A 54885-nucleotide genomic window follows, 5' to 3' on the forward strand; every position below is an offset into this window, starting at 1 on the left:
CTTTCCAATAAAACATTTTTTGCATTATTTAAAATATTTAAGATTACTTGTGAGTACTCATTTTTATGCCCTAATATTTTTGAATCTTTTATAATCATAAAGTCTACTTTTATTTCATGATACTTAAGAGATGATTCTATGATAAAAAGAGCCTCTTTACATGCTGTTTCTGTTGAAAACAGTTCTTTTTCACCATGTGGTTTAAAGAAATTTTGAAAGTCATTAATTGTGTTGGACATATATTGAGTAAGTTTATTGGCTTCTTCTACTTTTTCATTTAAATATTTTTTAGAAAAATTATCAAAATCATATGTCACTTTCATGTTCATAAAAATAGCTGATACCTGAGCTAAAGGTTGTCTCCACTGATGAGCAATATTACCTATCATTTCACCCATAGATGCAAGCTTAGACTGCTGTATTAGCATCTGTTCTTGGTCTAGTCTTTTATTTATCTCTTCTTGAATTTTATCTTCAAGGTTATCTATCATATTATTGATCATAACCTTTAACTCATTTAAGGTAGGGCTATCCGTTTCTTTACTCAGCCTATTTCCCATATTTCCACTTTTAATGTTTTCAAGAACTCTTGTAGCATTTTTTATTAAAGCTTCATCTTTTTCAATATTATTTTGTATAGTTTGTACATTGTTATTGATTATCTTTGCCATTTCACTAAATTCATCATTTGATACAAGCTTAATCTTGCTTGCTTTTTCTCTTTTGTTATTAAGATATTCAAAAAATTCTTTTAGTCCATTTTGAACAGTATGAATAGAGCAAATAATATTATTAGTTACAAGGGAACCTGTTATTATTGAGAATAGCAAAATTAAAAAGAGTGAGGAGAATACCTCGATTTTAATATCTCTTGCCTCTTCAACAGCATTATCATATGCTTCTGTAGATTTATGTAGGGAATCACTTTGTATAGACAACAACTCTTTCATAAGTAAATTAAACTGTTCCCTACTTACTGTCGTTACATTGATATATGCACCCTCTTCAAATTCTGAGTTTAGATACTGCATCGTTATACCTATTAAAGATTTATAGCTAATCCACATATTTAAAATTTCTTCATCATTATCAACAAAATCATGCAGTTTTGCATTTAACTCATCTACAACTAATCCCAAATCTATTTCGATCGAGTTTCTAATCTTTTTATTTGGAGCCATTACAAGTGACTGACTCAATTCCCTTATATGATACAGAGGAGTTATTATCTTTTCTTGCATATTTAACGCAGTTTGAGATTTGCTATGTACTACTTCTAATGTATCTTTATTTTGTTGACTGATATCTATTGATTTGTAACTTACAACAATGATTGATGTCAGTAATATAAAAAAAAGAATTCTTAGTTTGAATTTTATATTTAATCTATTAATTATTTTCATTTTCTATTCTTTGTGCTTTAATAGGTGCATGTAAGTCCTTTGGATAAGGTTTTTCACCTCGTATTGACCAATGATCTTTTGTAATTTGAATATTCCAAAGAGGAATAATTGCACCCTTATATGGTTTAAATACGACTTCTTTATTTACTGCTATAACTTTGTTTGGTGAAGGAACTCTCAGTGTGTATGCCTTATCTCTTGCTCTGTAAAGGATTTTAGAAACTATCTTTTCATATTTTTTTGTACCTATCTTAGTTTCAAAAAAGGTATTGATATATTTAGACATTAAATCATCTTTACCTATAGTTGACCAAGCACTATCATTTTCATAAATAAAAAATACTGTCCATGGATTTGCATAGTACCAATCATCATCACCCCATATAAGAAGATCCCATTCCTTGGTATTTTTAGATTTATTAGTCGTTAAAAGTTGAGCATATATGTCTTTTTCACTATTGGTTATAGTGTAGTTTAGTGTAACTCCATACTCTCTTAGCTGGTATTCTATTCCCTTCCATAAAAACATAAAACGATCTTGAGTGAAAACATTTAATTGAAGTCCACTAAGCAGTTCAATCATTTTATCTTTTGAAAATTTACTATCATTTACTTCACAGTTCTCTAATACTTTTTTAACTATCTTATAGTTAACCGATGTAGCAAAAGGAGAAAAAAATCCTTCATTTTTATAAACAAAATTCAGTAGATTTTCTTGATTAATTGCTTGGTTTAGGGCAACTCTTAATTCTGTATTTCTTAATTTTTTATTTCCATTAATAAGATTGAAAAAAACTATAAAATTATTAGTAGATTCACTAATAATAAGCTTTGCATATTTTGATCTTAAAACTTCAATTTTTTTGTTAAATGGTATCGGTACAATATCTAGTTTACCTTCTTCTTGGGTAATCATTTTGATTGCTTCATTTGTATTTAGCTGTGTATATACTGTAACTCTTTTTATTTTTGGAAAATCTGCATTCCAGTAGTAAGGATTAGCCTCAAGTTCAAGTTTAGAGGTTTGTTTTTCACCCAAAGCAAAACCTTGAGCAAGGATATAAGGTCCCATGCCAAAAGGTCCTGGAGCTTGTATGGCAGAACCTGTTTCTGCTCCTTTGAAACCATATGTATCTAAATATTTTTTAGAGTAAAAGTATATCCTTGCTAAGTCTGAAAAAAACATCTCATACTTTTGCTTTAGGAGTATTTTAAATCTATGTTTGTCTAGCTTAATAACATCAAAATCAATATTATCTATATTTGTATAAAGTATAGGAGATTTTTTAAAATAGTCTAAATTTTCTACTACAGAATCTGTATCAAAGTCAGTTCCATCTTGAAACTTCAAACCTTCTCTAAGCTCAAACTCATAAGTATAATCATCAACTCTTGTATGAGTTTTGGCAAGATCATAAACCCAACCTTTATTATTATCGGATGAACGTATAAGTCCAGCATTTGTATTTTTTGCAATATATGAATAGGGAATACTTGGAAGAAATATATTTATATGAGATTTTGGATGAAGTTTTTCGACAACTCTTTGGGAAGAAGAATCATCGATAAACTTTAAGGGCTTTATTACTACGGCGTTCAAGTTATCAAGTAATAAAATAAAAAATAAAAAATATTTAAACAAGTCGATATCCTACTCCAGAAAGATTAAAAATTATATCAGTAGGTATTTTCTTTCTAAGGTTTCTCACTAAGGAACGCAATGCACTGTCTGTCATCACATCATCTCCCCAGACATACTCTTGTAACTCTTCATAGGTAACTATTCTATTTTGATTTGAAATCAATACTTCAAAAAAACACATCTCTTTTTTGTTTAGAATAATATGATTTTCTTTATAAAGTAATTCTTTTTTATCATAGTCGTAAATATAATCTTTATCAACTTTTAAAACTTCTATCATATTAACATCTATTAAAGCGACGCATTTTTCCAAGGTGTTTAAAAGATCTTCTAAAATAAGAGGTTTTACTATGTACTTTTCCATATGCAACTCGACTGCATCTAGAAGGTACTCTTTATCTGTATGAGCAGTTATCATAACAACAGGAACTTTTTTATTTTCTGCTCTTACTTTTTTAATAAACTCTATCCCATTTAGAATAGGCATATGTATATCACTTAAAATGATATCTGGTTTTTTATCTTTATATATCTCAAAAGCTTCTTGCCCATTTGAAGCTTGATAAACCTCTTTGGCATAGTAACCCAAAGAGTCTGCAATATTTTTTCTTATACCTATTTCATCTTCAGCATAAAGAATACTCAAATTTTGAAGTCTTATAATAAATTCATTTTGCATAAGATACTCCTATATATTAATTGTACTATTTTGTCTTTAATGTTTGGCTTTAACTAAACCATTTAAAGCATTTGACTTAATATATCTAAGTAAATATTCTGATTCTTCTGCATCTATTTTAGCAAAACCCTTCATAGGCTCAAATAATGCTTCCCACTCTAACATACTGTGATGTGGAACTTGTGGAGCGGCATGACATACAGAACACATATCGAAGTAAAATTCTTCTTGTTCTTCCCATACCTCACTACTTGTTGCAGTTAAAGAATCTGTTTGCATTGAACCACTTAATTCTATTTCATTGTCACTTTTTGTACTTACCTTAAAGCCTTCATCTAAAGTAGCAATCAAAAGTTCTTTATTTTTAGTAGAATATAGTTTTGAGCCAAAAAGAAAACCTTTTAGCACAACTTGTGTATTTTCACCTTTTTCTTTGAGAACCTTAACCGGTACACCTAAAAAAAGTTTAGCAACTTTGCCATCCTTTGATTTTAGAGATGTATCACTTAGCAGTACATACTTTTCACTAGCACTTACTTGGACAAAAAGTCCAAGTAAAAGCAGTGAGAAGACTGAAGTTTTTAGCCACTTACTCATCTTAAGCTCCTAATATTTTTGGTGCGCTGTATGCCAAGTTTGGTTTAACTACACCTGCTTTTCTTATAGAAACTAAAACTGTGTTTGCAGTTGTTGCTTGTGCCATTTGAGATGTAGGACGTGATGAAGTAAGTAAATTCGCTTGACCACTATTACATCTAGTTTTATTTTCTGTAGCGTCTTCAGGAGAATACCAAGCACCCTCTTCTATAGCAACAACACCATCTCTAATTGTTTTAGTTACAACAACACCTGCTAAAACAGCTCCTCTATCATTATAAACTTCTACTATCTCGCCATCTTTTACACCAAATTTCTTAGCATCATTTGGAGAGATTCTAATTGGTTCTCTACCTTGAACCTTATGTAGGTTTTGTACCCAAGTATTATCTAACTGAGAGTGAACTCTGTATGTTGGATGCGGAGAAACTAAGTGTAATGGATACTTTTTAGTTAACTCTTCATTTCCTAACCACTCTGCTGGTTCCATCCACATTGGGTGACCTTTAAAGTCGTCATATCCAAAACTAGCAAACTTATCAGAGAAGATTTGAATCTTTCCAGTTTCTGTTTTTAAAGGATTTTTAACTGGGTCATTTCTAAATGCTGAGTGTCTTACATACTTTCTAGCACTATCAGGCACATCATATTTAACAACACCTTTAGCCCAAAACTCTTTAAAAGAAATCTTCATTGTTTTCTTCGCATAACTTCTAGCATATAGTTTTTCTATCCACTGTAATGTAGTTCTGCCCTTAGTAAAGTTTTTCTCTTTACCAAATCTTTTTGATAGTTGTGCAAAAATCCAATAATCATCTTTTGATTCATATCTTGCATCTATAACTTTTTTCATTGCAAACACTCTATCATTTGAGTAAGACATACCAGATGTAATATCATCTCTTTCCATAGTTGTTGTAGCTGGTAAGATAATATCAGACATTTTTGCAGTTGGAGTCCACCAAGGATCAACTGTAATAACTGTATCAAGTGTTCTCATTGCGCCAACTAACTCATTAATATCTGGTTGATGACTAACAGGTGAAGCACCAGCACTTAGCATAACTTCAACCTTAGGATAAGTAACCTTACCACCTTTAAATGTAACTGTTTTACCAGGATTTAAAATTAAATCACTCATTCTAGATGCTGGGATATTGATATTTACTTTATTACCACCACCTTGACTCATACCACCAACAGTAGTTTTACCAGATGCTGCGTCTCCACCACCTGCATAATGCATAGAAAAACCGAAACCTCCACCAGGAAGACCAATTTGTCCTATCATAGATGCTAGTGTAATAATAGACCAGTCTACTTGCTCACCGTGATGTGCTCTTTGCATAGCCCAGTTACCAGCGATGAATGTTCTGTTTGAAACCATAGTATCAGCTAATTCTCTAATAGTACTAGCAGAGATTTCTGTTAATTTTGCAGCCCACTCAGGAGTTTTTGCTACGCCATCTTCTTTACCTAATAGGTATGGTAAAAATTTGTCAAAACCATGCGTATATTTTTTAATAAATGCAGAATCATATTTTTTAGATGTATATAGATAGTTCATCATACCCATCATTAAAGCAACATCTGTATTTGGTCTAATTTTAATCCAATCAGCTCCGAATTCTTGTGCAGATTTTGTATAAATAGGATCAATAGAAATAAATTTGATTCCTGCTTTTTTATACTCTTCATATGCATCTATATTTCTATGATTTGGAACAGCCCAACCAATTCTATTTGTTTTATAAAGGTCAGTTCCCCATAAAATCATCACCTTAGTATTTGCTATGATTTGTTCATGTGCAGTTTGAATAGAATAAACTTCCATATCTCCTACAATTACAGGATTAGTTGGACCAGCAGCACCATTTGAGTACTCACCAGAAGTACCAACAGCACCACCAATTTGATTTAAGAATCTACCAGCCATTGCATTTGGTTTAAATGCACCAGGATGAGCCCAACCAGAATAACAAGAGTTATAAATAGCCTTGTTTCCATTTTTCTTTTGTGCTTTTTTAATAGCTTTAGTTGCTAAATCTAAGGCAGTATCCCAAGAAACTCTAACAAATTCTTCTTTACCTCTTAAGTCGCCTCTATCTTTACCCTCTAAATAACTTTTTCTAACACAAGGATACTTAACTCTAGAGTCAGTCATAACTCTATCAGTGATACCTTTCATCATAGCAGTTGGGTTAGCATCTGAATCCAATTGAGGAGTAATATCTACAATTTTTCCTTCTCTAACATGTGCGAAAAATGGACCAAAATGTGAAGCATGTGGAATCTTCACTGTTCTAACTGCAAACTCTTTTGCCATAGCACCACTCATCGTTCCACTACCTATAACAGCCGCTGCACCTACAGCACTTGTTTTTAAAAAACCTCTTCTTGAAGTATCCATATTATCATTCCTTGCTATTAATTTTAAAAATACTAACAAGAATAAGTAGCAAATAAGTCGAATAACTAATCTTCTTGTACTTCTGCATAAATTAATCAATAGAAGCATTTTTACATACTATATATATGAGATTAATCATCTAAGCAAATGTAAACAAATTGTCTATATATTTTAATCTTTCGACTTATTTGCTACTTATTTTTTATAATCTTTGAGCATGAAACAAAGACTAATAAGCTTTTGTTAGTTTAAAGTTCAATTTTAAAAGAGGATGAGATTATGAAAAGTACAAAACTAAGTTTAGTAGCTACTATAGCTATTATGGGAATGTTTTCTGGGGTAAATGCAAATGAGTTTGATGAGGCATTTACAAAAGGTACCCTTACTGGAGATGCAACTGTCACATATGAGACAAGAGATCAAAAAGACGACGATAAAGGTGCATATTATACTGATGAAGCATATTCAGTTGCTTCTGCTGAGTTAATTTACAAGACTGCTAAATTTTATGACTTCTCACTTACTTATGGTATGAGAGGATATAAAGTACTTTGGGAAGATGATGCTAACAGTGCACCTGCTAACGGTACTGGTGATGCAAGTTCAAGATTTTATAATATTGATGGTGGAGATACTGCACAAATAAGCAATGCTTACCTTGCATATAATACAAAGATTATTGATGCGAAATTTGGTCGTCAAAAAATATCTGGTGATTGGATAAATAAAACTCACGATGCTGTTAATATCACAGTAAATCCAATGGAAAAACTTGCAGTTGGGCTTATTTGGACAAATACTAAAGATATGAGAGTATTAGCAAGAGATTTACGTGCTTTAAACAATGATATCAACGGAAATGATGGTATTTATAAGCTTGATGTAACTTATAAAATAATGGATTCTCTAAAAGCAACAGCTTATGCTCTACATGCTCCAACTAGCCACTCAGTATATGGTGGTAAAGTTATGTTAGATTCAAAAGCAAATGATGTTAGCTTCGGTGGTTTTGCTCACTATATGCAGACAGACGAAATTGCTAAGAATACAGATGGTTCAGCTAAAGACGATGGTTCTATGTACTACGCAAAAGCTTACGTAGGATACTCAGGAGTAACAGCAGCATTAGGATATATCAAAACAGGTAAAGATGCTGGTTGGGCTTCTGCTAATGCAGCTGGTGAGACTATCGATCCATTCGAAGAAGGTGATGCCCTATTTTATGTTGACGCTGCTACTACATATGCAACACTTTCAACAACTCTAGCTGGAGTAAGCTTAAGTGGTATTTACGGTATGTCAGAATATAGTGCTTCTAAAGGTTCAGATACATTAAAAGAAAATGAATTTTGTTTATGGGCTGGTTATGACTTAACTAAACAGTTAAACCTAAGTGCAATCGTAACTCTTTTATCAGTAGATGATGATGCTCCTAATAGTGACATGACTCAATTAAGTTCAACACTAACTTACAAGTTTTAATCACAAGACTTTAATACTAAACAGAGATGCCCTTGCATCTCTGCTCCATACAGACTATATATAGATACGGTTTAAGAGACAGAGCAAACAAAACAATTTTTTACACTCATTCTTTCTCCTGAAATTGATAATTTTTTTGCTTAAACCGTATCTCTATATAGTCTAGCTTAAGGTAATATTTTTATGCTAAAATATACTTAATGACAAATACAAAACTACTAGAACAATTTCGTTCATTTTATTTTAGAAATTATCCAGATGATATGGAAATTCAAATCGAGTACTTTGCCATCTTTGGTGGTCTTGGTTTAGAAATAGATACAACAAAACCAATAGCCTTTCTTATAGAAGAACATATCCTCCAAAACTTTAACTATCTCAATGAAAAAATAGAGCAACTAACATTAAACGAACCAAATAATAAAAGACTTTTAACTGCACTTGCTGTTGGAGATAGAAGAATCTTTTCTGCTTTTAATAGAGCTGGACTAAACAATGGAAATGGTGGAGGCGCACTTAATTATCTTCAAGAAAAAGGTCTATTACAGATAGAATATTCAAGAGAAGAGTCTGCAAAAAGCTTAAACCCAAAAGGCAAACTAAAAAAAGAGATAGCAAGACATAGAATATCTCATAAAGTTCTCTTTACTTACCCATTTATCAGATTCTGGTTTTACTTTATTAACCCACATATACAAGAAATTAAGAATGGAGATTATGAAAAATTATTTAAGAGTTTTGAGACTAAACAAAACAGTTATACAAGTTTAGTTTTTGAAGAGCTTTCCGAAGTACTACTTAACTATAATCTTCGAGATGCACAGATACTAAGTTCAGGCAGTTACTGGGATGCTAAAATAGAGATAGATATACTAACTATTACTGATGATGATAAAGTTTATGTTGGAGAGTGTAAGTGGACTAATCATCGTGTAAATAAAAAAGAGTTACATAAACTTCAAGAAAAGTGTGAAAGATTAGAGATTGAACCTTCTCAAACAATACTTTTTTCTAAGAGAGGTTTCTCAAAAGAGTTAAAACTATCTCAGGGAAAAGATTTAGCACTTTATAGTTGTAAACATTTTGAAGCACTTGTAAAAAATGCTTCAAATACAGAACTTATAGATAATTTGTTTAGTTAAACTCTCTAACTAACTATCCGAAGTGCTGTATATGCTTCTTGTAGAAGTTGAAACTTCTGCGTGTAGTGTTTTATCATATTTGGATTTTCATGAATTATCTTATCAGGATGATAAACTTTAGCTAGTTTTTTATAGCTCTTCTTAAGTGCATCTTGACTCGCCCCAACTGGACATTCAAGTACTGTATAGAGACGCATATTTTCATCATTTGTCTGATTTTTACACAGATCACCAAAACTAAAGCTTGCATAATCACTATAAAGTTTACTCATAAAACGATTGTCATAACTGTACTGAATCTGATAGTGTAGTATATGACGTTTATTAAGAGCTCTCTCTAGTCGAGCTTTTGCCTTAAAATCACTTACATCAACGACTAAAGAGACATCTGTACCACGTTCAACATAGACTTCTAACTGAGAACGTAAATAGTTTAGTACCCATAAGTTTGGTCTATCAACTGAGATAAGAACTGTATTTTTATCATAAGCATAAAGGTTTACTTTTACAGTTTGAGGATCTTCAAGTTTTTCTAGTTCTATCTTTATGGGTTGAGTACCATACTTTAGCATCGAACGAAGAAAAAATTTATGGTCGAAGTCATGCGTTTTTGCATGGTGTTGTGAAAGTTCATTTAAAAATTCTTCTCTAACTTCAGTAAGGGTTTCATTTCTAAATACCAGTACTGCTTTTGGTAAAAAAAGCATACCGCGTGCATGATGATTTAGAAAGTCTTTCATCCACGGAGTATTTAAAGTATCAAACCCTGTAGTGATAAGAATAAGATTATTGCGAAGTACAATTTCCATAGACCTACCTTTTTTGAGATATTTTCATATATCAAGCAAAAAAAGTTCCATAAGTACTCTTTTATATACAGAGCACTTATTTTTATGTTATTAAACTTTAAATTTACTCAATTCCCCAGTTAAAGTTTCTGTCATATTATTTAAATGTTCACTTGCACTTGCAACTTCTCGAACACTGCTGGCGTTTGATGAAGCTATTTCGTTTATATTTTCTATCTGTTTGATAATGATGTCAATTTTCTCTGCTGTACTAATATAATCATTAACAGTTTTTTGAGCACCTACTGTGCTTTCTACAATAATCGAGACAGTATCATTTACTTTATTTTCAACATCCTCAGAAGTCTCAGATATATTCAGAATTTCTTTAGAATTTTGATCCATATCTGAAGCAACTTCTATGATTGATTGAACTACTACATTTATGGTTGCATTGATTTCTGAGAGTGTTTTTTGAGTACGTTCAGCAAGCTTTCTTACTTCATCAGCAACAACCGCAAATCCTCGACCATGCTCACCTGCACGTGCTGCTTCAATAGCTGCATTTAATGCTAGTAGATTTGTTTGATCAGCAATATCTCCTATTACCAGTAAAACATCTTTAACCTGTGTTGTATCACGACTAACATCACTTAATCTTGAAGCTAGTTCAACCTCTTTAGTGGAACTATCTTGAAGCATTTGAGTAAGTTTTATGATATCAACTTTTACATCTTCTAAATTATTATTTGCACTTTGCATATCTTTACTTGAGTTTTCAGCATCTTTAACAGATTCAATCAAATCATTTTGTAAATTTTTTCCCTCTAAAGTTGTTTTAGAGACAATTTGTGTTTCTTCATCTACTAGTTTACCAACCGAAACAGCTGTTTGAGAAAGTTCATTTGATACCGAAGCATTTTCATTACTGATTTTTGTAGAACTGCGTATAAGTTCTTGAAGATTACTGAGTAGTTCATTTACAGCTTTTGCAATTTGACTTAACTCATCATTTGAATAATCATCTAATCTTTTTGTCAAATTTGACTTGTCCTCTCCTATTATTTTAAGCATTTTGTGAAGTGGTGTTTTAATTGACTTAATTAAAAATAAACCCGTCAAAATAATAAGGATAGTTGCAATTGTAACGACAGAAACAATCGCAAATTGTCCTTCATTTTTTACTTCCATTGCATTTTCTCTAAAGCCTTTTGCTTGATTTGTAGCAAATTCTTCGATTCGTTTTACTTTGATGCTGAGTTCTTTAGTCTTTTGTGCAAATTCACCTTCTAAAAGCTCAGTAGCTGCATCAGTATCATAATCTTTAGTAGACTTAATTACACTATCAATAAGCACTTTTAACTTTTTGTATATTTCTAAAGAATTATTTATTTCTGTTTTATCTCCCAAAAATCTTTCATCTATTATTTTAAAAAGTTCAAAACCTTTTTGATAGTTTTTCTTAATCAATACTTCATCTGCTTCTAGAGCGGCATCTTCTTCAAAGATTATATTTTTTAAAATAATTTGTGTTTGTAAGAGATTAGAATTTAATTCTAAAACGGAAGTACTTACTGTATATGGGTGTTTGTAGAACTTTTCAATAAGCTTTGCTTCAGTGTTAAACTTATCTATTGAAAATATTCCAACACCTATAAAAGCAACAACTATAAGGATATAACTAAATGTGACCTTTTTTACAATTGTCATAACGTCCACCTTTTATTTGATATACTTATATCATATCAGATAAGGATTAAAAAACAATTAAGGCTCTAATTATGTCACAATACAAAGACATACTTTAATTAAAAACTATTAAAATTATCCTTTTTGACATAAAATTTTGTACTGATTTGGCTTTCTATCTCTTATAAGTCCCCAATATTCTCTTTGTTTAGCATTTTCTTCTAAATCAAACTCAGCGTAGATTATCTCTTGCTTATCTCTAGACGCTTCTGCGATTTTTTCGCCTGTGTAATCAGTGATAAAAGAAGAACCATAAAAAGTTAAAGAACAACTCTTTCCTGTCTCTTCACCAATTCTATTTGCTACTACTACTGGAACTGTATTTGTAGCAGCATGTCCCATCTGAACACGTTGCCAATGCTCTTTTGAATCAAGAAGAATCTCAGGCTCACTTCCTATAGCAGTAGGGTAAAAAATAATCTCTGCACCCATAAGTGCCATAGCTCTTGCACTTTCGCAAAACCACTGATCCCAACAGATGCCAGCACCTATTTTTGCGTAAGCGGTTTCGTAAACTTTAAAGCCAGTATTTCCAGGTTTAAAGTAAAACTTTTCTTCATATCCTGGTCCATCTGGTATGTGAGTTTTACGGTAATTGTCCATCACCTCTCCGCTTGCATCTATAACAACCAAAGAGTTAAAATAGCCATCTTCACTCTTTTCAAAATAACTAACTAATATAACCACACTAAGCTCTTTTGCCAGTAAAGAAAACTGTTTTATTAATTTGTTATTTTTTAGGGGAGTTGCTAATGAAAAGTACTTTTCATCCATATCTTTACAAAAGTAAAGATATGAAAAAAGTTCTGGTAAAAGTATGATTTGTGCACCATTTGCATGAGAGAGACGAACAAGAGCTTCTGCCTTTGCGACATTGGCATCTACATCATCACACATCTGCATCTGAATAGCACTAACTTTTACCATGGTAAAATTATCCTCTAGATGTAACTTCTAGAAGGTGGTAGCCAAACTGAGTTTTAACTGGTCCGTAAAGAACACCAACATCACCACTAAAAACAACTTTATCAAATTCAGGAACCATTTGTCCAGGACCAAATTTACCTAAATCTCCACCTGAAGCACCTGATGGACACTGAGAGTTAGCCTGAGCTACGCTTTCAAATGAAGCTCCATTTTCGATTTCTGCTTTTAACGTATTACACGCATCTTCACTATCTACTAAAATATGTCTTGCTGTTGCATGAGCCATTTATAATCCTTTTCTGGCACTAAATGCCGATACTCCCGTGGCTAAAGCCTAAGTGGGGTATTTCACCTTGTATTTTACAATAATTTATTTAATAACTTAAGCAATATTTTACAAATCAACTAACCCTTTGTTCAAATAAGGTCTTTATTTGTATTAAACATACATGATTTATTTAAGCTTATAAAGCTATATCTGACAATATTGTACTTTTCATCACTTATTTAAAATTTATCGCTAATTAACAGAACACATTGTTGATGTGTTATTTTAGTATTTAAGGTTATTATCCATATAATGTTCGTTGAATACATGTTAGAGTAGAGAAGGAATATAATGGGATCGTATACAACATTAACAATAGATGAATATCCTGTTTATTCTTCAAAAAGTTATGTTTCTGATATTAGTTATATTTTTTGTGAGTCAGATAAAAAAATATTTAATAGAAACATCAAGGATAGAAATATAATTGTTTGGGGTAATTCAAATGATGAAGATATAGAAATAGCATATGAATATCAAACTACAGTAGGTATAGCTATTGAAAGATTAGAAATCATGGGTTACTCTTTAAATAAAGCTCAAGAAGATTTTACTAAATCTAAAAATAAATTAATTGAAGAATTAACTTCTTTTTTAGAATATCCTGACACTGCATTTATGAATAAATATTATAAATATGAAATTAAATTATTAGAAAATTCAGATTTTAATGACTTCATTAAAGCCTTTATTGAAATAAGAACAAAAAAAGTACCAAACTACAAAACAGATAAAGATTACAATCTATCAAATATATCAAAATATTTAATAGATGATGGTTGGTTTTTAAATTATCCTTGTAGTGAATTTGGTTTTTACTATAGAGCCTTTCTTGGATCTTGCAATAAAGATTCTTTAGTTATTCAAGATGTAACAGAAGTTATAAATGCTGGTTATTATAAACCAGAAGATGAAATTATAAATAACTTAATAGAAAGTCAAGAAAAAATAACAATCTTAACTGAAGGCACATCAGATATTAATATAATTTCTAAATCAATGCAATTACTCCATCCTCATTTATTTAATTATTACAATTTTAAAGATTTTAAAATTTCTAATGCGTCAGGTAGTGCAAATCAATTAACTTTAGAAATCAAAAGTCTTATTGCTATCAATCATAAAAATAAAGTTATAGCTTTATTTGATAATGATGGAGAAGGATTAACACAAATCAATCTCCTAAAAAAAATAAATATTCCTAAGAATTTTGTTATTTATACTTACCCAGATTTACCATTGTTAGAAAGTTATCCAACATCTAATAATAAATTCGAGAATGTAAATGGCATAGCAGGAAGTATAGAAATGTGTCTAGGAAAAGATATTTTACAGGAAGAAGGAAAGTTTATTTCAATTGAATTAAATCATCATAAAATAGCTCATGGTAAAATTATGTCTAAAAATAACCTACAAAAACAATATTATAAGAAGATAAAAAATTGCAAAAAAGATAGCAATATGATTGAAGAATTTGATTGGAGTGAGATGAAACTACTATTAAATAAAATATTTCAAGCTTTTAAAACCTAACAAAACCTCGTAGCTAATAAATACCCTAGCGGTCATTCATAGCTAGAGTCAACCGTTACAAAACACCCTTTAAATAATCAGCAACTCTAAAAGAGTTTGCATATATTGTCCATGTGTATGGAACACTTCCACCTGTTGGCATAAAGCTGGCATCTGTAACGTAAAGATTATCTAGCTCATGTGCTTTACAGTTTATATCTAAAACTGAGCTCTTCGCATCTATACCAAAACGACAGCCACCTGCGACTAAGTTTGGTGGAGGTGAGCTTGAAACACTTGTAACTATTTCAGTTGCTCCCATATTTTTTAAAACTAGTTCAGCCTTAGATGCAAGGTGTTCTCCCACCTCAACATCTCTTTTATGTCCATAAAGATTTAAAGCACCAACTGCTACTCCATACTTATCTTTTACCTTATCATCAATACTTACAAAAGTATGGTCTGTTGGAAGCCAATCATTAAACACTTCAAATGTTAAAACTCTTGAAGTGGTCAGAGTATTGTGAATCTTCTTTTGAAGTTTTGCTCCCCACATTATGTTGCCATTTTCATCATAAAACTCTCTAGATGTACGAGAGATAATATTTGAATGCTCAAAGAGAAAGTCTATAACTCCACCCTTATATTTTGTCCCTTCTTTTTCATACTCATACCAGTCTAGAAGTGAGCGATTGAAAAATAGACCTGGAGTCATAAGCTCTTTAAATTCTGCCTCACTTAAGTTCTCTTTGTTTATGCGACCTGTTCCAGCACCGCCTCCTGAGAAGATGAGATTTTTCCCAACTTGTCCTGAGTTATTTGCCAGACCATTTGGGAAATGCTTATTTTTAGAGTTGAGAAGAAGTCTTGAGCTTTCTATAGCCTGACCTGCAACTACAAATATCTTTGCATCTATAGAGTGAGTCTTCATATCTTTGTCGTAGTAGTGTGCTTTAGTTATTTTTTTATCATCACTGTCTAGTTTGTATACAAATGCTTCGCTGATTATCTTTGCATCACATTTTTGAAGCAGAGCAGCTCTTGCACTCCCTTTTGCCCCTGTAGCACAGGCATAACTACCACAAAAGTTAGAATATGAACAACTGTTCCTACCTAACGCAGGCTTAGAAAGTATGGCTCTTGGAGTATTTATACTTTTATATCCTAACTCCTTACACGACTTATCAAACCATTTTGTAGCACCGTTAACTGCTAAGGCTTCATAATCCATACCATCACCAGAAACTCCAACAACCTTTTTTACTTTTTCATAATATGGGTCTAAGTCATCTAAAGAGATAGGCCAGTCAACAACATTTGCACCTTCTATCTCTCCATAAGCACTTTTAAGAATGAAGTCATTTTTATGTAACTTGTGAAAGTAACCACTCATAAGGTTTGAAGAACCACCGACCATAGAACCATTCCAAAAGTTCCATCCACTCTCGGCACCTTCATATCTTTCTATCGTTCCATCTTCTTCACGAGAGTTTATAACATGCTGTTCATCTTTGAGTAAAGGTGTAAACTTATCTCTACGTGAGACTCCAAGTTCATCTTTGGAAAAATCTTCTTCTTTGTAGTACTTACCTTTTTCAAGAACGACTACATTAAAACCTGCATTAGATAACTCATAAGCTATAGGAGAAGCTCCTGCTCCACTTCCTACTATACAAACATCATACTTCATAGTAGAGGCTCCTTCGGGCGAGGTAGACCTGAAATATGATTTAGCCAGTTCCATCCGCTTTCATCTTTGTTTATACCGTAGATAGTATCACCCAGAACTGCTTCATAAATATATCTGAGCATCGTAGATATCCATCTTTCACCCCAGTTATAAGTTGCCATAGACTCTAGAGTTTTTTGACGTTGTACTTCATCAAGTTCAATGTATGGTTTTTTGTAAAGCTTCTGTGCTTCTTCTTCTAACCAACCTGCCCCATTTTTTATATACTGTTTTGAATCATCATCTATGCGAGAGTGAGTCAAAATAAGACTCAAATAAGCTCTTGAGTTTATCTGTGTAAAACTAGGAGCACTAGATAAATCTCCATATAAGTCTTTTTGCGCAAGAGCAAGCGTATCAAGAGTAGATGCAGATGCTAAGAGTTCTGTTTGGGCAAGAGCAAGGGTAGTAGTGCTAAGGGCTGTCTTTTGTAAAAAAGTACGTCTGGTTTTTAAAAACATGTTCCTATTATACTGAAGATAACATTACTAATTATTAATCTTACAGTACCCAGAATCAGACCCAGAATCATCATACTTATGTACAACTTTCATAAAGCAGTTTATATTTGATAAAAATAATTTTACAATCTTTGGATCAAAATGTTTTCCTGCATTATCTGCTATATAGGCAAGAGTATCATCATATGTCCAAGAGTCTTTATAGATTCTCTTGTTAATTAAAGCATCAAAAACATCAACCAAACCTACTATTCTCGCATGGATAGGAATATCTTCTCCTGCTAATCCCTTAGGATAACCTGTACCATCCCATTTTTCATGATGATAGAGTGATATCTCACGTGCAATTTTTCCGACTTTAGGATCACCATGAAAAGCACTTTCTAGTAGTTTATGACCATTTATCGTATGCGCTTTCATAACCTCATACTCAGCATCAGTTAGCTTTGCAGGTTTACATAAAATAGCATCTGCAATTGTAACCTTACCTATATCATGAAGTATAGACATTTTCCCACACATCTTTGCTTCTTCATCAAACATGCCCAATAGTTTTGAGAGAAGATATGTGTACTCACTTATACGCTTAACATGTGATGATGTCTCTGAGCTTTTAAACTCTGTTACTTCTGAGAGTAGTTCTATAACATCTTCATTAAACGATGTACGCATTGACTCAAAAAGCTCAACGGTTTCTACATTTTGATAAATCCTAGCGTAGAACTCATCACGAGAAAAAGGTTTTGTGATGTAGTCATTTGCTCCATCTTTTAAAAAGCGGCTAGTAGTGTATGAGTTAGTATCTGAAGTTAAGACCACGATGCTTAACTCTTTTCTACTCTTCTTTTTTCTAACTTCTCTAACAAATTCTAAACCATCCATAACAGGCATATGATAATCAGTAATAATTAACTCTATCTCTGGATGTAATTCTAACTTCTCCAATCCCTCTTTTCCATTACTCGCACTTATAACTTTAAAATAATGAAGCATAAAGTTTTGTTTTAAAAAGCTTGAATATAGAGCAGAATCATCTACAACTAGTACCATTTTGTCTTTATTTGCCTGTAGCTGTTTTAGCTTCTCCACTACATATATTATATTTTCAAAACGCTCTTTTAGTACATAGTCTACTATTTTAGATGTTTCAAAACCCTCTCTAAAAGATTCGTCAAATATAGCTGTAAAGACTATGGGTGCAATATTATGTTTATTTAATAGAGCAATAATCTCACCATTATGTGCATCTGGAAGATTCATATCAGCAACTGCAAATTCATAACGAGTGGTTTGTAAAAACTTTTTTGCTTGTGCATATGTAGTCGCAATATCAAAATTAAAATTTGTATATTTTTTTAGTAGTTCATTAAAAATCCCACAAAGCATTTTTGAATCTTCTATAATTAGTAACTTAGACATTTGCATACCCTTTTTACGTTGTTAAAGCACTAAGATTATACATTAATATTATTAAACTGTTTTTAATTATTGACATCTTTATTTTAAAGTGATAACATAGCGTTATATATTTTTATATACAAAGGTTTAGTGTGGAAATAGAAGGTCGTATCTGGTTTAAAAAAAAGGGAAAAAATCTACTTGGCAATGGTCGAGTTGAACTTCTTGAAAGGATTGATGAACATGGTTCTATATCAAAAGCTTCTAAGTCTATGAAGATGAGTTACAAGGCTGCTTGGGATATGGTAGATGCTATGAACAACCTCTCAGATGAACCTCTTGTGCAAAAAGTTACAGGTGGTAAAAATGGTGGTGGCGCACAGGTAACAGAGGTTGGTAAAGAGCTTATAAATACATTTAAAAAGTTTAAAGAGTTTTATAACGCTCTCCTTCTTAAAGTCGATGAAGATGAACTTAGCAACGATAACCACCTCTCTCTTATACGCAAACTTCATATGAAAAGTAGTTCTAGAAACATGATAAGTGGACATATAAAAGAGTTTAATACAGCTGAGTACAACACAAAAGTAGAACTTAGCATCTCAGATACAAGCTCACTATTTGCCATTATCCCGACTGCTACCTTTGTAGATATGGATTTGAAAAAAGGCGATAAAGCCTTTGCCCTTGTCCAAGAGAGCTCTATCATGTTATCAACTCAGGAGCCTCATGGTATCAGTGCGAGAAATATTTTAAAAAGCACTATCTCAGCCCTTAAGACAGATGCTGTAAGTACCGAGGTCAAACTATCTATCGGTAAAAACACTCTAACATCAGCAATCAGCAATGATGCACTTGAATCACTTGAACTCAAGATTGGACAAGAAGTATATTCCATCATTAAAGCTACCGACATTATCATAAGTATCTAAGGAGATTCAATGAAAAGATTATTAATATTACTAGCACTTAGCATCTCAGTTGTTCATGCAGGAACTATTAGCATAGCCGTAGCGGCAAATGTAAGTTACGCGATACAAGACTTAAAAAAAGAGTTTAACAAAACTCACCCTGAGACAAAAGTACGCATAACTCTTGGAAGTAGTGGAAAACTTACAGCTCAGATAAAACATGGTGCTCCATACCAGTTGTTTATGTCTGCAAATATGAAATATCCAAAAGCGTTGTATCAAGAAAAAATAGCGATAAAAGCACCTAAAGTTTATGCTTTAGGCTCTTTAGCCATCTTAAGTAATAAAAAAAGAGATTTAAGTGATGGCATCTATATACTCAAAAATAAAAAAATATCAAAAATAGCAATAGCAAACCCAAAAACAGCTCCTTATGGAATAGCTGCTTTTGAGGCTCTTGCAAATGCTAAGATTAAAAATGAGATTAAGAGTAAGTTTGTATATGGAGAGTCTATCTCTCAAACTGTTTCTTATACAGTTACTGCCGCAGATATAGGAATCATCGCCAAGTCTTCACTTTATTCAAAAAATATGTCAAAATACAAAAAGAACATAAACTGGGTAGCAGTTGATCCAAAACTATATACTCCAATAAAACAAGGTATCGTTATGTTAGAAGAAGACAAAGAGGTAAAAGCTTTTTATGACTTTATACTCTCAGAAGATGCAAAGAAAATATTTAAAAACTATGGATATCTACTACCATGAACAAGTTCAAAGCGACCATAACAAAAATTCAAAGCGTAGATAATCTAAACATAGTTAACTTTGACTTTGGCGGTCAAGGTCTAAGTATGATGAGTCTAGATTTAAATGAAAAGATAAAAGTAGGAACTCAGGTTTTACTAACTGCAAAACCTACTCACATAGCTATAGCAAAAGAGTTTAGCGGAGATATCAGTTACTCAAATCAGTTAGATGCAAAGATAGTTGAGATAAACAACGGTGAGCTTTTAAGTAGCATAAAACTTAGCACGGGAGATGCAACTTGTGAGAGTATCATCACAAAAAACTCATCTCTTAGAATGAAGCTAAAAAAAGATGATAAAGTTCTTCTTTTTATAAAAGCAAGTGAGTTATCTATAAAAGAAGTTCTATCATGTTAGAGATGCTCCAAGCCATAGAGTTTGCTCCATTTATACTATCTTTTAAACTAGCAGGTATTACAACCCTTATACTTTTTACTCTATCTCTGCCTCTTGCTTGGTGGCTTTCTCAAACTCGTTCAAAAGCTAAACCAGTACTCGAAGCAATAACTGCTCTTCCAATAGTTTTACCTCCATCTGTTTTAGGTTTTTACATACTTATAGTTCTTTCTCAAAACTCTCCTTTTGGTGCTTTTTTTGATGAGTACTTTGGAATAAAGTTAGTTTTTAACTTTACAGGTCTTGTCATCGCAAGTTCATTTTACTCTCTACCATTTATGGTTCAACCTCTTCAAAGCGGATTTGAGTCTATAAACAAGAACATGCTAGAAGCTTCATATATAAGCGGTAAAAGTAAATTAGAAACAATTCTAAAAGTAGCACTTCCAAATATGAAACCAGCTCTTATAACTGCAATAATCGTAACATTTGCTCATACAGTCGGAGAGTTTGGAGTAGTTCTAATGGTAGGTGGAAGTATCCCAGATGAAACAAAGGTTGCATCTGTAGCCATCTATGAAATGGTTGAAATACTAGACTACACTTCTGCGCATATCTATAGTGCAATAATGGTAATAATGAGCTTTTTGGTTCTGCTGAGTGTTTATATTTTTAATCATAAACAGTCGAAAAGTTTTATGTAAAAGGTTTAAAAAATGAGTGATATTGTAATTTATGAAGATGGGAATGTTGAGTTAAATACAACCGTTAAAAATGAAACTATTTGGTTGTCACAAAAGCAAATAGCAGAACTATTTGATGTTCAAAGACCAGCTGTTACAAAGCATTTGAGTAATATATTTAAAAGTGGTGAATTAGATGAAAAAGTGGTATGTTCCATTTTGGAACATACCACTCCACATGGTGCAATAAAAGAGAAAAAACAAGAACTAAGTTTTATAACCTTGATACAATTATATCTATCGGATATAGAGTAAATAGTAAAAAGGCAACACAGTTTAGAATATGGGCAACAAATATATTAAAAGAGTATCTTATAAAAGGATATGTGCTTAATAAAGATAAACTTCAAGAAGAAAAGTTACAAGAACTAGACAACACACTAAAGCTTATAAGAAATAGTATAGATGAAAAACAGATAGGTTTAGATGAAGCAAAAGGGCTTGTAGATATAGTCTCAAACTATGCAAAAAGTTGGGCTTTATTACAAGGGTATGATGAGCAAAGTTTAGAAGATATTTCAGTATCTAAAGAAGAGAACTTTATACTTGATTACGATGAAGCAAAAGATGCCATAGCTGAGTTTAAAAAAGTACTTATGGAAAAAGGAGAAGCAACAAATCTTTTTGGACAAGAAAAAGCAAATGAATTTAAAGGAAATCTTTTAAATATTTATCAAAGCTTTGGAGGTGTTGATTTATTAGCTTCTATCGAACATAAGGCTTCAAACCTACTCTACTATGTGATAAAAGGACATGCTTTTAATGATGGAAACAAACGCATCGGGGCATATCTTTTTATACTATTTTTATCTAAAAACAAAGCTCTACATAAAGCAAATGACGAGTTGAAGATAAACGACAATGCCCTAGCTTCACTAGCTCTCTTAGTAGCCACAAGTAAACCAGAACAAAAAGACATCATTATAAAACTAATCATGAACATCTTATATGATGGCAATAATGAAGTATAGGGAGAAATAAATATGGAACTAGTTTATTTATGGGTAGAAGATTATAAGAATATCAAGAAACAAGGTTTAACTTTTCGCCTAGGTTTGGGTGTTTATATTTTTATCATAAGCGGAAGAAGAGTTTTATATAAAGGAGGATGTTAATATATGTCAAAAGAATTTTATAGAATAAGAAGTTTAGAGAGTTTAATTGGTAAACATAAAGAACTTGATAATCAAGAAATTTTTTTTCAAACTCCTGAAAAACTAAATGACCCAATGGAAGGATTTATAGAATTTGTATTTAATGGAGATAAAATAGTTTGGAAAAACTTTTTTAAGCATTATATTATCTGTTTTGAATGGATATTTCAAAATTATATAATTTATGGAGAAAATGGTATTCAATTAGGAGTAGAATATATTCCTATTTTTAAAACATTTGAAGAATTAGAATCTCCAGAATATAAACAGTTAATTTCAAAAATAACAGAATCTTTTTTTGAAAATTCTGGAGAATTAGTCAATGAAATTTCTCAAATAACGACAGATATTTCAAAAGATGAATTACTTAGGTATTTATATTTTTCACATAATGTGTTATTAGAAATTGTTCAAAGAACTTATGAAGATCAAGAATTAATGCCAAGAAGAAAACAAATAACAAAAATAGATATTAACAATATTAAAAATATTAGTAAATACATAAATGCTATTGAAAAGTTAAGAGAAGAATATGGACATGAAAAAGTAAATATACTTCACCAAGATTCAGTAGCATGGTATGAGAAGATGATGCTAGAACTTAACTGCAATACAGTTATGGGTAAAGAGACTCCAAACAAAAATTTTATATTAAATTTTAATAGTCATTATTTAGAGGCATTAAAAAAGCTAACTTATCCAAAAGTTTATGTAGCTAGTTTTTTAGAAAACCCATATAATTCATCAACTTGGGGAAATTATGGAGAGAATCATACAGGGGTTTGTTTAATTTTTAAGTCAGATAAAGAACAACTAGAATTTTCTAATGTTCTCTCAGGAGATAGACCAATAACTCAATCCTTGAAATTTAAAAAAGTTAATTATGATAGTGACTTTAAGGAAATTAATTTTTTTGAATCTTTTGGATTATTAACTTATCAAAAAATTTACTCATGGTATATAGATGAATCTAACAATGAAAGTATTTTATTTGACAAAATGTTTAAAAATGAAGATTCATGGAGAGAAGAATTTTGGGGAAAATTTGAAAAGAATAAATTGATAAAAACAAAAGATTGGCATTATGAGAAAGAGTATAGATTAACTTACCATAGACTTTCAGACTATGAGGTTCCAAAAGAACATAGAAAATTAAAATATGATTTTAATAGCTTAAAAGGCTTAATTTTTGGGATAAAAACTCCTTTAGACAAAAAATGTGAAATTATTGAAATTATAAAAAATAAATGTAAAGAAAGAAATAGAAATGATTTTGAATTTAATCAGGCTTATTATTGCAACAGTGAAAAAGAAATACGTTACAGAAATCTAAATTTAAAGTTTAACGATACTATTCAAAAATCAAAAAAAGTGACGAAGTCTATTAAAAAGGTGAAAACAATCAATGATAAAAATAAATATAACTAAAAAACTTCACGGTTCACTCTCAGATATGAACTTAGATATAGACCTCAACATCAAAGAGGGAGAGTTCTTAGCACTTAGTGGGAAGAGTGGAAGTGGAAAGACTACACTTCTTCGCATCTTGGCAGGACTCGAAGATGCAAGCGGAGATATAAGTGTAGGTGAAGAGAGTTGGTTAAGCTCCACTATGAAACTTTCACCTCAAAAAAGAGCCATTGGTTTTGTTTTTCAAGACTACGCTCTTTTTGATAATATGAGTGTTTTGAACAATCTTTTGTATGTAAAAAAAGATATAAAACTAGCTCAGCATCTACTTGGCATAACTGAACTTCTTGAGCTAAAAGAGCGACTTCCAAATACTCTAAGTGGTGGTCAAAAACAAAGAGTTGCACTTTGTCGTGCGATGATGAACAGACCCAAACTTCTACTTATGGATGAGCCACTCTCAGCTCTAGATCCAGCCATGAGAACCAAACTACAAAACGAGATACTAACTCTTCATCGTGAGTTTAATACAACTACCATCATGGTAAGTCACGACCCAAGTGAGATTTATAGACTTGCGTCTAAAGTGGTTGTTTTAGAAAATGGAAAAATCACAAACGAGGGTAAACCAAAAGATATACTCTTAAGAACACAGGGAAGTCAAAAGTTCTCGTTTAGCGGAGAGCTTTTAGATATAAAAAAAGTAGATGTAATCTTTGTAGCCATCATAGCCATTGGTCAGCAACTTGTAGAAGTAGTAGTGAGTGAGTATGAAGCACAAAACCTAAACATCGGAGATGCCATAGAAGTTAGTACTAAAGCATTTACTCCAATAGTTAGTAGTGTATAGCTAACCAAACAGTCTCTTGATTTTGTATAGTCCAAGAGACTCTGTGTTTTGTGCCTGCTGTGATGTTAAGATAATCACCCTCTTGAAGTTTTATATCCTCTGCATCTTCAAACTCTAAAATAGCTTCGCCCTTAAGAACTATTACCCATTCATCGCTCTTTTGATTGTACCACTCAAACTCATCTGTTGTGTGACCTTTTGAGATTATTCTTTCAATCTTAAGTCCATCTTTTGATATGATATCTTCAAAGAGTTCTTCTTTTATCTCTGATGGAATATTTGCAAATATATTAGACTTTTTCATGGAAAGTATGCGCTCATATATCCAACCACCCTACTCTCATCTTCGCTCGCATCTGCACTTGTTCTATAATCAAGTATATTAGATGTCAAAGAAAGTTTCTTTGCACTCATCATCATAGCTTCTACTCCTGTAATACCACAAGCTTCACATCCATTACGGAGTTCTTGCATATCAAGTTTGGATACTGCTTCTAAACAAATATTGTCTAGTTTATTTGCATCTTCAAGGTTATAAAAATGACTTAAATCAGTACTAATAATAACTCCATAATCATCATCTGCTAAAACAAAATCTATAATATCTGAGATATCACTTGCATCTACTCTCCCATAAACTAGCTCAACTATTTGTGCATCTGGTATATAGAACTTTATAAATGGAAATTGAACTTCTGTAGAGTATTCCTTATGTGCATCTTTAACACTCCCAAGTGAAAACTTCTCTTTTAATTCTTGCGCAATTTCTGTCGCAGAATTTAAATCTCCAAAAGGTGTTTCATAGTCACATACGTCCAAAAGGCTGATACCATCAAAAGCCACCTTATGAGAAGGTCCTATGACTACAAACTTTTTTACTCCACTTTTTTGTAAAACTCTGTAGGCAATATTTGCCGTATATCCTGAAAAAACATAACCAGCATGAGGAACAATTACCGCTCTACTTTTTACATCTGGTAGAGTAAAGTTCTCCTCATATATTTTGTTAAAATGTTCAAAGTATCTTTCAAGTTCTACTGATCTTGCAGGGTAAAAACTTCCTACAACACTCATATTTCTTTTCATAATCCCCTCTCCATTAAAGTTTTTGTATCTTGTCAAATTCTTCTTGTATATGCTCAACCTCATATCTATAAACAGTTGGGTGTTCACTATATATAGAAGGTGTTGCTCCAGCCTTAGTACTAAGGTGTTCTAAAAACTCTTTTGCACTGCTTAACTGCTCCCAAACCTGAGGTAAGAAAGTACCTTGGTGCCCTTTATGAGTTAAGATAAGTCCATCTATATTAGGCCTGACTTTTTGAAGTAAATCTTCATAATCCTCATACTCTAAAATCTCTGGCTCACTTAAAATGGAGACTTCAAGGTTTAGATGCGAGAATTCAGCACTGCTTATAGCATTAAACCTAGGGTCTTTAAAGGATGCCGAAATTGCATTTAAAACTATATCATCTATAAGTCTTCTGTGAGGAACTATTGAGCCTATGCATCCTCGTAAATTACCATCATACTTTAATGTTACAAAACTAGCTCCATCTTTTTGCAAGTATGGATATTCTCTTAAAAGAGAATATCCATCTACACTACTTGTATCCTCAAACTTACTTAGTATTGCAGTCTTAGCAATTCGTAGTAAAATATTTTCAACCATATCTTTTCCCACCTTTTTTTAGTCACCGTGGCGACGTTTATGCTTTTTACTTTTTTTATCTACTGTTTTGTGATGGCACTCTCCACTTTTTTGCAGGGCATACTTAGTCATAAAAGGACCTAGCATCTCATGAACGAATGTAGTCGCAATAATAACATTAAGTATGAAAGGAGCGATGCTATCGAGTTGTGCATGGTTTTGTATAGATAGAGCAAGTCCAATCGCTACACCCGCTTGAGGGAAGAGTGCTATTCCCATATATTTTTTAATAGTGTTTGAGCTTTTTGAAACTACTGCTCCAAGATAGCTTCCAAGAACCTTACCTATAACTCTTAAAAGTGTATACATAGCTATTATGAGAGGAACACTTACCAACGAATCTAACTTTAAATACATTGCAGATAAGATGAAAAAAAGCATAAATATAATATTTGCTAGATGCTTATCAATCTCTTCTTGAATCAAATCAAAATGACGTGAAGTATTTACCATGACTATACCCATAACCATAGCACTTAAAAGAGGTTCAAGTGCGTATAACTCACTTATGCTGTAAACTAAAAATATAAGACCAATAGTTGCGATAGTTTCCATAGTTTTAGAGCTTACAAATACTCTCTCTAGTAGTGTATTTGTAAGACCTGCAATCGTTCCAAAAAGTATGCTCATAGCTAAGATTACAACAGCATCTAAGATATTTACCCACTCAAAAACTGCACTAGCAATCAATGATGTTCCAACAGTAAGAGCAAAGGTTAATATCATCAAAGAGATTACATCATCAAGAGCAACAATGGCTAAAAAAGTTGAAGTAAAAATTCCCTTTGCTCTAAGTTCATGAACTATGGCAAGAGGAGTAGCGGGAGCAGTTGCAGTTGCGATACCTGCTAAAAGCAGAGCAATGAGAACTACTTCTCTTGTATCAAAAGGAAAAATTCCTCCCAAGATAATAAAACCAACTGACACAACTACAAAAGTTCCTATAGCTTGAAAAAGAGTGATATAAACAACTTCTTTTGCATGCCCACGAAATGATGAAAACTTTAGTGTAGCTCCGACAAGAACGGCTATGATAGACAGAGAAATATCAATTATAAGATGCGAATGTTCAACGAAGTTTGTAGGAATTATTCCAAGCACTTCTGGTCCTATGAATAAACCAAGAAGTAAGTAACCGACTACACGAGGAATTCCAATCTTAGGGCTAATCCAGCCAATTATGCTTCCTAAGACAAAGATGATTCCTATATTAAATAGCATCTCCATAATAACACAAACTTACTCAACTATATTACGAAGAGCATCTTCAAATTTATCAAACTTAAACTCAAACCCACTATCTAAAAGCTTTTTAGGATATGCGTCTTTAGAATCAAGCATTACACTAGAGCCTTCGCCAAAAATCATCTTTACAAGAAAAGCAGGAAGAGGTAAAAATGTTGGGCGACTAAGAACTTTTCCAAGTATTTTTGTTTGCTCAATATTTGAAAGAGTATGCTTTGTTGTAAAGTTTATAGGACCATTTAACTCAGGAGTCTTAACTATAAACTCAAAGGCATGAACTAGGTCATCTATATGTATCCATGAGATAATCTGATTACCCTCACCAACTTTTCCCCCCATACCCATTTTAAAAGCAGGAAGCATCTTTTGCATTGCTCCACCTTCTTTTGCATAGATGACACCAAATCTAGTCTGTACACTTCTAACACCAAACTCCTCTGCTCTCATAGCCTGGGCTTCCCAATCTTTACATATATGTGCAAGATAGTCAGTCCCATAATCACTAGAGTTCTCATCATGTTTTGCTTGTGAGTCATAGATGCCAACCGCAGATGCTGATATAAAAAGTTTTGGTTTTTCTTCACATAGAGCCATCGCATCTACGAGTTTTTTAGTAGTATCTATTCTAGAGTTATAAAGTAAATCTTTATAAGCTTCATCCCATCTTGCCAAGATAGATGCACCACTTAGATTTATTAGAACATCGCACTTATTTATCTCTTTAGCAATATCTTCTATTGTTGAATTTTTTCTTACTTTTATACCAAAAACATCATTATGCTTTGAAGAAAAATACTCTTCAAGTTTTGAACCTACAAGCCCACTTTTACCGCAAATTATTATTTTTAATCTGTATCCTTTAGACATTAGATACTCCTTTATGAGTATAATAAATAATTTTACCTAAATAATGTTATGAAAATCCTACTATGCATTTTCTATTTCTTTAAAAATTATTGTCAAATCTTTACTAAGCTCTTTGATATGATCGATAGTGGCTTCTAAATCTATTAACGCATTATTATCATATTTTTCTATAAGTATGTTAGTTACTTCATGTAGTTCACGGTGTAGCACTTCAATTTTATTATACGCAGGATGTTTAGAATACAAGCGCTTACCATCTTCATATAACCACTCACCAAAACGACACTCTGTATGATTTAGTTTAGGTGGTGTTTTATGTATGTCATTAAGATACGAAAATATGTTTTGTAACCATGCTTTATGTTCTACAAGAGCATATAATAATGGTAAATCATCACGATTTATAGGATTGGTATTTTTCCATTTTTCATTTGGCTTATACTCTTGTATCCAACCTGAAATCTCATTTGCTGGCATCGGATAAGCAATAATATAACCCTGAGCAACTTCGCATCCAAGCTTAAGCAGTATCTCACCATGCTCTATACTCTCTACACCCTCAGCAATAACTTCGCGTCTAAATGCACTTGATAATCCAAGGATACCATCTAAAATAGCCAAATCATCAGGGTCTTCCAACATACCACATACAAAACTACGGTCAATTTTGAGCTCTTTTGCAGGAAGACGTTTAAGATAGGTAAGAGAAGAGTAACCAGTACCAAAGTCATCAAGTGAAAAGAATATTCCTAGATCACTACACTCTTGCATAATATGTGAGATATGCACAACATCTGATAAGGCACTTGTCTCAAGAACTTCAAGTATAAAATCTTTTGGTTTTATACTTGGGTAATTTTTGAGTAGACATTTTAATTGCTTTACAAAATCAATCTCTTGAAGCTGCATTGCATCTACGTTTATACTTATTGGAAAGTTTATACCGTTTAGTTGAAACTCTTCAATCTGTTGCATCACACGGTCTAATACCCATTTTCCAAGTTTTACACAAAGAACATGATCTTGAATAATGGGTAAGAATCTACCTGGAGCAAGAATGCCATATTTTGGATGGTTCCATCGAATCAAGGCTTCTGCCCCAACTACTTCACCACTTTTCATGTTGATCTTTGGTTGATAATACATTACAAACTCATCATTTGTAAGTGCTATTGCTATCTCTTCTAAGCTCTCATGATGCGTTCTTAGCTTCTTGTCTTTTTGCGCGTCAAAAATACAATAACGATTTTTACCTAGGAGTTTTGCTTGGTACATTGCTTGGTCCGCTTGACGAAGAAGTTGATCTGCATCTGTCTCATCACCAGCATCATAAAATGCCACTCCCAAACTTGCAGTTAAATGCATCTCGATATCGTCTATAACAACTTGCTGTGAGCTCGCATGCAGGAGTCTTTTTAACATAGGAGTACTATCTTCATGAGTTTTCAAGTCTAGTAAAACAGCAACAAACTCATCTCCACCTAAACGTGCAATAGTATCTCCATCACGAAGAGTATTTTTCATGCGTTGTGCAACTAGAGCTAAGAGTTTGTCTCCATTGGCATGTCCGTGTGTGTCATTTACAGCTTTAAATCCATCTAGATCTAGATAAACAACTGCTAAAGATAAGTTATGCCTAGCAGTTTGAGCTAAAGCTTGTTGAATACGGTCTGATAATAAAACACGATTTGGAAGTCCTGTTAAAGCATCATAGTGTGCAATATATTCTAAATGATGTTGATGTTGTTGACGTTCAGTAATATCCTCTCCTGCACTAAGACTTCCAAAAATCTTTCCATCCTCATCAAACTCATAAGAGCTATGCCATGCTATGAGACGTTTATCTCCTGATTTTGTTTCAATTGTATTTTCATAATATTCTGTACCTTCTTGCTTACCTGCCATAATATCAAGATATATAGGATAAATAACTTCCATTCCTACTGGTTGTGATAGACATAATTCAAACCATAATTGCCCAATCAGTTCTTCTTGCGTATAACCAAGAAGCTCACAGCCTTTACGATTTATGAGGGTTATTATGCCATTGGCATCTAGCAAAACTATCATAGCTTCTACCGTTTCAAGATAATGCTCAAAACGATCTCTCTCTATAATAAGCTTCTTTTGTAGTTCTTGTTTATGCGTGATATCACGGGCTGTGCCAAGAACTCCCATAAGTTTACCTTCAGCACTATACATAGCAACTTTTGTAGTTTGCAGAACCTCTTTGTGTCCATCACTCGCAAATATCAATTCTTTTTCTTCAACATACTCTTTAGAGTTTTCAATTGCTAATTGATCTTTTTTACGAAAAAAATCTGCGAGTTCTTTAGTAACAAAATCATAATCGTTTTTTCCAATAATTTCTGATTCTTTAGCTCCAAAAAATTCCTCAAAACGCGTATTACATGCCAAGAAATTACCATCTACATCTTTTAACCAAACTAAATCAGGAATTGTTTGTACTAATGTTTTAAGTAAATTTTTCTCATGATAAAGTTCTAATTCTATATGCTTACGCTCATCAATATTTACAAGTAACTTACTAAAAAGTTTAAGAAGTTCTGTATCATTATTAGTAAATGCATATTTTCTGCTTACTGTTTCAAAACCTACAAAACCCTTACAAGCAGAATCTTTCATTAAAGGAAAAGTTATTAAACTTCTAATCTCTTTAGAAAGTAACATATCACGTAATTCTATATCTGCTAATAGAAAAACATCTTCTGATAATATTGGTTCACCACTTAAATGGATTTTCAACCACTTTGGGGCAATATCTAGTGAAATATTTTGAAGACTGTCAATTTTCGATAAAATTCCTTCATTACACCATTCATAAGTATTAGATGATGTGTTTTTAGTAAAATCATAGTCAAATATATAAGCACGATCTGCTTCTACAAATGTAGCCATAGTTTCAAGTGCAGAATTTATTGCAGGATCAATCTTCTCTAGAGGTAAGTTAATAAAAGAAGTAGAAAGATTTAAAAGAAGCTGTCTATATTCTTCTTGATACTCGACTTTTTTTTCAAAGTTTTTATGTGCTTTTAGTTCACGCATCAGACTTAAAGTATTTGAAGAAAATGCGCTGTAAATTGATATAATTATATCAGTTAATAAAGTACTTGAATTATTCACTTTATCATCTGAAATCATTCTAGCTTCTTCTATACTATTACCATCTTGGAGTGCGAAAACTATATAAGACATTTCACGATCTGATTCTAAAATATGTGAAGCAAGCCACTTTACTAAAAATTCTATAGCTTCACTTGCAAGTTCACAAAGAGTTTTAACATCCCTTTGTGATTTTAGTTTTAGAACTTTTTCTGAAAAGCTCTGATGTCCTTTTACATGTTCTTCATTAATAGAATCTAAAAGAATATGTTTTTCCCAAATTGCTTCTTCTGTTTGGAAATGATAATGTGTATAATCTATAAGTTCATCAAAAATAGTTTCTAGTTCTTCTTCATTTGAGTTATAAATCACATATCTGGCAAATCGATTAAGTATTTCAACTAACTTACAATGTTGTTGATCTATCGTATCAAGACCTGTATTAAAATGATCATCCCATGGGAAGATATCAATAGATTGCATATATTCACTTTTTGTTAAAATTAATTAATTAAATATATATTATCAAATGTATACGAAATATTCACTTAGATTATTAAGAAATTTTATAATTCCAGTAAAACAGTATCTCTTCTTGTGACTTCAAATTTCTTACAAGCACTCTCAAAAGCACCGCTCTCACCTATGAGAATACACTTGTGTTTTGCTCTTGTGATAGCTGTATAAATTAGTTTAGTATTATGCATAATAAAGTGTGAAAAAGTCATTGGAATAACCACGATATCATATTCCATACCTTGAACTTTATGGATAGTAAGAGCGTATGAAAGCATCAGATGTGATTTTATCTCTTCATACTCGTAAACTACTACTACATCTTCATTTGGATAGAATACGAACACTTGTTCATCATCCTCTTCTATCTTAAATAGGAGTCCACTCATACCGTTAAATATACGTCTTTGGTTTGAGTCTTCACCCATCTTAAAGCCATCAGCACTCCACGATGTCATATTCTCATTTTTAGTATGAACTACCTTATCCATAAGTCTAAATTCACCGCCACCTTTTTTAACGCACTTTTTAGGATTTGGATTGAAGTACTCTTGTAAAACTACATTTAAATTATTAGAACCAAGTGTTCCACCTTTCATCGGAGTAATAACTTGAAAGTAATTTAAATACTCTTTTATCTGTTTATTTTTTAGTCTATACCTTGCTTTTTCAACAGAATCTACAACTTTATGAACTATCTCGGTAACTATCGCTTGAGCATTACCTTCTCTCATATCTTGCTGTTCTTGCGTAGAGAGTTGATTTTTTATAGCATAATAATTTTGGATGCTAATATCTGTAAACTCAAAATCTTCATAAGTATCTCTATAGTTAGGAACTATGCCTTTACGGATATCGTTTGCTATAAGAGTTATGGCTTGGTCTTCGCTTTGTCTATAAATCTTTGTAAGTTTTACAGTAGGAGCTAACTCTAAAGTTAGTACATCACTTAGAACATTTCCTGCCCCTATTGGAGGAAGTTGAGCGTCATCACCTACAACTATAACAATAGCATCTCGGTGAACCTTTGCCATAAGTCTTGCAAATAATGATGAGTTAATCATAGATGCTTCGTCTATCAAAACTACACGAAAAGGAAAGTCATCTCTATCTTCATACTTAACTATAAGAGATTGTATAGTTGCACTCTCATAACCTGTAGTATCTGCGATTCTCTGAGATGCAATACCACTCAAAGCACAAGTCATTATCTCTTTTTCTTCATATCTTGTGTTTAATAAATCAAGTATAGTTTTTGAAGTTGTACTTTTTCCTGTTCCCGCGTAACCAACTAAGAAAAGAAGAGAAGCACCTTCGTTTATTTTTTGTACTGCTTCTTTTTGCTGATCTCCAAGTTTAAGCTCTTTGGTTGCCAAGAACTCATCTAAGTTTTTAACATATCCACCGCTATCTTTTTTAGCTCTTGATGTAAAAGTATCATATAGATATTTCTCTGAGTCATAAAGCCTAGCAGGAGAGACTCTATCGTTTTTCATAATTACAATACTTTGCTCACTAACTCTCTCAATTAGTGCTGCTTCGTAAAGATTGTTTTTAGAGTTAAAGCCTAAAAGCTCATTGAGTCCTGAGAAGAGTATATCTTTTGCAACACAACTATTTCCTTGCTGTTCGCAGTAATTCATAAGAACATAGTCCATCGCTGAACTTATACGATTTTCATCTTCAGCAGTTACTCCCATCTTTAGTGCAAGTTCATCTGCTCTTTTAAAACCTATAGAATTTATGGAAGTAAGAATGTAAGGATTTTCTTTTATCTTTGAACATGGCTCATCCACATCTTTCATAGCAGATGCAATGGTAGTAAGAAGTGCTTGAGAGACATCAAAAGGGCTTAAAAATTCACCAAGTTTTCGCATAGAACGAAACTTTTTCCATGAAGCCTGAATCTTTTTAAGACGCTTCTCTTTGATGCCTTTAAACTCTAAAAGTCTCTCTATATCATTGTCTAAAATTTCACATAGTTTTTCATTTTCGAAGTGTTCTATGAGGTCACTAGAAATCTTTTTTGTAAAACCTTTTACGATTTTATTTAAGAAGAAAAAGAGTTGATTTTGATTTACTTTGATAGATTCAAATTTGAAAGTCTTACCGTACTTTTTATGTTCTTCGAAGTAACCGCTAAGAGTTATGGCAGAGCCTTTTATATGAGAGACTTCACTCTCTAAGTAAGTACCACTTATCTTTTCACCAGTCATTAGGACTGCGATGAAAAAACCCTCATCTTCAAATAGAATACGGTCTATTTGACCAATGAGAGTTGTACTCAAGTTATGCCTTAACTCTCTGTATTCTATCAGCCTCTTGAGCTTTGTAAAGCTCTGCACAACCTTTTGAAAGATCACGTATTTTAAGGATGTAGTTTTGTCTTTCTGTTTGAGAAATAGCTTTTCTAGCATCTAAAACGTTAAATGTGTTAGATGCAAGCATGCATAAGTCATAAGCAGGAAGAGGAAGTCCAGCTTCAAGTGCTCTTACACACTCTTGGCTTTTTGCTGTAAAATCAGCAAATAACATATCAGTATCTGCTACTTCAAAGTTGTACTTTGAGAACTGGATTTCACTCTCTTTATGAACATCTTTGTAAAGTGTTTTTCCATGCTCATTTTCATTCCAAACGATGTCAAAAATATTGTCAACACCTTGAAGATACATTGCAAGTCTCTCAGTTCCGTAAGTAATCTCAACTGCAACTGGATTACACTCTATACCGCCAACTTGTTGAAAGTAAGTAAACTGAGTAACTTCCATACCATTTAACCACACTTCCCAGCCAAGACCCCAAGCACCAAGTGTTGGAGATTCCCAGTTATCTTCTACGAAACGAATGTCATGCTGTGATACATCAAGACCTAGGTACTCTAAAGATTTTAAGTAAAGCTCTTGAATATTATCTGGAGATGGTTTTATAAGTGCTTGAAACTGATAGTAGCTTCCAAGTCTGTTAGGGTTTTCACCATATCTACCATCTGTAGGACGACGTGATGGAGCTACATAAGCAACGGACCACGGTTGTGAATCTAGTGAACGTAAAAAAGTAGCTGGGTGAAATGTTCCTGCCCCTGCTGGAATATCATAAGGCTGAACGATATTACACCCTTGTTTCATCCAAAATTCTTGAAGTTTTAGTAGCATTTCGCTGAAAGTAATCATCTTATAAAGTACCTATATTAAATTTTTGGCATTATACCATTTTACAAACTATATCGCCTACTTCTTTAGACAAAGAGTTTGCAACAACATCACATTTTACTTTGAGAAGAAAACATATATCTTTTCTGTGCGATGGACTCATACATTCGTAGTTTCCCATACCTTTAGATATAACCAAATCAACACTATCAAAAAGCTCTTTAGACTCAGCGTTTGCGCGGTTATATGTAAAACCAGGAGTATTTACTCCACTATCTACTAAAGAACAAAGCTTATCAAAACCTGCTTCTTTTGCCTCTTTCATAGTCACATCATTTATGATTGGATTTCCTCTAACCATATATGAGTACTTTGCATCTGGATATATATCTTTTAGTGTCTCAATGAAAAGATAGTCGAAGATATGTTCACCTACATTATCACCGATGATTAAAACATTTTTAGCGTTAGAGAGTTTCTCTCTAAACTTATCAAAGTCATTGTAAGCAAACTCTGTATGAAATACTTTTGATAGTTCTTCTTCTAGACAAAACTCAACAGCAGCAGCAAGATCTATAACATTTCCTGCAACGGCAGTTTTTGTAGCAGTTAGAAGCTTGTCATTAGAGTTACGAAGTTCTTCTTTTACCAGTGGGATAAAGGAGATTGCTTTTTTAGTAGAGAGTTCTTTTACTTCATCATAAAGGTCAGTTTTGTTGGCTATTTCAGCTATTTTTTCATAAACATAAGATGCTATTTCAGGAGGGTTGTCATCAAAGGAGAAGTCAGAACTCATCTCTTTAACTGTAGAGGTCATTTTATCTTTTAAAGATTCAGATGCATTTATAGCATCTGCGACTTTAACACTTTGGTTTATTATGCAACCAACACAAGCTTCGTCTATCGTCATTAGTTAGTATGTTCGTCGATTGCTTTGTTCCACATTAGTTTATATTTTCTTCTCATGAACTCAACTTCTTGTTGAGAAAGTTTTAGTTGTTCTTGAAGTGTGTGGATAGTTTTACGATCTTCGTCGTATAGTTCTTGAAGTGAACCTAGTGCTTCTCTTAAAAACTCATTTTCATTTTTTACAGAGACTATAGTCTCATCTTTAGCATCTAGGACTTTTTCATGAAGGTTTATGATAGTACCAATTGTTTTTTCAACAAACTGAGGTTGTACTAGCATCTCTTTAGTGTTATGAGCAGAGAGTTCTTTTAGTTGAGCAGGAACTACTTGATCTGAGCCTTTAGATGGGTCAATCATTCTAACACCGTCTTCTACTTTTACAGTTAGCTTTCCACGTTCGCATAAATCATCGATCGCTTTAATATCTAAACCTGTAAGTTCCATATACTCTTCATCACTCATCCACTTCATATCCACCCCTTATGTAGGAAAAATCTACTAAGCTATAATAGTTTCTATTTCTAAAGAATCCATTTCAACTTTTTTAGCTTTAGCAATTCTATCTTCTTTTAGTTTTACTGATAACTCTTCATTATCAAGTGCTAACATCTGCATTGCTAAGTAAGCAGAGTTAATAGCTCCAGCTTTTCCTATAGCTACCGTAGCAACTGGCATTCCAGCTGGCATCTGAACAGTTGAAAGTAATGCGTCGATTCCACTTAAAGCAGAAGCTGACATTGGAACACCAATAATTGGCTTAACAGTTTTAGAAGAAAGTACACCAGCTAAGTGTGCAGCCATACCGGCAGCAGCGATAAAACACTGAGCACCTTTAGCTTCAGCTTCAGCGATATAAGTTGCTGTTCTCTCAGGTGAACGGTGAGCAGAAGAGATAATCATCTCAAAGTTAACACCAAAAGCTTCTAACGTGTCTGAACAAGACTTCATTACTTCATAATCACTTTTTGAACCCATTACGATTGATACAAATTTCATTTATTGTCCTATATTATTTTTTTAAAATTATACACTTTTTTTATTTCTTTTGATATGTATCCATTTCTGAATTTGCTGGAACTCTAAAGAACGTATATGATGGAAAGACTGTAGGCAGAGTTATAGGGTTTACATTCCCACTATGAACTTCTTCCAAAATTTTTCCATTTTGAGCTTTTAACTCTTTTAGTTTCAAATAAAATTTTCCATCTCTTTCATAAGTAGAACCAATTTCATTATCAACTATATCAACTTTTGAACCAAGAGGATATACTACTTCCATCTCATCATTTGGCAAAGTTTTGTACTTACATAAAAAGTGTGTTCCATCTTCATTGACTTGACCAGACACTTGATGCGTTCCAAGTTGCATAGTAAAATCCAAACTCTGTGTATCGTGTTTTTCAAAAGGTCTTGATATAAGATAAGCATCTGTGTAACCGCGATTTTGAAGAGATTGTAATTCATACTGATAAGCTTCTGTATTACTCTCACCCTTATAAAAATCATTCAATGCCATTCTATATGCTTTAGTAGTTGTTGCGGCATAATAAGCAGTTTTAGTTCTACCTTCGACTTTAATAGAATCAATTACACCACTTTCTAAGACTTCTTGCATGTGAGAAGCAAGGTTTAGATCTTTTGAATTCATGACATAAGTTCCAATGCCCTCTTCTTCTTCAAGCCTAAAGAGTGTTCCAGTCTCTGGATTTGCTGCATATATTTCATAAGGAAATCTACAGTCATTTGCGCATGAACCACGATTTGGCACTCGTCCACTTTGAAGAGTAGAGATTAGACATCTTCCACTATATGCAAAACACATTGAACCATGTACAAAAACTTCAAGTTCTAAATCTGGAAGTTCTTTTTTTATTGCTATGAGATCTTTTAGTGAAATTTCACGCGCTGTTATTATTCTTACAGCTCCCATATCATAAAATATTTTTGCATCTAAAACATTCAAAACATTTGCCTGCGTTGAGAGATGCAAAGGAATCTGAGGAGCAAGATCATTACAAAGTTTTAAAACACCAGGAGTTGCTACAATAAAAGCATCAGGACCAAGTTCTGCCATAGCTAATATATGTTTTTTTAGTAGTGAAATCTGAGAATTAAATGGAAAACCATTTATTGTTGTATAGACTTTTTTACCACGAGTATGAGCGTAATCTATACCTTCTTTAAATTCTTCCATACTAAACTCTTTACCAGAACGTATACGAAGTGAAAAATGACTCACTCCACCATAAACAGCATCTGCACCAAAATCAATTGCAATTTTTAATTTCTCTAACGTTCCTGCTGGAGATAATAGTTCTACTTTATGCATTAGTTTCCAAACTGCGCTAATAACGCTTCTATATCATCAGTAGATGCTACATCATTGTGTGTATCACCTGCGATGTGTGTTGCTGATGAGACTCTTTTGTCATCATCTACCTTACCTTCAAACAGAGTATTCATATACTTAGAAAGTGCGCGCATTACATTTATAACACGTTCAATTTTCTGACGATGAATATCTTGATACTGCATAATATCCATAACATTCATGATTGAATCACCACTATTTTGAAGCATCTCTAAAGTCTCATTTGCATCATGAAGTGCAGATTCATTTTTTTCTAACTGAGTTTTAAAAGCTTCAACTTCAGGGAATTTTTCACTAAGAGTAGTAAATAGTTCTATATTTGAACCTATTACTTCAATAACATTACTAATATTTTCTTCTTTATCCATTAAATCATTACTAATAATCTCTATAATGTCAAAAATCTCTGTAGCTTTTTCTTCACTCTCTTTTGTTACATCATCAAGTTGATGTACCATTTTGTTCTCATCGGTTGCTGGAAGTGGCCATTGATGAGAAGTGTCATCATTGTATCCAGGAGGAAGACCTGTTTCTTGTGAGTCCTCTGAAGGTGCCGGTTCTTCTTCAATCTCTGCTGAGCTATCTTCTTCTAGTCCATCTATATTATCGATTTCCCCATTCATCATAGCATCTAGTTCTTCTTGAGTCATTTTAATTCCCTAGCAAAATTTATTTATTGTCACTATAATAGCATAAAAACCTATAAGTTTTATTTCGGAGGTACAAAAATGATCGTCGATTTACACAACCACACTCCACTTTGTAATCATGCCCAAGGGGAAATATTTGAGTATGTTGAACAAGCAATAAAGTCAGGTACAAAATATTTTGGATTTTCAGATCACGCACCTATAATAGATTTTGATCCTAAATATCGTATGAAATTCACTCAGATGCAAGAGTATGAAAAAGCAGTATTGGATGCAAAAGAAAAGTACAAAGATAAGATAGAGATACTACTAGCATATGAAGTTGATTATTTAAAAGGCCATATGGATGAAAGAGTTCTAAATGCCGATGTTGATTATCTTATAGGTTCTGTTCACTTTATAGATGAGTGGGGCTTTGATAATCCTGAATTTATAGGTAATTATGAGCATGAAGACATAGATGTTATTTGGCAAAAATACTTTAATGCAATAGAAGAGTTAGCTAATAGCGGTCACTTTGATATTGTTGGGCATCTCGACCTTATAAAAGTTTTTAAATTTATGCCAAAAAAAGATATAAGTTTGATTGCTAAAAATGCTCTTTTAGCGATAAAAAAAGCAGATATGGTTTTAGAGTTAAATGTAGCTGGGTATAGAAAACCTGTTGCAGAGGCATATCCATCTGTTTCACTTTTAAAGCAGGCTTTCGAACTTGGTATTCCTATCACTTTTAGTTCTGATGCACACGAGCCAGAACAAGTTTCTCTATTTAGTGATGAGATAACTAAAATTGCAAAAGATGCCGGTTATACAGAGTGTGCCATTTTTAGAAAAAGAAAAAGAGAGATGCTAAGCTTTTAGCATCTTTATCTCTAGTCAAAAGGTACTGTTCTACCAACCATTTTTTCTAGAATTCTAAGCTCAGAATCAGTGTGATTTTCCATATTCTTAGTAGCTTTTATTTTGTCTTTTGTAATCCAAACCATGTTGTGATGAGTCGCTTTTAGATTTTTCGTCTCTCCATGTGCGCCAACTTCAGTATGTCCATAACATGTACAAAAGTATGTCTTACCATCTTTAACTAAAGTATATGTTCCTGTTCCACGAATACCAGCAGTCATATTTGGAGTAACTACACCATGATTACCCTTACCAAATACAGCCATAACTCCACCATTAAACACATTAAGAATTTTCTTATTTCCTAATTTTTCTAGTTTAAATTTTGTATTTGATTTTGCAGAAAATGCTTCATTTGCAACATTAAATCTTATACTAGAGTTAGATTTAGTCTCTATAGTGTCTCCGTGTTTTATCTTTGTAGTTTTATTTAAAACCTTGCCATTTACAAAGACTTCTCCACTGCTTACAATCTCACCGGCACTTAGCATACTCACTAAGCTTAAAAAAATCAAATATTTTTTCATAATATTCCTTATTCAGTATATTCACATAGAAAAAAGTATAACATAAAACTATGCAAAAGAATTACATTTTATCTATTATCACAGCACTTATCTTTGTCACGATGGAGTTTTCATATGTTAATTTCTCATCAATCTATAAAACTACTGATGATAAAATTACTTCAATATTTTTAAAATTACAAAAGCCAAAAACTGCATCTAATCATATAACCATCATAGATATAGATGCAAAGAGTATTGATCAACTTGGACAGTGGCCCTTTCCAAGAGACCTAATTTCTAAGGCTCTTATAAACTTAACAAACTCTGGTGCTGGGATTATAGGATTTGATATGGTTTTTTCAAATCCAGACAGACTTAGTCCACATAATATGGCTAAAAGATTAGATGTTAGCGGAGATTTCAAAAACAATGATTTACTCTTTGCATCTATTTTGCAACAAACTCCAACAATTTTAGGTTACTTTTTTGACATGGCAACTCCAAATAATCAACCTGCACCAAAACATCTTGCAAATATTGATTTAGAAGGTTCAAAAAACTTAGAATATTTTAACAATGCAAAAGGCGTAGTCGACAATATTAAAGAGCTCAAAAGTGCAGCTTACTCTAGTGGTTATTTTAACCTTACAAACATCACAAGTGGAGTTGTTGATAGTGCTCCACTTTTTATAAGTTTTAAGGATAAGTTATATCCATCACTTAGTTTAGAAATGATACGAATAGCCTCATCACAAGAGAGTGTAAAAGTTTTAAACTCAGGCTTAGGAGTACAAGGTATACAACTAGCAGATTTAAATATTCCTACAAATAGACAATCGGAAATAACACTTAACTTTAGAGGAAAAGGGTTTAGTTACAAATATATCTCTTTTTATGATGTACTTACTAATAACTATGATGACAATGATGTTAATGGTAAATTTATCTTGGTAGGAACAAGTGACATAGGCCTAAATGATTGGTCACAACGCTTTACAATCCAGCTATGCCAGGGGTTGAAGTTCACGCTACAACTATTGATAATATCTTAAATACTGACTTTTTTTATACGCCTATTGATAGTTATACATATGGAATGCTACTTATATTTTTTTCTAGTGTAATAGTTGGTTTAATACTATATTTCTTACCTGCAATTTTTAGTTTGATAGTTTTTTTCTTATCATTTGCTCTACTTGTATTTGTAAACTACTACCTTATTTTCACAGAGCATATAATTATAGGTTTTACAGCACCCTTTATTACCCTCTTTTTAACTACTGGTTTTTTTGCACTTCTTTCTTATTACTTTGAAAATATTCAGCGTAAAAAAATATTTTCTAAACTAAGTTCTAAGGTTTCTAAGAGTGTTGCACAGGAAATTTTAAAGCATGATGAAGACATATTAAGGGTTGAAAAAAAAGAAGTAACTGTTCTCTTTAGCGATATTAGAGGTTTTACAACTCTCAGCGAAGATATAAAAGATCCAATCATTCTTATTGGGATACTAAATAGATATATGTCACCAATGGTTGAATCCATTACAGAGTTTAATGGAACTGTAGATAAATTTTTTGGAGATGCAATCATGGCTTACTTTAATGCGCCATTACCATTAAAAAATCATGCAGACATGGCTTTAAAATCAGCACTAAGACAACTTCAAAGACTTGATACACTAAATATTGAACTTAAAAAAGAGTTTGGTATAGAGCTTAAAATCGGTATTGGTATCAACAGTGGTGAAGCTATTGTTGGAGAGATGGGAAGTAGCGGTAGAAGTGACTATACACTTATTGGCGATACAGTAAATGTAGCTGCTAGAGTTGAGCAACTTACAAAAGACTACAATTGTAAACTCTTAATCACTCAACAGACTAAAGATTTACTCAAAGATACATACAACATGAAAAAGTTAGATGTTCTTAGAGTAAAAGGGAAAAAAGAAGAGACTATTATTTATGAAGTAACATCTTAGCTTTTTGTATTAATAAGCCACATAGAAAATACATCTAAATAGTCCCAAAAACTTTGAATATATTCCTCTGAAATACCTTCTTCAACAAGAGCTTCTAAGAGTGGTGCATAAAGAGACAACCAAGCTTTACGCCCTTCTTCATCAATACGAAATGGGGCATGTCTTCCAACCATTCTAGGTTCACCACGACTTTTTTCAAAATATCTAGGTCCTCCAGATATCTGAATAAGAAAATCAAAAGCATGTTGTTTTGCATCATTAAAATCTTCTTCATCATGAACAGGGAAAAGAAATGCTATCTCACTTGTCTTCACTAAATCGTAATGATCAAAAACCAATTTTTTAAATCTTTCTTCACCAACTTCATGTAAAAAACCAGGATGTGGTTTAGTAACAGGAGGTCTTACTCCTATTTGTCCATCATTTATTGTCAATTTCATTCAAATCCTTTAAAAATTTGTTAAAATTATACAAAAATTATTATTAAGAAATATAAATGAATATATCACCTGACTTTTCACCATCTATAAAAATAATGAAACCATACTTTATGCTATCAGGCTTTTTTTATCTACTAAGTATGATTTGGCTATTTTTCATCAATCCTCAGAATGAACTTGAGGACTTACATATAATTGCTTGGGTTCATATCTACATGCTAGGCTTTGTAATGATGGCTATTTTCTCAGCTATGGCTCAACTTGGTCCAGTAGTTGTTGAAACCAAACACTACAATGTTAATGTCTTCAAATATATATGGATTTTTCTAACACTTGGACTTATTTTAATGATTGGGGGCTTTTACATAAATATGGAGCTTTTAACATATGGTGGTTTTTTAGTTCTAATTGCTATGAGCATCTACTCAATTGAGTTTTTACTGACTCTAAAAAATGCGAGAAGAAAAACTAGTATAACGAATGCAATGAAGATGAGTAGTCTTTTTTTACTTCTTGGTATTATCAGTGGTTTAGTGATGGCATCTGGGTTCAATGGATATATTGATATAAACCCTCATTCTATTTTAAAAACTCATACATTTGGGCTTGTTGTAGGCTTTGTAATACTTTTAATAATGGGAATATCAATCATCCTTGTTCCAATGTTTGGATCAGCAAAACGAATTAGTGACAACGAATTTTCTAACAGTTTTCATACTCTTTGTATTGGAGTTATAACTATGCTTTTATCTCCATTTTTTTTAACCATATATTTAGAATACATGGCCTATGCACTAACTGTATCAGCAATCCTTCTTTATTTTTATCAACTATTTAAAATGACAACTTCTAGAAAAAAAGCAGTACATGACATATGGGCAAAATCTATGTATGTTGGGTTCAGTTCTTTTGTTGTCTCTTTTTTATTACTGATTTCATATATATTTACAAACGATGCTCATATACTAAAACTTGCCATGTGGATTATGCTTGTTGGTTTTTTTGGTTTTTTAATTATTGGTAATTTTTATAAGATAATCCCTTTTCTTATTTGGTTTCAAATCTACTCACCTCTGATTGAAGAACAAGAGGTTCCAATGCTTCATGAACTCTTACCTCAAAAGTTAACAAATTTACAATTCTTATTTTCCTCTATAGGGCTTGGAGTATCGGTGCTTGGTCTATCAATCAGCACTTATAGTATATTTTATACTGGCGCTGTATTACTCATAGTTGGAGCTATACTATTCTTTATATCTATATATAAAATATTCGAAAGAAATTTATAAAGCGATTTTAAAGATTAGCTTTGTATAATACTTCTATATTAATATTTAATAAAGGAATTATAATGGGCAAATATATAGAATTAACTGGTGCAGATTTTGAAGCAACTTTAAGTGAAGGCGTATCTCTTGTAGACTTTTGGGCACCTTGGTGTGGACCATGTCGTATGATCGCTCCTGTAATCGAAGAGTTAGCTGAAGACTTTGATGGAAAAGCTAAAATCTGTAAGGTAAATACTGATGAAGAGCAAGATATTGCTGTTAAATTTGGTATTCGTTCTATCCCTACAATCATGTTCTTCAAAGATGGAGAAATGGTTGACCAAGTTGTTGGAGCACAATCGAAACAAGCTCTAGCTGAAAAAATAGACGCTTTACTAGCGTAATCTAACAAAGAGCTTTGAGCGTGGCAAAGAGGAGAGGTAAGAGCCTCTTTTCAGTATCTACACTTTTAGCTTCATTCTTTGGCGCAGCTATGATTGCTGCTGCCTTTGCTTACTTCAACTACAAATTCTCAGAATACAAATTTATTGACTTCAAAGAGTGGATTTTTTACGAAAAAAGTGACATCTTTTCTCCTACTGCAGAGAAATATGTAGTGGTCTTTTATAGTTCAAAAGACAAAGACACAATGGAACTACTTTCAAAAACTACACTTAAACTGCCAATACTAGCAATTGACTACTATAACCAAGTTAGAAAAAACAGCACAGGCACGACATTTTTAAGAGGTGGAACGAAGACCTCACTTAGCTTTATTCAGAGGTTTAATATCTATGAATCCCCATCTATTTTTTTTATAAAGAAATCAAAAGAGTCTCTTTATAAACAAGATAGTATGATACGAAAATTAGATAATCTTGAAGAGTTGACTTCTCAGGTAAAAGCTTTATAACAAGAACAAAACTTATAAAATAAAATTAAGGAATAAATAAATGATATTAGATTGTGCAATTATCGGTGGTGGGCCTGCTGGTCTTACAGCTGGATTATATACAACTCGTGGTGGTTTAGAAAATGTAACAATGTTTGAAAAAGGTATGCCTGGTGGCCAAATTACTTCAAGTTCAGAAATAGAAAATTACCCAGGTGTTACTGGTGAAGTTACTGGTATGGAATTTATGATGCCATGGCAAGAACAGTGTCAAAGATTTGGACTAAAACACGAGATGGTAGAAGTTACAAGAGTTAGTAAAGATGGTGATATTTTTAAAGTTCACAAGGGTGATGGAAGTGTTACTGAAGCTCATAGTGTAATCATTGGGACTGGTTCATCTCCACGTCGTGCAGGCTTTAAAGGTGAAGATGAATTATTTGGCAAAGGTGTTAGTACTTGTGCTACTTGTGACGGTTTTTTCTATAAAGGAAAAGAAGTTGCAGTTATAGGTGGTGGAGACACTGCTTTAGAAGAAGCTCTTTATTTAGCAAAGATATGTTCTAAGGTCTATGTTATTCATAGAAGAGATACATTTCGCTCTGCTCCAAACACAGTTGAGAGATTAAAAAATACTGAAAATATTGAACTTATATTAAACTCAGTACCTGACGAAGTTTATGGTGACAACATGGGTGTAACAGGAATCCGTATTAAAAATAATAATGGTGAGCTTCGTGATCTTGAAGTTCCAGGTGTATTTACATTTGTTGGAAATGACGTTAATAATCAAGCTCTTATCCAAGAAGACGGTAGCTTCTTATGTGACATGAATGAACAAGGTGAAGTTATAGTTGACATTAGTATGAGAACTTCTGTAAAAGGACTATATGCTACAGGTGATATGCGTATAGCTGCTCCTAAACAAGTTGTTAGTGCTGCAGGTGATGGTTCTGTTGCTGCATTACAAGCTATTTCATATGTTGATGAGCTATTAAATTAATCATAAGATTTAAATAGTTTTTTCGCTTTAGCGTAACCAAAAAAGTCGTTAAGGCAGGCTTTAAACGAAGCATAAAAAAAGCAAATTTTTGGTACTATTCATAAAAATATTTTTAAGGCTATACAATGGTAAGAGTTGGTGTATTTGGTGCAAATGGCAGAGTTGGACAATTAATAATAGATGATTTAAAAGAGAGTGAAAATATAAGCTTAAGTTCTGTTTTCGTTAGAAACAAACTTAATTTTTCAATTGATCCCTCGGTATTAGTAAGTACAGATATAAAATCATTTTTGAATGCTTGCGACATAGTTATAGACTTTTCACTTCCTGAGGCATGCGAATCTCTTTTAGAAGCTGCTATTAAAACTCCTACCCCACTTGTTATAGGTACAACTAGCTTAAGTGCACATCAACTAAACCTATTAAAACAAGCCAGTGAAAACATGCCTATCCTTTATGCTACAAATATGTCTTTAGGTGTAGCACTGTTAAATAAACTGGTTTACCAAGCTGCAGCTGCACTTGATGGTTTTGACATTGAAATAGTTGAAATGCATCATAAACACAAAAAAGATGCACCAAGTGGAACGGCACTTACTTTAGGTGAGTCTGCGGCATCTGGCCGTGGTCTTGACTTAGATAAAGTACGTGTAAGCGGAAGAGATGGCAATATAGGTGAAAGAAGCGAAAATGAAATTGCAGTAATGGCTATTAGAGGTGGAGATATAGTTGGTCGCCACACTGTAGGTTTTTACAATGATGGTGAGTTTATAGAACTTAACCATACAGCAACATCTAGAAATACTTTTTCTAAGGGTGCTATTAGAGCTGGAGCTTGGTTAGCAGACAAAGAACCTGGTCTATATTCAATTAGTGATTGTCTAGAGTTATAAACATTATAAATAATTTAAGACAAATTCAGTATAATTCGCGAAATAGCTTGTATAGGCTAAGTCGTACAAACTAACTGCGAAACAAGGAAAAAAATTGCGAGAAGATGTTAATGAAAAATGTGCGGTTGTAGGAATTTATGGTCATAAAGAAGCTTCTAGACTAGCTTACTTTTCACTTCACGCTCTTCAACATCGTGGACAAGAAGCAGCTGGAATAAGTTCTTCAGATGGTGAAAAACTACGAACTATCAAAAAACGTGGTCTAGTTATGCGTGTTTTTGATGAAGCAAAACTAAAAACTTTAAGTGGCTCTAGCGCTATCGGTCATACTCGTTATTCAACTGCCGGAGATGACTCAATTCTTGATGCTCAGCCGGTATTTGCTAGATATGATCTAGGTGAAATGGCTATTGTTCACAATGGAAACCTTACAAATGCTGAAGAAGTTCGTAATCAACTTATTCAAAAAGGTGCAATTTTTCAAACTTTTATGGATACAGAAAATCTTATTCACCTTATTGCAAAGAGTGAGCAGAAAAAACTACTAGACAGAATAATAGACGCTGTTCAAAAAATAGAAGGTGCTTTTTCACTTGTATTTTTAAGTAGAACAAAAATGTTTGCTATGCGTGATCGTTTTGGTTTTCGTCCTCTTAGTCTAGGAAAATTACCAAATGGTGGCTACATCGTAGCATCTGAGACTTGTGCATTTGACCTTGTAAGTGCTGAGTTTGTTAGAGATGTAGAACCAGGTGAGCTTCTGATATTTGAAGAAAGTCAAGAACCTATTAGTATAAAAGTTTTTGAGCCAACTCCAAAACACTGTATTTTTGAGTATGTTTATTTTGCAAGACCAGATTCAAAAGTATTTGGACAGTCAGTATACCAAACAAGAAAAAATATGGGTAAAGAACTAGCACAGATGAAACCTATAGAAGCTGACATGGTCATTCCTGTTCCAGATGGTGGTGTTCCTGCATCTATCGGATATGCTCAAGAAAGTGGTATCCCATACGAAATGGGAATAATGAGAAACCACTATATTGGTCGTACTTTCATTGAGCCTACTCAAGAGATGCGTGACCTTAAAGTTAAAATGAAACTCTCTCCAATGACTGATATCATCAAAGGCAAAAAAATTATTGTTGTAGATGATTCAATTGTTCGTGGAACGACTTCAAGAAGAATAATTAGAATGTTAAAAGAGGCAGGAGCAAGTGAAGTTCATATGAGAGTATCTTCTCCTCCCACAACTGATCCTTGTTTTTACGGTGTTGATACTCCAGATAAAGAGAATCTTATCGCTGCTAACATGACAACAGATGAAATATGCGAGTATATAGAAGCTGATTCTCTAGCCTACCTAGACGAAGCTTCACTCCTTAAAAGCGTTAATACAGAAGAAGACAATTACTGTACTGCTTGTTTTACAGGGAAGTATATAGTTTAATACAACTATATACTTTCTTTCTTGGCTTTAGCCAAAGCTTTAGTGAGGAAAATAAAAGTGCAACAAATATATACCTTTGGTAACTACTTAAAATCTAAGTTCTCTTGCAAAGTTTACAAAGTCGGAATAAATATTTCCGGTTTTACTTGTCCAAATATAGATGGAACAGTAGCTAAGGGTGGCTGTACATTTTGCGAAAACGACTCTTTTAGTGCTAGTACAGGTAAAACGAAAGAGCTTAAAGGCTTTCACCTAAACCTAGACTCAAAATCAAATCCTAATCTTGACAAACAACTTGATCAATTAGAAATACAATTTAATGCTATTAGTAAGAGACAAAAAGACGAATATGGTGCCCAAAAGTTTTTAGTATACTTTCAATCCTTTACTAATACGTATGCTCCATTTGATACTTTAAAAGCTCTATATGATAAGGCTTTATCTTTTGATAATGTTGTCGGCCTAAGTATAGGTACACGCTCTGATAGTGTAACAGATGAAACACTGGAGTATCTAGCCGAGTTAAACAAAGATAAAGAGATTTGGATCGAATTTGGAATCCAATCTGTTTATGATGAAACTTTAAAGACAATAAATCGTGGTCACTCTAGCGATAATGTTAAAGAGTGGATTTTAAAGTCTAAAGAGAAGGGTCTAAACGTTTGCGGGCACTTAATCTTTGGTTTGCCAAATGAAGATGAAAAAATGATGTTAGAAACTTCAAGACAAGCATATTCATGGGGAATAGATTCTGTAAAATATCATCCACTCTATGTAGTAAAAAAGACTGCTCTTGCAAATGATTTTAGAAAAGGGGAATTTACTCCCATTAGTGAAGATGAATATCTTGATGTTTTGGTAAAATCAATAGTAATGAAACCTGATAATGTGTCAGTTCAAAGAGTTACAGCAGGAATTGATGATGATTCACTTCTAAGTCCAGATTGGTGTAGAAATAAAAATATACAAATAAAAAATATAAATAAAGCCCTAAAACCACTAGTCCTTAAATATTAGTAGATACTTTTCTACTAATGTCCAGATACTTCAACAAACTGTGAAACACTTCTAAAATATGGCGGCCATCCAAAATAGACTCTAAATGCTTTTGCTTCTCCAGGTTTCAAATTTTTAGCAACAGTAAACTCTTTTATGACTGTTTGAGGCTTATATAAAATCCCTGATCCTCCACTAAAAAAATCGAAGAAACCACTTGCTTTATAAAAGTTACCACCCTTTACATTACCTGTCGCATGACCTTTATTTACAAGTTTAATATTTATAGTAACCGTGCCAATTTCATGATTTCCTTCATTCTTTACTACACCAGTATAAATAATCTTTTCTACTGAGAGAAGTCTTTTATTCTTTAATCTATAGATTTTAGGAATTTTTGTATATTTATCTACTACTACAATTGAAAAACCTGCTAATAGTATGCTAATTAGTGAAACTGATATTAACATAGGAATAAAAAGCTTTTTATTTGTTTGCTTTTTAGCAGAATATATACCTCCAATAAAGATACATAAAATTATTATAAGAACTAGATAGTGCCAGTAATTAAAAAGTGTTGTCATTTGCAGTTTGCTCCAATTGAAACATTAAAATCTTTTGAATATGTAAAAGGTTCAATGATTATTTTAAATTCTCGTATCTCACCAATTGCTATGTCTTGTTCTAAAATCGACATTTTTGCAAATGTTTTAAAAGAATATAAATAGTTCTTTAACTCATTTTTACTTACTTTATTAGCACTTGCAGTTATTTTACAAGTCTTGAAAAATCGTTTAGAAGTATTTGTAACTTTACCTTTGACTACTACAGCCTGTGTAAAATTTAACTTTTTTTTACTTGTTAATTCTGTGGTATTTTTAAATACATATTCATGCATCTTTATGTAACCAAGTGTTGGCCCTACGATAAGAATACTAAATGATAAAAGTATGAGAAGGATAGCTAATGCAGTCTTTTTTCTAAGTAATATACCTGAGATTATAAAGAGGATAAAGATAACAAATACACTGCCAAAAAGAATATAGTCATATACAATCAATTCATTTATAAAGGCAGTTATTTTTGCTTTCATTTATCTACTTATCTCTTGAATTTTTCTCAGCTATTCCACTCATATCAAATCTGCGAGCAAGCTCTTGTTTAATACGATCAGGAGAAATATTTTTAACAGCTAATGCAACAAGCATATGGTAAGTAAGATCAGCAGCTTCATATACCATCTCATCTTCATCATCATCTTTATATGCAAAACTAAACTCACCGGCTTCTTCTACAACTTTTTTCAAAATTGTATTGTCACCCTTACTCATTAGTTTAGCTGTCCAAGATGTCTCAGCATCAGCATTTTTACGCTCTTGAATAATATGATAAAGTGTATCAATTACTCCATAAAGAGCCTCTGAACTAACTTCTACTTCAGAGTTAGCTTCTCCTGATTCTAGCTCAGTAAAGAAACACGAACGACGTCCTGTATGACAGGCAACACCCTCCTGAGTAACTTTTATAAGAAGGGTGTCATTATCACAGTCAATATTAAAAGAGTGTATGTTTTGAATATGTCCACTGCTCTCACCCTTTTTCCAGATGCGTTGTTTGCTTCTTGAAAAATAGTGAGCAATATGTGTTGATAAAGAAAGTTCTAATGCTTCTTTATTCATATAAGCCATCATAAGAACTTCATTGTTCGCATTGTCTTGAACAATAACAGGCAAAAGATCACTCTTTTGCCAATCTACTCTATTTAAGACTTTTTCTATACTCATTATTGTGCCGTAGTTCTTTGTTTAACATTTTTAGTATCAACCCAAATATTTGGAGTTGAACCACCAGGTGTTAAGAATATCTTTGCATCTTTATTCACTTGAAGTGCTTCATTAAACTTACCTTGAACTTTTAGTTGCTCTAATTGTAAAAGTCTTGGAGTTAGTGATTGAGCAATAATCTTATTTGCTTTTGCATTTGCAGCAGCTTCAATTGTTATTGCATCTGCTATACCTTGAGACTCAATTCTCTTCTTTTGCGCAATACCCTGTGCTTCTGCAGCAAGCTTAAGTGCCTCTTGTTTTACACGTTGCACATCTTGTTCTGCTTTTTGAACTTCTTGTTTAGCAATTTGGACACGCTCGATTTGCTCTTTTACTTTCGTAGGAAGAACGATATCACGAAGTTGCACTGACTGTAAAATAGCCGGAGAATTTTCTTGTTCCATTACACTTTTACGTATTCCAGCTTCTATTTCTGTACCTAAATTATTTCTCATTTGAGTAAGAGCTTCAGCATCATATTTACCTATTACATTACGAACAACATCACGAACAACAGGGTTAATTATTTTATCTTCCCAAGAGAAGCCCCAGTTTGAAATTGTCTGTGCTGCAAACTGAGAATTTAGTCTGTACTGTACAGTTAATTCAATAGAAACAGGAAGTGAACGTTTATCAAGTACTGTAACTGCAGGCTTAGAAACTATTCCCGATGTGTTAGAGTTTGCCTCTATACGAGATGCATAGTTAATAATACGAATTTTCGTATCAACAACATAAACTTTTTGAATTACTGGTAGAATAAAGTGTAGACCAGGTAAAAGTGCTTGATCTTGATACTTACCATTTGTACTTAAAATACCACGTTCACCCTCTTGAATAATTGTAAATGGTTTTGCTAAGATTAGCATTACTACTACAGCTACTATAAAGTAAACTATTCCAGCTTTACCACCACCAAAATTTAAATCTATCTTTGGCATTTGTGGACCACCACCTCCGCCTGAACCGCCAGTAGATTTTTTACCAAATCCACCATTTTCACTTTTTTTCTTGTTAAAATAATCATTCATATCTGATGCCATTAAAATTCCTTTATTTTGTAATTTATTTTTAATCTATATACGTTAAATAGTGCTCATACTGTTTGTTACGACCAAAAACAATATCAAAATAAGTTGACTGAATTTTCTCAGTCATCTCACCACGAGAAGCACAACCAATTTCTCTAGCATCAACCATTGCAACAGGTGTTATTTCTGCAGCTGTTCCTGTTAAAAATGCTTCATCCGCAACATAAACTTCTTCTCTAGTAATACGACGACGACTAACCTTGATACCAAAGTTTTCTGCCATCTCAATAACCATCTTTTGAGTTATAGATGCTAAAGAGTTGTCATTTGGAGGAGTAATTAACTCTCCATTTTTAACCATGAAAAAACATGCTCCACTTGCTTCTGCCACATAACCTTGGTCATCTAAAAGAAGAGCTTCATCATAACCACAATCAACAGCTTCATATTTAGCCATTTGAGAGTTTAAGTAATTTGCAGATGCCTTTGCCTTACCCATATTTGAAGTATTTGCAGGTCTAGTCATAGAAGCTATCTTAAGCTTTATACCTTTTTCAAGACCTTCTTCACCAAGATAAGCGCCCCATTCCCAAGCTGACATTACAGTCTCAACTGGAGCGTCTTTATGATAAACTCCCATAACACCGTAACCTAAAAATGCAAAAGGACGAAGATATACATTGTCCCCTGTGAATTCATTTTTTCTAACTAAATCAATTTGTGCTTGATTCATTTCCTCAACTGAGTATGGGATATCAATAAGAGTCATTTTAGCAGACTCTTTTAATCTTTTTGTATGCTCATCTAGGCGAAAAATCGCATAACCTTTTTCAGTTTTATAAGCTTTAGTACCTTCTATTACACCATTACCATAGTGTAAGGTGTGTGATAGTACATGAATCTTGGCATCTTCCCAAGCTACAAATTTTCCATTCATCCAAATATATTTGGCTGCGTCCATTGAAATCTCCAATAATTATGACTTTATAAATTCCTGATATTCTATCCAAAATGCTGTTTATTATATATTAAGAGCTATATATAAGTGATTTTAAGTACTTTTAATTATAATGTCGTTTATAATTTTTTTAAATAAAAGGAAACTTTTGTCAGCTATAGAAAATAAAGCAATGGAAGATATACTAGAAGCGAGAGAATCAATCATTTCTGCAGAAGAAGCAGAGGAACTTGCAAGTCAAGAAAAAATCCTAAAATTCAACGAAGAAGTTGAAGAAAAAAAATCTTTTATTGACTCTAAGCATATTAAAGAACCTCTCATTAAAGAGCAAATATCTCAAACACATGTTTATGCTAAATATGAAGATGTAGATAAAGATCAACTTCAGCGTGATTTAGAAGAGATTAAAGCTAACCTTGGGCCAGTGGGTGAAGAAGATTACCAGCATCTATTAAAACTAGAGAGATGGGGAAGAGGAGCAACTCTTAGCGGCTTCTTTATGATTTATGTAATTACTGCATTGGAAGTTTCTATAGGCTTGAGCACTTTTGGCTTTTGGACACTTGGAATTATTGCAGCTGTATTAATTGGTGTTGGAAACGTTGGTAGATGGGCAAATGTAACTCACCCTATTTTACATGGTGCTTATGATAAGGTTCCTAATATTCCTAAACAATACACAAAATCAGGTTATGCAAGAGGTAACAACAGATATATTCACTGGCTTGATTGGATTAAACCTGAAGCATGGGAGTATGAGCATAATATAATGCATCACTACCATTTAGGTGAAGATGAGGATCCGGATAATGTTGAGAAAAACCTTCAATGGTTAATACAATCCAATATTCCAATGTGGTTAAGAAGAGTGATAGTATATGCTTTTGCAGCAGTTTGGAAACCAGTTTATTATGCTCCAAATACATTAAGAATTTTAGAAAATAAAGAGCGTAGAAAAAAGAGACTTCCTGAGATTACTAAATATCAACTTTCACCATTTTCTGTAAATGGTGAACAACTATGGAAAGATTTTTATATGCCTTATTTTGTTGTTAAATTTATTATATTACCACTTTTATTTTTACCACTTGGAACAAGTGCTGTTTTTAGTGCTTTTATTATTATTATTATGGCTGAAGTTTATGCAAATCTTCATTCATTTTTAGTAATAGTACCAAACCACTCTGCTGAAGATATTTACCAATTTAGTGAACCTCATAAATCTCAAGGTGAGTTTTATCTAAGACAAATTATGGGTAGTGTTAACTACAATACTGGAACAGATCTAATTGACTTTTCACATGGTTTTTTAAACTATCAGATAGAGCATCACCTTTTTCCAAATACACCTCAGAGTTTTCAGCAAAAAATGCAGCCTCTTGTAAAAGAAGTTTGTAAAAAGCATAACATTGAGTATAGACAAGAAAGTGTATTTAAAAGAATAGCTATGACTATTGATTTAATGGTTGGAAAGACTAAAGTTCTTAGAGTAGATGGTGTTTAATCTCTTTTAAAAAAACTATAAGCATCCTTACCACTTGACTTAGCTCTATACATAGCAATATCTGCATAGTGAATTAACACTTCACTATTTGTAGAGTTAGCTGGTGATAGAGAGATGCGACTTAATTAAAAATATGGGGGGGGGGGTTTGAAAACCCTTGCAAACTTCTGTATATTGGTAAGAAACCAAGGTATTTCTATAATGGATTATAAAAAAGCTCTAAAAACTGTCCAAA

General features: G+C 32.7%; 54 protein-coding genes. 22 read left to right on the forward strand and 32 right to left on the reverse strand.

What is annotated here, in order from left to right:
- The 5 genes from QZZ48_RS01990 to QZZ48_RS02010 all read right to left on the reverse strand — a co-directional run.
- On the reverse strand, positions 1-1403 hold a 1403-nt coding region (locus QZZ48_RS01990), incomplete at its 3' end, for a sensor histidine kinase (protein ID WP_294961314.1).
- Positions 1390-3045: an ABC transporter substrate-binding protein gene (locus QZZ48_RS01995; protein WP_294961317.1), complete on the reverse strand. Its 1656-nt coding sequence runs from the start codon at positions 3043-3045 to the stop codon at positions 1390-1392. The genes QZZ48_RS01990 and QZZ48_RS01995, both read right to left, overlap by 14 nt.
- A complete protein-coding gene (locus QZZ48_RS02000) occupies positions 3038-3724 on the reverse strand; it encodes a response regulator transcription factor (RefSeq protein ID WP_294961319.1) in 687 nt (228 codons plus the stop codon). The genes QZZ48_RS01995 and QZZ48_RS02000 overlap by 8 nt, the downstream gene beginning before the upstream one ends.
- Before the next feature lie 36 nt (positions 3725-3760).
- Positions 3761-4321, reverse strand: coding sequence for a hypothetical protein (locus QZZ48_RS02005; protein ID WP_294961322.1), 561 nt, complete (start codon positions 4319-4321; stop codon positions 3761-3763).
- 1 nt (position 4322) lies between these two features.
- Positions 4323-6731: a molybdopterin-dependent oxidoreductase gene (locus QZZ48_RS02010; protein ID WP_294961325.1), complete on the reverse strand. Its 2409-nt coding sequence runs from the start codon at positions 6729-6731 to the stop codon at positions 4323-4325.
- A gap of 279 nt (positions 6732-7010) precedes the next feature.
- On the opposite strand from QZZ48_RS02010, the gene QZZ48_RS02015 reads away from it, so the two are divergent.
- Positions 7011-8213: an Opr family porin gene (locus QZZ48_RS02015; RefSeq protein ID WP_294961327.1), complete on the forward strand. Its 1203-nt coding sequence runs from the start codon at positions 7011-7013 to the stop codon at positions 8211-8213.
- A 200-nt stretch (positions 8214-8413) separates the two neighbouring features.
- Complete coding sequence (locus QZZ48_RS02020; protein ID WP_294961329.1) at positions 8414-9355, forward strand: DUF234 domain-containing protein; 942 nt, start codon at positions 8414-8416, stop codon at positions 9353-9355.
- Positions 9356-9360: 5 nt separating this feature from the next.
- Here the strand turns inward: QZZ48_RS02020 and QZZ48_RS02025 are convergent, their stop codons facing one another.
- From QZZ48_RS02025 to QZZ48_RS02040, 4 genes are all read right to left on the reverse strand, one after another.
- Positions 9361-10164, reverse strand: a complete 804-nt coding sequence (locus QZZ48_RS02025; RefSeq protein ID WP_294961335.1) for a J domain-containing protein — start codon at positions 10162-10164, stop codon at positions 9361-9363.
- A 90-nt stretch (positions 10165-10254) separates the two neighbouring features.
- Positions 10255-11853 (reverse strand): methyl-accepting chemotaxis protein, encoded by a 1599-nt coding sequence (locus QZZ48_RS02030; protein ID WP_294961339.1) that lies wholly within the window; start codon positions 11851-11853, stop codon positions 10255-10257.
- Between the two features lie 114 nt (positions 11854-11967).
- Positions 11968-12819: an N-carbamoylputrescine amidase gene (aguB, locus tag QZZ48_RS02035; RefSeq protein ID WP_294961341.1), complete on the reverse strand. Its 852-nt coding sequence runs from the start codon at positions 12817-12819 to the stop codon at positions 11968-11970.
- A 7-nt stretch (positions 12820-12826) separates the two neighbouring features.
- Complete coding sequence (locus tag QZZ48_RS02040; protein ID WP_294961343.1) at positions 12827-13105, reverse strand: peptidylprolyl isomerase; 279 nt, start codon at positions 13103-13105, stop codon at positions 12827-12829.
- Between the two features lie 333 nt (positions 13106-13438).
- On the opposite strand from QZZ48_RS02040, the gene QZZ48_RS02045 reads away from it, so the two are divergent.
- Positions 13439-14680, forward strand: a complete 1242-nt coding sequence (locus QZZ48_RS02045; RefSeq protein ID WP_294961345.1) for a HEPN/Toprim-associated domain-containing protein — start codon at positions 13439-13441, stop codon at positions 14678-14680.
- A 55-nt stretch (positions 14681-14735) separates the two neighbouring features.
- Here the strand turns inward: QZZ48_RS02045 and QZZ48_RS02050 are convergent, their stop codons facing one another.
- The 3 genes from QZZ48_RS02050 to QZZ48_RS02060 are packed head-to-tail and all read right to left on the reverse strand — an operon-like array spanning position 14736 to position 18268.
- Positions 14736-16349: a GMC family oxidoreductase gene (locus tag QZZ48_RS02050; RefSeq protein WP_294961348.1), complete on the reverse strand. Its 1614-nt coding sequence runs from the start codon at positions 16347-16349 to the stop codon at positions 14736-14738.
- Entirely contained in the window at positions 16346-16849 is a 504-nt protein-coding gene (locus QZZ48_RS02055; RefSeq protein WP_294961351.1) for a gluconate 2-dehydrogenase subunit 3 family protein, read from the reverse strand. Before QZZ48_RS02055 ends, QZZ48_RS02050 begins: the two co-directional genes overlap by 4 nt.
- 27 nt (positions 16850-16876) lie before the next feature.
- Positions 16877-18268 carry a response regulator gene (locus QZZ48_RS02060; protein WP_294961354.1) on the reverse strand — a complete coding sequence of 464 codons (1392 nt, stop codon included), beginning with the start codon at positions 18266-18268 and terminating at the stop codon, positions 16877-16879.
- Between the two features lie 131 nt (positions 18269-18399).
- Between QZZ48_RS02060 and QZZ48_RS02065 the strand changes: the two genes are divergently transcribed.
- The 8 genes from QZZ48_RS02065 (at position 18400) to QZZ48_RS02100 (ending at position 24460) form a co-directional block, all read left to right on the forward strand.
- A complete protein-coding gene (locus tag QZZ48_RS02065) occupies positions 18400-19179 on the forward strand; it encodes a TOBE domain-containing protein (RefSeq protein ID WP_294961357.1) in 780 nt (259 codons plus the stop codon).
- Between the two features lie 9 nt (positions 19180-19188).
- Positions 19189-19926 carry a molybdate ABC transporter substrate-binding protein gene (gene modA / locus QZZ48_RS02070; protein ID WP_294961359.1) on the forward strand — a complete coding sequence of 246 codons (738 nt, stop codon included), beginning with the start codon at positions 19189-19191 and terminating at the stop codon, positions 19924-19926.
- A complete protein-coding gene (locus tag QZZ48_RS02075) occupies positions 19923-20324 on the forward strand; it encodes a TOBE domain-containing protein (RefSeq protein WP_294961361.1) in 402 nt (133 codons plus the stop codon). The genes modA and QZZ48_RS02075 overlap by 4 nt, the downstream gene beginning before the upstream one ends.
- Positions 20318-21007, forward strand: a complete 690-nt coding sequence (gene modB, locus QZZ48_RS02080) for a molybdate ABC transporter permease subunit (RefSeq protein ID WP_294961364.1) — start codon at positions 20318-20320, stop codon at positions 21005-21007. Before QZZ48_RS02075 ends, modB begins: the two co-directional genes overlap by 7 nt.
- 12 nt (positions 21008-21019) lie before the next feature.
- Positions 21020-21301 carry a hypothetical protein gene (locus QZZ48_RS02085; protein ID WP_294961367.1) on the forward strand — a complete coding sequence of 94 codons (282 nt, stop codon included), beginning with the start codon at positions 21020-21022 and terminating at the stop codon, positions 21299-21301.
- Positions 21196-22017: a virulence protein RhuM/Fic/DOC family protein gene (locus tag QZZ48_RS02090; RefSeq protein WP_294961370.1), complete on the forward strand. Its 822-nt coding sequence runs from the start codon at positions 21196-21198 to the stop codon at positions 22015-22017. The genes QZZ48_RS02085 and QZZ48_RS02090 overlap by 106 nt, the downstream gene beginning before the upstream one ends.
- A 147-nt stretch (positions 22018-22164) precedes the next feature.
- Positions 22165-23628 carry a DUF2971 domain-containing protein gene (locus QZZ48_RS02095; RefSeq protein ID WP_294961372.1) on the forward strand — a complete coding sequence of 488 codons (1464 nt, stop codon included), beginning with the start codon at positions 22165-22167 and terminating at the stop codon, positions 23626-23628.
- Positions 23606-24460 (forward strand): ATP-binding cassette domain-containing protein, encoded by an 855-nt coding sequence (locus QZZ48_RS02100; RefSeq protein ID WP_294961375.1) that lies wholly within the window; start codon positions 23606-23608, stop codon positions 24458-24460. The genes QZZ48_RS02095 and QZZ48_RS02100 overlap by 23 nt, the downstream gene beginning before the upstream one ends.
- Here the strand turns inward: QZZ48_RS02100 and QZZ48_RS02105 are convergent.
- The 13 genes from QZZ48_RS02105 to QZZ48_RS02165 form a co-directional block, all read right to left on the reverse strand.
- Complete coding sequence (locus QZZ48_RS02105; protein ID WP_294961378.1) at positions 24447-24764, reverse strand: cupin domain-containing protein; 318 nt, start codon at positions 24762-24764, stop codon at positions 24447-24449. The genes QZZ48_RS02100 and QZZ48_RS02105 overlap by 14 nt on opposite strands.
- Positions 24761-25546, reverse strand: a complete 786-nt coding sequence (gene amrB, locus QZZ48_RS02110; protein ID WP_294961381.1) for an AmmeMemoRadiSam system protein B — start codon at positions 25544-25546, stop codon at positions 24761-24763. The genes QZZ48_RS02105 and amrB overlap by 4 nt, the downstream gene beginning before the upstream one ends.
- Before the next feature lie 13 nt (positions 25547-25559).
- Positions 25560-26132 (reverse strand): AmmeMemoRadiSam system protein A, encoded by a 573-nt coding sequence (gene amrA / locus QZZ48_RS02115; RefSeq protein WP_294961383.1) that lies wholly within the window; start codon positions 26130-26132, stop codon positions 25560-25562.
- A gap of 18 nt (positions 26133-26150) precedes the next feature.
- Positions 26151-27392 carry a cation:proton antiporter gene (locus QZZ48_RS02120; RefSeq protein ID WP_294961387.1) on the reverse strand — a complete coding sequence of 414 codons (1242 nt, stop codon included), beginning with the start codon at positions 27390-27392 and terminating at the stop codon, positions 26151-26153.
- Positions 27393-27410: 18 nt separating this feature from the next.
- Positions 27411-28283 (reverse strand): TIGR01777 family oxidoreductase, encoded by an 873-nt coding sequence (locus QZZ48_RS02125; protein ID WP_294961390.1) that lies wholly within the window; start codon positions 28281-28283, stop codon positions 27411-27413.
- A gap of 60 nt (positions 28284-28343) precedes the next feature.
- Complete coding sequence (locus QZZ48_RS02130; protein WP_294961393.1) at positions 28344-31889, reverse strand: bacteriohemerythrin; 3546 nt, start codon at positions 31887-31889, stop codon at positions 28344-28346.
- An 83-nt stretch (positions 31890-31972) separates the two neighbouring features.
- Positions 31973-34210, reverse strand: coding sequence for an AAA family ATPase (locus QZZ48_RS02135; protein ID WP_294961396.1), 2238 nt, complete (start codon positions 34208-34210; stop codon positions 31973-31975).
- Position 34211: 1 nt separating this feature from the next.
- Positions 34212-35093, reverse strand: a complete 882-nt coding sequence (glyQ, locus tag QZZ48_RS02140; protein ID WP_294961397.1) for a glycine--tRNA ligase subunit alpha — start codon at positions 35091-35093, stop codon at positions 34212-34214.
- Positions 35094-35124: 31 nt separating this feature from the next.
- Positions 35125-35982, reverse strand: coding sequence for an ARMT1-like domain-containing protein (locus tag QZZ48_RS02145; protein ID WP_294961399.1), 858 nt, complete (start codon positions 35980-35982; stop codon positions 35125-35127).
- A complete protein-coding gene (locus QZZ48_RS02150; RefSeq protein WP_294961401.1) occupies positions 35982-36452 on the reverse strand; it encodes a DUF3972 domain-containing protein in 471 nt (156 codons plus the stop codon). Before QZZ48_RS02150 ends, QZZ48_RS02145 begins: the two co-directional genes overlap by 1 nt.
- Positions 36453-36479: 27 nt before the next feature.
- The gene (purE, locus tag QZZ48_RS02155; RefSeq protein WP_294961404.1) at positions 36480-36977 is read right to left on the reverse strand and encodes a 5-(carboxyamino)imidazole ribonucleotide mutase; all 498 of its coding nucleotides are present in this window, start codon (positions 36975-36977) and stop codon (positions 36480-36482) included.
- Positions 36978-37017: 40 nt separating this feature from the next.
- A complete protein-coding gene (locus tag QZZ48_RS02160; protein ID WP_294961406.1) occupies positions 37018-38310 on the reverse strand; it encodes a peptidase U32 family protein in 1293 nt (430 codons plus the stop codon).
- Positions 38310-39002, reverse strand: a complete 693-nt coding sequence (locus QZZ48_RS02165) for a chemotaxis protein (protein WP_294961409.1) — start codon at positions 39000-39002, stop codon at positions 38310-38312. The genes QZZ48_RS02160 and QZZ48_RS02165 overlap by 1 nt, the downstream gene beginning before the upstream one ends.
- Positions 39003-39080: 78 nt before the next feature.
- Here QZZ48_RS02165 and QZZ48_RS02170 point away from each other — a divergent pair, with 78 nt between their 5' ends.
- Complete coding sequence (locus QZZ48_RS02170) at positions 39081-39863, forward strand: histidinol-phosphatase HisJ family protein (RefSeq protein ID WP_294961412.1); 783 nt, start codon at positions 39081-39083, stop codon at positions 39861-39863.
- Between the two features lie 11 nt (positions 39864-39874).
- Here the strand turns inward: QZZ48_RS02170 and QZZ48_RS02175 are convergent, their stop codons facing one another.
- A complete protein-coding gene (locus tag QZZ48_RS02175; RefSeq protein ID WP_294961415.1) occupies positions 39875-40429 on the reverse strand; it encodes a hypothetical protein in 555 nt (184 codons plus the stop codon).
- Positions 40430-40479: 50 nt separating this feature from the next.
- Between QZZ48_RS02175 and QZZ48_RS02180 the strand changes: the two genes are divergently transcribed.
- The gene (locus tag QZZ48_RS02180) at positions 40480-41463 is read left to right on the forward strand and encodes a CHASE2 domain-containing protein (protein WP_294961416.1); all 984 of its coding nucleotides are present in this window, start codon (positions 40480-40482) and stop codon (positions 41461-41463) included.
- Complete coding sequence (locus QZZ48_RS02185; RefSeq protein WP_294961419.1) at positions 41391-42389, forward strand: adenylate/guanylate cyclase domain-containing protein; 999 nt, start codon at positions 41391-41393, stop codon at positions 42387-42389. Before QZZ48_RS02180 ends, QZZ48_RS02185 begins: the two co-directional genes overlap by 73 nt.
- On the opposite strand, the gene QZZ48_RS02190 is transcribed toward QZZ48_RS02185, so the two are convergent.
- Complete coding sequence (locus QZZ48_RS02190; RefSeq protein ID WP_294961422.1) at positions 42386-42829, reverse strand: globin; 444 nt, start codon at positions 42827-42829, stop codon at positions 42386-42388. The genes QZZ48_RS02185 and QZZ48_RS02190 overlap by 4 nt on opposite strands.
- 56 nt (positions 42830-42885) lie before the next feature.
- Between QZZ48_RS02190 and QZZ48_RS02195 the strand changes: the two genes are divergently transcribed.
- From QZZ48_RS02195 to QZZ48_RS02225, 7 genes are all read left to right on the forward strand, one after another.
- Positions 42886-44118, forward strand: coding sequence for a hypothetical protein (locus QZZ48_RS02195; RefSeq protein ID WP_294961425.1), 1233 nt, complete (start codon positions 42886-42888; stop codon positions 44116-44118).
- A gap of 62 nt (positions 44119-44180) precedes the next feature.
- The gene (trxA, locus tag QZZ48_RS02200) at positions 44181-44501 is read left to right on the forward strand and encodes a thioredoxin (protein ID WP_294961427.1); all 321 of its coding nucleotides are present in this window, start codon (positions 44181-44183) and stop codon (positions 44499-44501) included.
- A 20-nt stretch (positions 44502-44521) separates the two neighbouring features.
- Positions 44522-45010 carry a hypothetical protein gene (locus QZZ48_RS02205; protein ID WP_294961428.1) on the forward strand — a complete coding sequence of 163 codons (489 nt, stop codon included), beginning with the start codon at positions 44522-44524 and terminating at the stop codon, positions 45008-45010.
- A gap of 43 nt (positions 45011-45053) precedes the next feature.
- Positions 45054-45992, forward strand: a complete 939-nt coding sequence (gene trxB, locus QZZ48_RS02210) for a thioredoxin-disulfide reductase (protein WP_294961457.1) — start codon at positions 45054-45056, stop codon at positions 45990-45992.
- A 125-nt stretch (positions 45993-46117) separates the two neighbouring features.
- Positions 46118-46885 (forward strand): 4-hydroxy-tetrahydrodipicolinate reductase, encoded by a 768-nt coding sequence (gene dapB, locus QZZ48_RS02215; protein WP_294961431.1) that lies wholly within the window; start codon positions 46118-46120, stop codon positions 46883-46885.
- A 94-nt stretch (positions 46886-46979) separates the two neighbouring features.
- Entirely contained in the window at positions 46980-48335 is a 1356-nt protein-coding gene (gene purF, locus QZZ48_RS02220; protein ID WP_294961434.1) for an amidophosphoribosyltransferase, read from the forward strand.
- Between the two features lie 57 nt (positions 48336-48392).
- Positions 48393-49352 (forward strand): TIGR01212 family radical SAM protein, encoded by a 960-nt coding sequence (locus QZZ48_RS02225; RefSeq protein WP_294961437.1) that lies wholly within the window; start codon positions 48393-48395, stop codon positions 49350-49352.
- Between the two features lie 14 nt (positions 49353-49366).
- On the opposite strand, the gene QZZ48_RS02230 is transcribed toward QZZ48_RS02225, so the two are convergent.
- Genes QZZ48_RS02230 through QZZ48_RS02250 form a run of 5 tightly spaced genes read right to left on the reverse strand, consistent with a single transcriptional unit; the run spans position 49367 to position 53149 of the window.
- Positions 49367-49915 (reverse strand): DUF2393 family protein, encoded by a 549-nt coding sequence (locus QZZ48_RS02230; protein ID WP_294961440.1) that lies wholly within the window; start codon positions 49913-49915, stop codon positions 49367-49369.
- On the reverse strand, positions 49912-50424 hold the full coding sequence (locus QZZ48_RS02235; protein ID WP_294961443.1) for a DUF2393 family protein: 513 nt from the start codon (positions 50422-50424) through the stop codon (positions 49912-49914). Before QZZ48_RS02235 ends, QZZ48_RS02230 begins: the two co-directional genes overlap by 4 nt.
- A gap of 4 nt (positions 50425-50428) precedes the next feature.
- Positions 50429-51115 (reverse strand): bifunctional phosphoribosyl-AMP cyclohydrolase/phosphoribosyl-ATP diphosphatase HisIE, encoded by a 687-nt coding sequence (gene hisIE, locus QZZ48_RS02240; protein WP_294961446.1) that lies wholly within the window; start codon positions 51113-51115, stop codon positions 50429-50431.
- The gene (locus QZZ48_RS02245) at positions 51115-52200 is read right to left on the reverse strand and encodes a prohibitin family protein (RefSeq protein ID WP_294961449.1); all 1086 of its coding nucleotides are present in this window, start codon (positions 52198-52200) and stop codon (positions 51115-51117) included. The genes hisIE and QZZ48_RS02245 overlap by 1 nt, the downstream gene beginning before the upstream one ends.
- Before the next feature lie 28 nt (positions 52201-52228).
- On the reverse strand, positions 52229-53149 hold the full coding sequence (locus QZZ48_RS02250) for a branched-chain amino acid transaminase (RefSeq protein ID WP_294961451.1): 921 nt from the start codon (positions 53147-53149) through the stop codon (positions 52229-52231).
- Between the two features lie 145 nt (positions 53150-53294).
- On the opposite strand from QZZ48_RS02250, the gene QZZ48_RS02255 reads away from it, so the two are divergent.
- Positions 53295-54650 carry a fatty acid desaturase gene (locus QZZ48_RS02255; protein WP_294961454.1) on the forward strand — a complete coding sequence of 452 codons (1356 nt, stop codon included), beginning with the start codon at positions 53295-53297 and terminating at the stop codon, positions 54648-54650.
- Positions 54651-54885: the final 235 nt, after the last annotated feature.

Origin of the sequence: Sulfurimonas sp. (assembly GCF_016744025.1) — a bacterium.
Taxonomy (GTDB): domain Bacteria; phylum Campylobacterota; class Campylobacteria; order Campylobacterales; family Sulfurimonadaceae; genus Sulfurimonas.

Excerpts from the sequence above, each read along its gene's own strand:
- QZZ48_RS02000 (WP_294961319.1), bottom strand. The coding sequence starts at position 3,724 with ATGCAAAATGAATTTATTATAAGACTTCAAAATTTGAGTATTCTTTAT.
- QZZ48_RS02005 (WP_294961322.1), bottom strand. The coding sequence starts at position 4,321 with ATGAGTAAGTGGCTAAAAACTTCAGTCTTCTCACTGCTTTTACTTGGA.
- QZZ48_RS02010 (WP_294961325.1), bottom strand. The coding sequence starts at position 6,731 with ATGGATACTTCAAGAAGAGGTTTTTTAAAAACAAGTGCTGTAGGTGCA.
- QZZ48_RS02015 (WP_294961327.1), top strand. The coding sequence starts at position 7,011 with ATGAAAAGTACAAAACTAAGTTTAGTAGCTACTATAGCTATTATGGGA.
- QZZ48_RS02020 (WP_294961329.1), top strand. The coding sequence starts at position 8,414 with ATGACAAATACAAAACTACTAGAACAATTTCGTTCATTTTATTTTAGA.
- QZZ48_RS02025 (WP_294961335.1), bottom strand. The coding sequence starts at position 10,164 with ATGGAAATTGTACTTCGCAATAATCTTATTCTTATCACTACAGGGTTT.
- QZZ48_RS02030 (WP_294961339.1), bottom strand. The coding sequence starts at position 11,853 with ATGACAATTGTAAAAAAGGTCACATTTAGTTATATCCTTATAGTTGTT.
- aguB (WP_294961341.1), bottom strand. The coding sequence starts at position 12,819 with ATGGTAAAAGTTAGTGCTATTCAGATGCAGATGTGTGATGATGTAGAT.
- QZZ48_RS02040 (WP_294961343.1), bottom strand. The coding sequence starts at position 13,105 with ATGGCTCATGCAACAGCAAGACATATTTTAGTAGATAGTGAAGATGCG.
- QZZ48_RS02045 (WP_294961345.1), top strand. The coding sequence starts at position 13,439 with ATGGGATCGTATACAACATTAACAATAGATGAATATCCTGTTTATTCT.
- QZZ48_RS02050 (WP_294961348.1), bottom strand. The coding sequence starts at position 16,349 with ATGAAGTATGATGTTTGTATAGTAGGAAGTGGAGCAGGAGCTTCTCCT.
- QZZ48_RS02055 (WP_294961351.1), bottom strand. The coding sequence starts at position 16,849 with ATGTTTTTAAAAACCAGACGTACTTTTTTACAAAAGACAGCCCTTAGC.
- QZZ48_RS02060 (WP_294961354.1), bottom strand. The coding sequence starts at position 18,268 with ATGTCTAAGTTACTAATTATAGAAGATTCAAAAATGCTTTGTGGGATT.
- modA (WP_294961359.1), top strand. The coding sequence starts at position 19,189 with ATGAAAAGATTATTAATATTACTAGCACTTAGCATCTCAGTTGTTCAT.
- QZZ48_RS02075 (WP_294961361.1), top strand. The coding sequence starts at position 19,923 with ATGAACAAGTTCAAAGCGACCATAACAAAAATTCAAAGCGTAGATAAT.
- modB (WP_294961364.1), top strand. The coding sequence starts at position 20,318 with ATGTTAGAGATGCTCCAAGCCATAGAGTTTGCTCCATTTATACTATCT.
- QZZ48_RS02085 (WP_294961367.1), top strand. The coding sequence starts at position 21,020 with ATGAGTGATATTGTAATTTATGAAGATGGGAATGTTGAGTTAAATACA.
- QZZ48_RS02090 (WP_294961370.1), top strand. The coding sequence starts at position 21,196 with ATGTTCCATTTTGGAACATACCACTCCACATGGTGCAATAAAAGAGAA.
- QZZ48_RS02095 (WP_294961372.1), top strand. The coding sequence starts at position 22,165 with ATGTCAAAAGAATTTTATAGAATAAGAAGTTTAGAGAGTTTAATTGGT.
- QZZ48_RS02100 (WP_294961375.1), top strand. The coding sequence starts at position 23,606 with ATGATAAAAATAAATATAACTAAAAAACTTCACGGTTCACTCTCAGAT.
- QZZ48_RS02105 (WP_294961378.1), bottom strand. The coding sequence starts at position 24,764 with ATGAAAAAGTCTAATATATTTGCAAATATTCCATCAGAGATAAAAGAA.
- amrB (WP_294961381.1), bottom strand. The coding sequence starts at position 25,546 with ATGAAAAGAAATATGAGTGTTGTAGGAAGTTTTTACCCTGCAAGATCA.
- amrA (WP_294961383.1), bottom strand. The coding sequence starts at position 26,132 with ATGGTTGAAAATATTTTACTACGAATTGCTAAGACTGCAATACTAAGT.
- QZZ48_RS02120 (WP_294961387.1), bottom strand. The coding sequence starts at position 27,392 with ATGCTATTTAATATAGGAATCATCTTTGTCTTAGGAAGCATAATTGGC.
- QZZ48_RS02125 (WP_294961390.1), bottom strand. The coding sequence starts at position 28,283 with ATGTCTAAAGGATACAGATTAAAAATAATAATTTGCGGTAAAAGTGGG.
- QZZ48_RS02130 (WP_294961393.1), bottom strand. The coding sequence starts at position 31,889 with ATGCAATCTATTGATATCTTCCCATGGGATGATCATTTTAATACAGGT.
- glyQ (WP_294961397.1), bottom strand. The coding sequence starts at position 35,093 with ATGATTACTTTCAGCGAAATGCTACTAAAACTTCAAGAATTTTGGATG.
- QZZ48_RS02145 (WP_294961399.1), bottom strand. The coding sequence starts at position 35,982 with ATGACGATAGACGAAGCTTGTGTTGGTTGCATAATAAACCAAAGTGTT.
- QZZ48_RS02150 (WP_294961401.1), bottom strand. The coding sequence starts at position 36,452 with ATGAAGTGGATGAGTGATGAAGAGTATATGGAACTTACAGGTTTAGAT.
- purE (WP_294961404.1), bottom strand. The coding sequence starts at position 36,977 with ATGAAATTTGTATCAATCGTAATGGGTTCAAAAAGTGATTATGAAGTA.
- QZZ48_RS02160 (WP_294961406.1), bottom strand. The coding sequence starts at position 38,310 with ATGCATAAAGTAGAACTATTATCTCCAGCAGGAACGTTAGAGAAATTA.
- QZZ48_RS02165 (WP_294961409.1), bottom strand. The coding sequence starts at position 39,002 with ATGACTCAAGAAGAACTAGATGCTATGATGAATGGGGAAATCGATAAT.
- QZZ48_RS02170 (WP_294961412.1), top strand. The coding sequence starts at position 39,081 with ATGATCGTCGATTTACACAACCACACTCCACTTTGTAATCATGCCCAA.
- QZZ48_RS02175 (WP_294961415.1), bottom strand. The coding sequence starts at position 40,429 with ATGAAAAAATATTTGATTTTTTTAAGCTTAGTGAGTATGCTAAGTGCC.
- QZZ48_RS02180 (WP_294961416.1), top strand. The coding sequence starts at position 40,480 with ATGCAAAAGAATTACATTTTATCTATTATCACAGCACTTATCTTTGTC.
- QZZ48_RS02190 (WP_294961422.1), bottom strand. The coding sequence starts at position 42,829 with ATGAAATTGACAATAAATGATGGACAAATAGGAGTAAGACCTCCTGTT.
- QZZ48_RS02195 (WP_294961425.1), top strand. The coding sequence starts at position 42,886 with ATGAATATATCACCTGACTTTTCACCATCTATAAAAATAATGAAACCA.
- trxA (WP_294961427.1), top strand. The coding sequence starts at position 44,181 with ATGGGCAAATATATAGAATTAACTGGTGCAGATTTTGAAGCAACTTTA.
- dapB (WP_294961431.1), top strand. The coding sequence starts at position 46,118 with ATGGTAAGAGTTGGTGTATTTGGTGCAAATGGCAGAGTTGGACAATTA.
- QZZ48_RS02230 (WP_294961440.1), bottom strand. The coding sequence starts at position 49,915 with ATGACAACACTTTTTAATTACTGGCACTATCTAGTTCTTATAATAATT.
- QZZ48_RS02235 (WP_294961443.1), bottom strand. The coding sequence starts at position 50,424 with ATGAAAGCAAAAATAACTGCCTTTATAAATGAATTGATTGTATATGAC.
- hisIE (WP_294961446.1), bottom strand. The coding sequence starts at position 51,115 with ATGAGTATAGAAAAAGTCTTAAATAGAGTAGATTGGCAAAAGAGTGAT.
- QZZ48_RS02245 (WP_294961449.1), bottom strand. The coding sequence starts at position 52,200 with ATGGCATCAGATATGAATGATTATTTTAACAAGAAAAAAAGTGAAAAT.
- QZZ48_RS02250 (WP_294961451.1), bottom strand. The coding sequence starts at position 53,149 with ATGGACGCAGCCAAATATATTTGGATGAATGGAAAATTTGTAGCTTGG.